Origin of the sequence: Streptomyces sp. ISL-87 (genome assembly GCF_018614095.1) — a bacterium.
Lineage (GTDB): Bacteria > Actinomycetota > Actinomycetes > Streptomycetales > Streptomycetaceae > Streptomyces.
In genome coordinates, this window is the sequence record NZ_JAGGOY010000023.1 from 48,353 (window position 1) to 100,456 (window position 52,104).

Consider the following 52,104-nt stretch of genomic DNA (forward strand, 5'->3'; position numbering starts at 1 on the left):
CGACCCGGTGAACCTTGCCGGCCACGGCACTAGCGGAAGATGCCGGTGTGGCCGAGCGAGTAGCGGCCGGGCTGCGGGTAGACGGCGAGGCCGTGCGGGCCGCCGCCCACGTGGATCCGGGCCAGCTGCTTGCCGGTCACCGTGTCGATCGCGTAGACCTCGGAGTTGTAGCGGCCCGACAGCCACAGCACCTGGCCGTCGGCGGAGACCCCGCCCATGTCGGGGCTGCCGCCGTCCGGCAGCTCCCACTTCTTGGTGAGCTTGTTCTGCTTGAAGTCGAAGACGGAGATACTGCCCTCGCCCCGGTTGCTGATGTACATCTCCTTGGAGTCGCGGCTGACGTACAGACCGTGGCAGCCCTTCCCGGTGGGCAGCAGCTTCGGGACGTCGAACTTGTCGCCGCTGAGCACCCACATGCCGTGCGCCATCATGTCCGCGACGTAGAAGGTCTTCCCGTCCGGGGAGATCTTGACGTCCTGCGGCATCGCGCCCTCGAACGGCAGTTTCTGCTGGCCGATGACCTCCATCTTCTCGGTGTCGACCTTGAGGAGCTCGCCGGAGAACTCGCAGCTCACGATGAAGTAGCGGCCGTCCGCCGAGAAGTCCGCGTGATTGACGCCGAAACAGGTCACCGGGACGGTTTTCACCCGGTCCATGGTGTGCGGATCACGGAAGACCAGCTCGCGGTCCATCGAGGCCATCACGATGGCGTACTTGCCGTTGGGCGTGAAGTACAGGTTGTACGGGTCGTGCACCTCGACCGGGTCGCCGGCCTCCCCGGTGGCCGGGTTGACCGGGGTGAGCGTGTGGCCGCGGTTGTTGTTGACCCACAGGGTCTTCATGTCCCAGGACGGGACCACGTGCTGCGGCTGGACGCCGACCGGGATCGTGTCGATGACCTTGTACGTCGCCGGGTCGATGACGGACACCGTGTTGGAGTTGGTGTTCGGCACGTACACGCGCGACGGGAAGTCCTTGACCACCGGGGAGAGTTTGTTCGGCCGGTCGGCCGCATAGACGTCCTTGGGGTCGAGGACCGGCGGCATCCCGGTCAGGCCGGGCGGCGCGGCCGGAACCGCCTTGGGCGGCCGGACCGGCCCCTTGGAGCCGAGCGCCTCGGTCGTGCCCTTGTCGCCGGCTCCGCAGCCGGCCAGGACGGCGAGGACCAGTCCGGCAAACAGCACGGTGGCCTTCCGGGGAAGGCGGTTGGTCGTCATGGGGTCAGCAGCTCCGTGGTGGTCACCGCGCGCAGTTTGCGGCGTGCGAGTTCTTCGAGGAGGGGCGGCATCGCGTCGACCGTGTCCGCGTAGCCGAAGTGCAGGCTCACCACCGATCCGCTGCGGATCGTCCCGGTGACCGTGCGGATGACGGCCGCGGCGCCGGGCGAGGTGAAGTCGAGGGAGTCCACGTCGTACGAGAGGACGTGCGGGTACCCCGCCCGCTGGGCCAGCTGCCGGACGAGCGGGGTCGCGTACCGGGTCTGGGAGGGCCGGAACCAGGTGCCGATCGAGCCGGTGAGCCGCTTGAGCCGCTGGGCGCAGCCGGTGATCTCGGCGTAGGCCTCCTTCTCGGGCATGGTGTTGATCGCGAGGTGGCGCTGGGTGTGGTTGCCGAGTTCGTGGCCGCCGTCGAGGATCCGGCGGGCCATCTCCGGGTGGGCGTCGAGCCAGCTGCCGATGGCCAGTACGGTGACCCGCGCGCCCGCCCGCTCGGCTTCCGCGAGGACGGCCCGGGCGATGGCGGGGTCGCCGTTGCCGTGGAAGGTGAGGGCGACGCGGGGGCGGTCGCGGGGGCCGTTGCCGATCTCGTCGGGCTGTCCGGCGAACCGGCGCGGGGCGGGTGCGATCGCGGGCGCCCGGGCGGGTTCGGCGGGCGCGGGGTCGGTACGGCTGCCCGAGCCACAGGCGGCGGTGAGGGCACCGGCGGCGGCCGCCGCACCGGCGCGGAAGGCGGATCGACGGTCCGGGTAGCAGAGCACCTGCCCATTTAAGGGGGTAATGACCCCAAAGGTAATGATTGACCCAATTTGGGACCTCCGGCGAAGAGCGCCCGGATGGCGGGGTGTTCGCTATATGATCAACGAATTACACTTACCGGTCGATATTTATTCATTGATTACGAGGTGAGTGGCTCATCTCACCTAGGATTTAGGTGGAAACTCTTAGGATATGCACACTTATGTCCAACTTGAGACTTTTGGCAATTGAGCCCTCGTCTGCCATAGTCGGAGCCACGGCTTCCCGTTGACCCGAGCGAAGTCTCCACGCCGAGGATCACACCCCCTTCGATCCTCGGCGTTACCCATGAAACCCCCGCAGCGCCCACCACGGCGACAGGGGGTTTCTGGCGTTTCCGGGCAGGCGCGGTCGGCGAGGGGGGGCTAGGGGGTGTCCGGCACTAGCGGTCCGCGACCCGCATCTCGAACCAGGTGATCTTTCCACGCGGCAGCAGGTCCGCGCCCCAGCGGTCGGACAGCTTGTCGACGAGGAAGAGCCCCCGGCCGGTGGTGTCCAGCTCGTGGACCGGCATCAGACAGGGCAGCCCGCGCGAGGGGTCGCGCACCTCGACCCGTATCCAGCCGTGCCGCCGCAGCATCCGTAAGCCGAAGGAACGGGCGCCCGTGTGGCGCACGGCGTTGCCGACGAGTTCGGAGACGAGCAGGACGGTGTGCTCGGCGATCTGCGGCGAGAGCCCCCAGAGCCGGATCACCACGCAATGGGCCAGCCGGCGCGCGGTACCGGCGGACTCGGGCATGGACGGCAACGTCACTTCCGCCTCAGCCGGGTTCCCGTACAACTCCAGTCCCTTGAGGCCCTGTTCATCCTCAAGAGCCGCCGTGAGCCGTACGGCCGAAGCGCTACTGCGCTGCCGCGACTGTTCCACACCCTCCAGGCCCGCCATGCACCCATCATGGAGGGCCGACACGCCCGTTCGGGCCGTTCCACAGGAAAACGCCCCCCGGAATCAAGCATTCCGAGGGGGCGTCCTGGCATATGCGTAAGGCAACCAGAAAGTCCCGGCGTCACGCTGACCTGCGGTGACACACCGAAAACGAACGATCACCGTGAGTGGATCACCGTTTCCCCTTAAGGTTCCCTTAAGGCCTGGCTAAACCACCCGCAGGAGGACGCGCCGAGTTGATCAGGTCTGCTCATCCGGTCATCCGGTCATCCGGTCACAGGAACTTCGCCTTGCCCGGGCCCTCTTCGACGAAGCTGCGCATGCCGCGCTCGCGGTCCTCGGTGGCGAACAGGCCCGCGAACCAGTTCCGTTCGATGGTCAGCCCGGTGTCGATGTCGGCCTCCAGGCCCGCGTCCACGCACTCCTTGGCGGCGCGGAGCGCGAGCGCCGGCCCCTGGGCCAGCTTGGCGGCCCAGGCGTGCGCCTGTTCGTACACCTCGGCGGCGGGCACCACGCGGTCCACCAGGCCCAGCGTGAGCGCCTCGTCGGCCTTGACCATACGGCCGGTGAAGATCAGGTCCTTGGCCTTGGAGGGGCCGACCAGCCGGGACAGCCGCTGGGTGCCGCCGGCACCCGGAATCAGGCCGAGCAGGATCTCGGGCTGGCCGAGCTTGGCGTTGTCGGCGGCGATCCGGTAGTCGGCGCACAGCGCCAGCTCGCAACCGCCGCCCAGGGCGTAGCCGGTGACGGCGGCGACGACGGGCTTGGGGATCCGGGCCACGGCGGTGAAGGCGTCTTGCAGGCCACGGGACCGGGCGACCATCGCCGCGTGGTCCATCACCTGCATCTCCTTGATGTCCGCGCCGGCCGCGAACACCTTCTCGCCGCCGTAGAGGATGACCGCGCGGACGTCGGCCCGGTCGGTCGCCTCCACCGCGAGCTCGCGCAGCCGGTCCTGGGTGGCGATGTCCAGGGCGTTCATGGGCGGCCGGTCCAGGCGGATGGTGCCGACGCCTTCGGAGACTTCGAGAGAGATGGTCATACGGGGAAGGTTAGCGCCGGTTAACGCGCGGTGGCCCGGTGCTGTGGGTCACACAGCACCGGGCCACCGGACTACGTACCGGCCGAGCGGGGAGGGACTACTTGGTCCACTCCGCCCACGGCATGTTCCAGCCGTTGAGGCCGTTGTCCGGGGCGATCTGCTTGTCCTTGGAGTTCTTCACGATGACCACGTCGCCGATCAGCGACTCGTTGAAGAACCAGGCGGCGGGCTGGTTGCCGTCACCGGCGCCGCGGCTGTCCTTGAGGCCGACGCAGCCGTGGCTGACGTTCTCGGAGCCGAAGGTGCTCGAGGAGGCCCAGTAGTTGCCGTGGACGAAGGTGCCCGAGTTCGACAGGCGCATGGCGTGCGGGACGTCGGAGATGTCGTACTCCCCGCCGAAGCCGACGGTCGCGCCGTTCATCCGGGTCACCTTGTACTTCTCGCTGATGACCATCTGGCCGTTGTACGTGGTGGTGGCGGGGGCACCGGCGGTGATGGGGAGGTTCTTCAGCACCTGCCCGTCACGGACGACCTGCATCTGGTGGGAGCTGGCGTCGACCGTGGAGACCTGGGAGCGCCCGATGGTGAAGCTGAAGGTACGGGTCTGCTTGCCGTAGACGCCGGGACGGCCTTCGACTCCGTCGAGGGCGAGCTTCACGGTGACCTTGGTGCCCGCGGCCCAGTAGTTCTCGGGGCGGAAGTCGAGGCGGTCGTTGCCGAACCAGTGGCCCTCGATCGGCACGGACGGCTCGGCCGTGACCGTGACCGCCTTCTCGACGGCCTCGGGGTTCGTGATGCCCCGGGTGAAGTTGATGGAGACCGGCATGCCCACGCCGACGGTCGAGCCGTCCTCGGGGGTGTAGTGGCCCACGAAGGTGTTCGTCGGGGTGAGAGTGGTGAAGGAGGTGTCCTTGGCGGACTCCCGGCCCGCCTCGTCCTTGGCGACCGCGTGCACCTTGTACTCGGTGGCGGAGGCCAGATGGCGGGCGGGCTCCCAGCTCGCGCCGTCGTCGGCGACCTTGCCCTCGACCTCGTTGCCCTTGGTGTCGGCGACCTTCACCGTGGTGAGCTTGCCGCCGGTGGTGGATATCTTCAGGACGCCGCTGGTGGCGACTTCCTTGGCCCCGTCGTCCGGCTTGACGTTGACAACGGCCTTGGACGCCTCGGTACCGGTCTTGCCGCCGCCTCCGCCACCGCCGTTGTCGCCGCCGCTGCCACCGCTGTTGCCGCCGCCGCTGCACGCGCTGGTGAACAGCAGGGCCGCCCCCAGCAGAAGGGCCGGCAGGCCGGTGCGGGCGCGGCCGCGTATCGGCTGCAGGTTCACTCTTGTTCTCCCCATGTCCCCCGCGCGCGGACAATCGCGCGCTGCCGAAAGGTAACCACATGGGGGGATCGCGAAGAGCCACGGTCATGTCACCATTCCGTCCCAACTGGGACGGTCCCGGGGCGGCTCGGGCGGCCGCCGCTGGGGCGGCCGCCGCGGCCGCCGCTCAGCCGATGGCGGAGCCGGCCACCCAGTCGGCCCAGGACAGGTTCCAGCCGCCCAGACCGTTGTTCGGGGCCACGGTCTTGTCCTGCGAGTTCACGACCTCCACCACATCGCCGACCAGGGTCCGGTCGAAGAACCACCCCGCCGGGGTGTCCGAGCCGCCGCCCTTGTCGTCCCGCAGGCCGATGCAGCCGTGGCTGGTGTTCGTGGAGCCGAAGGTGTCGGGGCTGGCCCAGTAGTTGCCGTGCAGGAACGTCCCGGAGGCGGTGAGCCGCATGGCGTGCGGGACGTCGGGGATGTCGTATTCGCCGCCGAATCCGACGGTCTGACCGTTCATCCGGGTGACGTCGAAGAGCTCCATCACCACCATCTTCCCGTTGTACGTGGTGTTCTTGGGCGCCCCGGCGCTGATCGGCAGGGTGGAGACCAGCTCCCCCTCGCGGCGGACCTCCATGGTGTGCTCGGCCGCGTCCACGGTGGAGACCTGGGAGCGGCCGACCGTGAAGGTGATGGTCTTGTCCTGGATGCCGTACGACCCGGGCGCGCCCTCGATGTCGCGGAGGTTCATCTTCACGGTGACCTTGGTGCCGGACTTCCAGTACTGCCTGGGACGGAAGTCGAGGCGCTCGTCGCCGAACCAGTGGCCGACCACCTCCACGGCCGGGTCGGAGGTGATGCTGATGGCCCGTTCCACGTCGGCGCGGTGCTTGATGGAGCGGTTGAAGTTGAAGGAGACGATCATTCCGGTGCCGACGGTGGAACGGTTCTCGGGCTTGAAGTAGCCGATGAACCGCTCCTCGGGGACATAGGTGGTGAAGGTGGTGTGCCGGGCCTGGCGGCGGTTGTGCCCGTCGAGGGCGACCGCGTCCACGGTGTACTTGGCGGCGAGGGCGAGCCGCCCCGAAGCCGGGTCGGGGCTCCAGCTGAGGCCGTCGGCGGCGATGGCGCCGGGTACCTGCTCCCGCTGGGCGTCCTCCACCTTGGTGACGACGACCCGCTCCAGCCGGCCCTCGGGCACGTTCACGGTCAGCGGCCCCTCGGCCGGGACCCCCTTGGCGTTGTCCTCGGGGGTGATCCGGATGGCCTCGTCCGGCGACCGGGGTTTGCCGGGCAGCTGGATTTCGATCGGGGATCCGCCGTCCTCGGTGCATCCGGCCAGGCCGCCCACCAGGCCCGCCCATGCCGCCACGGCGGCCAAGCCCGCCCCTGCCCGCCTCGTCAGAAGAGTCACGATCCCAACAACGACCGGCCCCCTCCGGGGGAAACGTGAGCGCGGGCCACGTTCCGGGCAGAACAGTCCGGGCAGAACAGTGTGAAGGACCAGACGGGGGCGGGCCCAGGCCGGGACGCCGGGGCCGCACTCTCCCCTCCCCCCGCCGGTACCCAGGAGCCGTGGAGGCGGGCAGTGTCGAGCGCAGCCGAACAAGAGGCGGTGGAAGCCGCCGTGGACGCCGTCGACGCGGTGCGGAGCGGCGATGACGCCGCGCCCGTACCGCAGGTCGACGGGCAGACGAACGGCCAGACGAACGGCCAGACGAATGGCCACACGAACGGCCAGGTGAACGGCCAGGTGAACGGCCGGCCGGGCGGCCAGCCGAAGGGCCAGCCGTTACGGGCCTCCGCGCGCCCGGGGCCACCCGTGTGGCCCGGTTCCTCGCATCCGCTGGGGGCCCGCTTCCACAGCGGCCCGGACGGGACGGCGGGCACCAACTTCGCGCTGTGGGCGCAGGGCGCGGAGTCGGTGGAGCTGTGCCTGTTCGACGAGAGCGGCGCCGAGACCCGCTGCACGCTCACGGAGCTCACGCACGAGATCTGGCACGGCTTCGTGCCGGGCGTGTGCCCCGGGCAGCGGTACGGCTTCCGGGTGCACGGGCGCTGGGACCCGTGGACGGGTGCCCGGCACAATCCGGCGAAGCTGCTGCTCGACCCCTACGCGCGGGCCGTCGACGGCGACTTCACTCTGCCGCCGGAGGTCTACGGGCACGTCCGGGACTGGCCGCAGCAGTACATCGCCGACACCGTGCGCGACGACCGGGACTCCGCCCCGCACGTCCCCAAGGGCGTGGTGGTCCACGATGACGACGACTGGGCGGACGACGTCCGGCCGAAGACGCCGTGGGCCGATTCGGTGATCTACGAGCTGCACGTGCGCGGCTTCACGATGCGCCATCCGGGTATTCCCGAGGAACTGCGCGGCACCTACGCGGGGCTCGCCCACCCGGCGGCGGTCGAGCACCTGACCCGCCTCGGGGTCACGGCGGTCGAGCTGCTGCCGGTGCACCAGTTCGCCCACGAGGACCATCTGCTGCGCCGGGGGCTGCGCAACTACTGGGGCTACAACTCGATCGGCTACTTCGCCCCGCACGCGGGCTATTCGTCGAGCGGTACGGCCGGCCAGCAGGTCGGCGAGTTCAAACGGATGGTCCGGGCCCTGCACGCGGCCGGGATCGAGGTCATCCTCGACGTCGTCTACAACCACACGGCGGAGGCGGGCGAGCTGGGCCCGACGCTGTCCCTGCGCGGGATCGACAACCGGGGCTACTACCGGCTCCAGTCCGACCAGCGCCGGTACGCCGACTACACGGGCTGCGGCAACACCCTGCACGCGGGGCGCCCGCACGTGCTGCGCCTCATCACGGACTCCCTGCGCTACTGGGTGACGGAGATGGGGGTGGACGGCTTCCGCTTCGACCTCGCTGCGGCGCTGGCCCGGTCGATGCACGACGTGGACATGCTGTCGCCGTTCCTCGCGGTGATCGCGCAGGACCCGGTGCTGCGGCGGGTCAAGCTGATCGCGGAGCCGTGGGACGTGGGCTCGGGCGGCTACCAGGTGGGCGCGTTCCCGCCGATGTGGACGGAGTGGAACGACCGCTACCGGGACGCCGTACGGGATTTCTGGCGGGGCGCGCTGCCCGACGTACGGGATCTCGGCTACCGGCTGTCGGGGTCGAGCGACCTGTACGCGTGGGGCGGGCGGCGGCCGTACGCGTCGGTGAACTTCGTGACGGCGCACGACGGATTCACGCTGCGGGACCTGGTCACGTACGAGCGCAAGCACAACGAGGCCAACGGCGAGGCGGGCCGGGACGGGACCAACGACAACCGGTCGTGGAACTGCGGGGTGGAGGGCGAGCCCCCCGAGGGCACGGATCCCCGGATCGGGGTGCTGCGGCGGCGGCAGCTGCGCAACCTGCTGACCACACTGCTGCTGTCGACCGGGGTGCCGATGCTGGTGGCGGGCGACGAGTTCGGCCGCACGCAGGGCGGCAACAACAATGCGTACTGCCAGGACAACGAGACGGGGTGGGTGGACTGGTCGCTGCTGGAGGACCCGTCCTGGCAGCAGCTGTTCGGGCTGGCCCGCCGGCTGATCGCGCTGCGCCAGAGCCATCCGGTGCTGCGCCGGCGGGCGTTCTTCTCGGGGCGGCCGCAGGGCGCGGAGGGGCTGCGGGACCTGGCCTGGTTCACGCCGGCGGGGGCGGAGATGACGGAGCGGGACTGGTACGCCCCGGCCGCCGCGCTGGGCATGTATCTGTCGGGGCGGGACATCCCGGGCCGTGACGAGCGGGGCCGGCAGGTGACGGACGACAGTTTCCTGGCCCTGCTGCACGCCGGGGACCGGCCGGTGGCGTGGATCCTGCCGGGTGAGCCGTGGGCGGCCGGGTACGAGCTGGTGCTGGACACCTCGCGCGAGGACCAGGCCGCGCCTCCCGGCACCCGGCACCGGGGCGGGGAGACGCTGACGGTTCCGGCGCGGTCGGTGCTGCTGCTGAAGGTGGTGGGCTGACTACTGGTCTGGCGGGCTGCCCCGCGCAGGCGCATCGCGTGCGCCGGCCGCTGGTGTGGGTCGCGGTGGCCTCCGCCGCCATCTCCCTGGCCCTGGCCGCGCTCGGCCTGCGCCTGCCGATGCCGATCGCCGCCGCGGCGTACTTCTTGGGCATGGGCGGGGTCGGGCTGCTCAGCCCGCTCTGGGAAACCGAGATCCAGCGCCGGATTCCGCCGCAGGCGCTGGGCCGGGCCGGCTCCTTCGACACCCTGATCTCCTTCGCCGCCCGGCCCCTGGGACTGGCGATGGCCGCGCCGCTGGCGGAAGTGACCGGGACCGCGGCGCCGCTCCTGGTCGCGGCCGTGTTCACCGCCGCGGCGAACCTCTCCGTACTACTGCTTCAGGACGTACGGGCACTTCCCGGGCGGGAGCCCGCATTCGCCCTGCGATGATGTGGCCTTCGTACGTACGAACGCATTCAAGGGGGCTTGTGCGCATGGCCAGTGTCGGGACCGCGCTGCGGGAACTGCGCGGGGCGCAGAAGTCGGCGAAGGGGGTGTCGCTCTACTCGCGGTTCGTCAACCGGCCCGCCGGGCGGTACCTGGCCGCCGGGTCGTACGCGCTCGGGCTCACCCCGAACCAGGTGACGCTGATCAGCGCCGCCTTCAGCTTCGCCGCCGTCGCGGCGGTCGCGCTGGCCGCGCCCTCGTGGGGGCTTGGGGTCGTCGTGTGGGCCGCGCTCGCGGTCGGCTTCGCCTTCGACTCCGCCGACGGGCAGCTGGCCCGGCTCCGCGGGGGCGGCAGTGCGTCGGGCGAGTGGCTCGACCATGTCGTGGACTGCGCCAAGCTGACCGCGCTGCACACCTGCGTACTGATCGCCTTCTACCGGTTCCCCGACGCCTATGGAACAGGAGGGGGCGCGGCCGCCGGCGACGGCTGGCTGCTGGTGCCGCTGGGCTTCCAGTTCGCCGCGGTCGTCACCTTCTTCGGCGGGCTGCTGACCGAGAAGCTCAAGCCCAAGCCCGCGCCGGGGAGCCCCGCCGCCGCGCCCTCGACCTTGCGCGCGGTGGCGTTGCTGCCCGTGGACTACGGGGTGTTCTGCCTGGTGTTCCTGCTGCTCGGCGGCGGGGAGCTGTTCCGCTGGGCGTACGCGGGTCTGGGTGTCGTCGCCGTGCTGTTCCTGCTGGCGTTCCTCACCAAGTGGTTCCGGGAGCTCAGCGCCGTTCCGCGGTGACGGGCTCCGCGAGCGGTTCGGCCAGCGCGTCCAGCGCCCGGCGCAGCTGGGTGCTGGAGGTGTGCACCGTATAGGGGAAGTAGACGACGTCGACGCCGACGGCGTCGAAGTCCCTCTCCAGGCGGTCCCCCTTGGGCGTGCCGCGCCAGTCGTCGCCCTTGAAGATGACGTCGAAGCGGACCTGCTTCCAGGTCTCCACCTTGTCCGGGACCGTCTCGACGAATGCCGCGTCCACGTACTTCACGCTGCGGACGATCTCCAGCCGTTCGACGAGCGGAATCATCGGGCGGCGCCCCTTGGCGAGTTCGGCCATCTCGTCGGAGACCACTCCGGCCACCAGGTAGTCGCACTGACTCCGGGCGTGCCGGAGGATGTTGAGATGTCCGATGTGGAACAGGTCGTAGGCACCGGGCGCGTAGCCGACGCGATACGGCCTGCGCGCGGGCGCGGCAAGGTCGGACAAGTCCCGCTCCGTCATGTGTTACCCCCCAGAAGCCACGCCCCCCGGCGTGGCGGATTAGCAGACAATAGCGTGCACGTTCCGCACCGTGCGGGTGAACGAATAGGGTGACGTGCGCATCATCCTGGGGAGAAGGGGACGTTCAGTGTCCAGATCCGGTCACCGGCGGCTGCTGCTGGTTTCCACCAATTACGCTCCCGAGCACGCGGGGATTGGGCCGTACGCCACCCAGATCGCGGAGCACTGGGCGGATCTCGGCCATGAGACGCACGTGTTGGCGGGTATGCCGCACTACCCGGCCTGGTCGCTGGAGCCGGAGTACAAGGGGGCGCTCCGGCGCACGGAACAGCGCGCGGGGGTCACCGTGCACCGGCGTGCGCACACGGTGCCGCAGCGCCAGACCGCCGTGAAGCGGGCCCTGTTCGAAGGATCGATCCTGCTGCACGGCGCCGTGGCCCCGCCGCGGATGCCGAAGCCCGACGCGATCCTGGCCCAGATGCCCAGCCTGGCCGGCGGGGTGACGGCCGCCCGTCTCGCGGCCCGGTGGAAGGTGCCGTACGTCCCGGTCGTCCAGGACCTGATGGGCGCCGCCGCCGCGCAGAGCGGGATCAGCGGCGGCGACAAGGCCGCCGCGATCGCCGGCCGCGCCGAGGCGTACGCCCTCAAGCGGGCCACCCTGGTCGGGGTCATCCACGAGACGTTCGTCGACCGGGTCGTGGGCATGGGAGTGGACCCGGGGAAGATACGCCTCGTCCCCAACTGGTCCCACGTACCGCTGCCGACTAAGCCGCGCGGTGAGACCCGGCACCACCTCGGCTGGGCCCCCGGCCAGACCGTCGTCCTGCACTCCGGGAACATGGGCCTCAAGCAGGGCCTCGAAGTCCTCGTCGGGGCGGCGCGGCTGGATCCGAGCGTCCGGTTCGTCCTCATGGGCGACGGCAGCCAGCGCGCGGCCCTCGCCGACCTCTCGGCCGACGTACCGAATCTGGACATCATTCCCCCTGCCGCCGACGGCGAGTTCCCGAATATCCTCGCCGCGGCGGACGTCCTCGCGGTCACGCAGCACGCCGCGGTGATGGACATGAGCGTGCCGTCCAAACTCACCTCCTACTTCCAGGCCGGCCGGCCCGTCGTCGCCTCCGTCGCGGCGCAGGGCGGCACCGCCCAGGAGGTGGAGCGGTCGGGCGCGGGGGTGCTCGTACCGCCGGAAGACCCCGGCGCCCTGCTGAAGGCCGTACGGGCCCTGGCCGAGGACCCCGCGGGCGCGGACGAACTGGGAGCGGCCGGACCGCGCCACGTGGCGGCGCACCTGAGCCGTGAGGCGGGCCTGGCCCGCATCGACGCATTGATCGACGAAGCACTTGGGGGGCCCAGGCCGTGATCGAGACGAACCGCCCAGCAGCGGCTCCGGCCGAGGACGAGCCCGATCTCCTCAGAGATCAGTTCCGCCAGCTCCTGCGCTACCGCAGGCTCATCGGAGCCGGTATCGCAGTCGGCCTGCTGGGCGGCGTCTACCTCGGCATCTCCACGGCCGACACCTACGTCGCCACCGCGGACGTCGTGCTGCGCGCGCCCACCGACGACCCGTTCAACCCGAGCCTGGCGCCCGACAAGGCGATCAACATCGGCTCGGAGCGGCAGGTCGCGCTCTCCAGCTCCATAGCCAACGAGGCCGCGAAGAAGCTCGGCGTGTCCGCGGCCGGATTCTCGGCCCTGCGCAGCGGCCTCCAGGTGACCAACCCGCCGCAGACGATGGTGCTCCGCTTCACCTACACGGCGTCCTCCCCCAAGGAGGCCGCCAAGCGCGCCAACGCGATGACCGAGGCGTACCTGCTCAAGCGGCGCGAGGCCCTGGACATCACCCGCGACCAGATGGTCAAGGGCTACAAGGACCAGCGCGACCCGGTCAGCAAGCAACTGGACGAGCTGGCCAAGGAGATCGCCCGGATGCCGGCCGGCGCCACGCGCGACGCGGCCACCTCCTCGAAGACCGACCTGCAGAGCGAAGTCGGCCGCTACAACGGCAACATCACCAAGCTCGAAGCCCTGGACATGACCCCGGGCCGGGTCACCAGCGCCGCCGTCCCGCCCACCTCGCCCGACGGCCCGGGCCTGCCCATGTCGCTCGCGCTCGGCGCGGCCGTGGGCCTGGCGCTCGGCCTGCTGGCCGCCTGGGTCCGGCTCGTCTTCGACCCGGCGCCGCGCTCCGAGGGCGATGTGGCCCGGGCCCTGCGGGCGCCCGTACTGGGCTGCCTGCCGCGGGACAAGACGGGCGGCGGGCCGCTGCTCGCGGCCGGTGAGGAGGACCCGCGGCTCGCCGAGGAGTACCGCTCGGTGGCCTTCCGGCTCGCCTACGACTCCCGCTTCGCCGACCGGCGCCGGCTGCTCGTGGTCGCCCCGCGCGGCAGCAGCGAGACCGCCGCGGCGGTGGCGGTGAACCTGGCCGCGTCCTTCGCGGAGACCGGCAAGGACGTGCTGCTGATCGAGGCCGACCTGCGTACGCCGGTGCTGGCCAGCCAGCTGCCGACCGACGCGGGCGGCCGGCCCCGCTGGAGCCAGATGCCGGGCGGCCCGGCCGCCGGCGGACACCCCGGCCAGCACGGGGACTCCGACTGGCCCGACGGGCGCCAGCTCGTCGTGGACGCCGGGGAGTCGGGCGCCTTCGACCTGATCCCGGGCGAGCGGGTCCGCAACGTCGCCCGCGCGCTGACCTCCCCGCGCGCCACCCGGCTGGTCTCCGAGGCCGACTCCCCCAACTCCACCGTGGTCGTGCTCGCGCCGCCCGTACTCTCCTACGCCGACGCCCTCGCGCTCGTGGACCGGGTCGACGGGGTCCTGGTCGTCTGCGACCCGCGCGCCGTCCACCGCTCCGACCTGTCCCGGATCCGCGAGCTGATCAGCGGCGCCGGCGGCACGGTGCTCGGCGCGGTGCTGCACGCGCCGGTGCCCGGCGAGAAGCGGGGACGCGGCAAGCAGAAGGGCGGCCGGGAGGGCGGCCGGGCCGGAGCCGCCGATGCCCCGGCGCCGAGGCCGCCGGCCCAGCCGCTCCCGCGGGTGGCGGCCGAGCCGGAGCAGCACGTCCCCGGTGACGGCACCGACACCGTCGCCCTGCGTACGGTCCGCACGGGCCGGCGGTGAGCCGGCGCGGCCTCGCGGCGGTCTCCTCGATCCTGGACCAGGCCGCCTCCAGCGCCACGAACATCCTGGTGCTGGTGCTGGCCGCCCGGCTGTCGTCGGCGTCCGGTTTCGCCGACTTCTCGATGGTGTACGTGACGTTCAGCGTGCTCCTGGGCCTGAACATGGCCTACGTCGGCCAGAGCCTGGTACTGGAGAAGGGCGAGCGGCTGGGCTCGGTGTGCCGCTCGGGCCTCGCCTTCACCGGGGCCGCGTCAGCCGTGGCCGGTGCCGTCCTGGTGGTCGTGGGCCTGGTGCTGCCCGGGCCCACGGGGTGGGCGTTCCTCGCCCTGGGCGTCGTACTGCCGCTCGTCCTGCTCCAGGACGGGCTGCGGTACTGCTTCTCCGCGCTGCGCACGCCGGAACGGGCGCTGGCCGCCGACGCGTTGCGGCTGGTGTGTGTGGTCGCGGCGCTGGCGGTCCAGCCGGAAGGGGCCTCGGCGGGGCGGCTGGTGCTGGTGTGGGGTGTCTCCGCGCTGCCGGCGCTGGGCTTGGGGCTGTGGCTGCTGCGGCCGTACGTGGGCGGGGCGCGGGCCGATCTCCGCCCGTACCTGTGGCGCGGGCATCTGGGGCAGCGGTTCGTGGTCGAGTTCGCGGTGGGCAACGGCTCCAGCCAGCTGGCGGTGCTGGGGCTCGGTGTCTTCGCGACGCCGCTCGCCGTTGGCGCCCTGCGCGGTGCGACCACCCTCTTCGGCCCGCTGAACGTGCTGTTCAACTCGGCCACCGCCTTCGGCCCTCCGGTCGTCGGCCGTGCCTCGGGCAAGCGGGGCGTGGTCCGGCTGACGCTGCTGATGGGCGGCGTGCTCGCGGTCCTCGGCGGTGGCTGGGGAGCCGTCCTGTACGCCCTTCCCGACCGGGTCGGGCGTCAACTGCTCGGCGACACCTGGGGGGCGGCGGCCGCGCTGCTGCCGGCCACGGGGGCGCAGTACGCGGTCATGGGCCTCGGCACCTGCGCGCTGCTGACCCTGCGCGTGCTGGCCCCGAAGGCCACGCTGTCCCTCCAGGTCGTCTTCTCACTCCTGTCGGTGGCCCTGCTGCTGGGCGGGTACGCGGTGTGGGGCGTGGCCGGCGCCGCGTACGGCCTGGCGGTGGGCTCCGCCGCGAAGGCGGGCGCGGCCTGGCTCCGAGTGGCCCGCCTGAAGCCGCCGACGCCTGCCACGACCCCGGCCCCGGCCCCCTGACCCGCCGGGCCCGCCGGGCCCGCCGGGCCCGCCGGGCCCGCGGGACACCCCTAGCGGAGGGTGGTGGTGCTGTCCTGGCGGTGGGTCGCGACCAGGGCCAGGCACAGCGCGGCTATCGCCACCCGGCCGGAGGCCTGGAGCAGGGGGCCGCGGAGCAGGATGAAGGAGTAGCCCGCGACCAGGGGGACCACCACCGAGATCAGGCTTCCCGGCGGGGACCGCCGTGTGGCGCGCTTCGCGTAGCGGCGGTCGACGCGGGCGGACGCGTACCCCATGGCCAGCAGCCCCGCGCCCATGCCCAGCGGCCCGAAGTCGATCCACAGCTCCGCCCAGATCGGGGAGGAGAGGTTGGTGTTGACGGTGCCCATCCACTGCCCGACCATCACGCCCGTGTCGCGCGGTTTGCCGGGCCAGGCCGAGCGCGGCACCGCGAAGAAGACGGATCCCGCCAGCTGGCGGCCGTAGAAGTGGCCCGGACCGGAGTCCGAGTAGGTGATGGTGTTCGCGAACATGCCGATCTGGTCGTAGTCCTTGAGGGCCATCGGCTCCAGGAAGGACGTGGTCTCGACCGGCTTGTAGTTCTTCTCGTCGTAGCGGAAGCGGTCCGCGAACGGGAAGACGAGGAGGGCGACGACCACCGCCATCGACAACGCCACCCGGTACATCGCGGCGCTCACCGGGAAGACGGTGAAGAGCAGCGCGAACATGACCGTCAGGAACCAGTAGCGCGGGTTCGAGACGGGGTTGTTGACCACCAGGTTCAGCAGGGCGAGCGCACCCCAGGTGACGATGACCGAGACCTTGCGGCGGGCGAACTTCGAGGTGATCAGCCAGCGCGTGTAGAGCAGCAGCGAGAGCAGCGCCGGGACCGTGCCGAAGCCGCGCAGCAGGGCCTGGCCGGCCTGGCCGTCGCCGTTGGAGACGCCGGCTTCCTCGATGCCGGCGATAATCTCCTGCCGGCTGGAGAAGAACACCGCCGGGCCGCCGAGCTTCATGATGAAGGCCGCACTGCACAGGAAGGCGAGCACGGTGAGCAGTTGGAGGCGGCGCCGGTGTGTCATGACCGGCCGCTCCTCCTTCTGGGAGCCGCCCGCGCGGCCCGCCGGACGGTGCCGGGCGAGCAGCACGCCGACGTCGAACGCCGTGCAGCCGAGCAGGACGAGGCCGATGGCGAGGGTGAGGTCGGAGCGCGGACCGACGACGGGGGTCGGGACCTGGCCGAGGACGGCCTGCGCGAGCGGGGCCACGCCCATCGCCATGTAGACGAACAGCCAGAAGGAGCCCTGGAGCAGTTTGCGGCGGCTGGTCAGGACCATCGCGGAGAGCCGGGCGCCCGCGTACATGGTGAGCAGGAGTTGCAGCCAGAAAGCCGCGTCGTGTTTGCCTGCGCCCGTCTGGACGGCGACGAACAGCGGGAGGAATACGGTGAATCCGAGGGCGAGCGGAACGGACAGCGCGCGGGAGAGCAGGGTGCGCGGGGTGGTGACCCGGCCCCACCGGGTCTCGTCCTCGGCGGGGTGTCGGTTTTTCCCCGGGGCAGTGGCCGGCTTGCGTATGTCCGTTGCCACTGTTGCCCCCACCCCATGTGCGTGATCCGCGCGCAGTCTAATCTGAGCGGGCGGTGCCAGGGGAGGCGCCGGCGGGGTGGGGAATGACGAGGGGGGCTTCGGTGCGGGATCTTCCTGCCTTCACGCTGGCCGGATACGACAAGGGGCGCGGGCTGCTGACGCAGGCGCTCTGGTTCGCCGTGATGAACACCGTGTTCATGGCCTGGTTCTGCCCGGCCCGGCTGCGCGTCGCGCTGCTGCGGGCGTTCGGGGCGCAGATCGGCGAGGGCGTGCTGATCCGGCACAAGGTGCGCGTGCTGTGGCCGTGGAAGCTCACCGTCGGGGACCACACCTGGATCGGTGAGGGCGCCTGGCTGCTGAACCTGGAGCCGGTGGTCATCGGGGCGCACGTGTGCCTCTCGCAGGAGGCCATGCTGTGCACGGGTTCGCACGACCACCGGGCCGCCGACTTCCGCTACCGCAACGCGCCCGTCACCGTCGAGGACGGTGCGTGGGTCGCGGTACGGGCGACCGTGCTGGCCGGAGTGACGGTGGGCCGCTGCGCGGTGGCGGGCGCGGGCGCGGTCGTACACAAGGACCTGCCGGAACTGACCTTGCAGACCGCGGACGGGCGGCGCCGCCCGGTGAAGGAGCCCAAGTGAGAGTCCTGCACGCCGTTACGCTGCACTCCCCCTCGCACGCCTTCGGCGGGCCGGTCCGGGTCGCGCTGAACCTCACCAAGGGGCTGCGGGCCCGCGGTCACGAGGCATGGCTGCTGGCGCTGGGCGAGGGCTTCCCCGAGCCGTGGCCGACCTCCGTGGAGGGTGTCCCGGCGAAGCTGTTCCCGGCCCGCCGGCTGCTGCCGCTGGGGTTCAGCGGGATGACCTCGCCCGCCCTGCTGGCCTCGGCGGGGCGGCTCGTGAAGGACGCCGACGTCGTCCATGTGCACCTGGCGCGGGATCTGGTGACGCTGCCCGTGGCCCTCGCCGCGCTGCGGGCCGGCAAGCCGCTGGTGCTGCAGACCCACGGCATGGTGGACCCGAGCGAGAAGCTGCTGGCCAAGGTGCTGGACGCGGTGGCGGTACGCCGGCTGCTGCGCGGCGCGGACGCGCTGCTGTACCTGACCCCGCACGAGCGGGAGGGCCTGGACGCGGTGGTCGGGGCGCCCTTGCCCCAGGCGGTCCGGCTGGTCAACGGCACCCCGGCGCAGGAGGAGCGGCCGCCCCTGGCGGGGCCGCCGCGGATCCTGTACTCGGCGCGCCTGCAGGCCCGTAAGCGGCCGGTGGACTTCGTGGACGCCGCCCCGGCGGTCCTCGCGGCGCACCCGGACGCGGAGTTCGTGGTGGCCGGCCCGGACGAGGGCGAGCTGGCGGCGGTCCGGGCGCGGATCGCCTCGCTCGGACTGTCGGCCCGCTTCACGGTGCCGGGGGCGCTGTCGAGCGCCGAGGTGCTGTCGGAGCTCCGCCGCGCCCATGTCTACGTACTGCCGTCGGTGGAGGAGCCGTTCCCGATGTCGGTGCTGGAGGCGCTGGCGGTGGGTGTGCCGTCGGTGGTGACGCACTCCAACGGCCTGGCCCGGGACATCGCGGCGGCGGGCGCGGGCCGGGCGGTCGATCCCGGCCCGGCGGGTGTGGCGTCGGCGGTACTCGCGCTGCTGGATCCCGCGGCCAACGAGTCGGCCTCGGCGGCGGCGCGCAAGCTGGCCGCTGAGTCCTTCTCGATGGAGGCGGTCCTGGACACCCTGCTCCCGGTGTACGAGGCCGCGCGGCGCGGCGCGTAGCCCCCCGGGTACAAGCGGCACCAACCGGACCTGCCCGGGCTCTACTTGCCGCCTCAGAGGCCGTCGCGGGGGGTCTGGTCGACGACCGGGAGGGCTGCGGCGCGGCGGCGCTTGAGGACGCTCGCGTACACGGCGAGGCCGATGCCGCCCGCCGCCATCATGATCAGGCCTGCCACGTCCAGGTTGACGCTCTCCATCTTCCAGTCGCTCGCGAAGGTGAGGATGGCCCCCACCACGATCAGGGCGATGCAGCCCCCGATGCCTCCCATGGAACTCGCCTCCACAGTCACGGTGATGTGTGACCACGCGGGTACCCACGACCCGGGTGCGAAAACGCCCCTGCCGGCCGGTGTTGGCGGATGCCAGTGATCGACGCAACACCTGGTCACTGGTGAGTGGTGGCGAGCAGCGGGGATTTGTAGGCGCCGAGGCGGGAGATCAGGGCGCGGGTCAGCTGACCCCGCTGCGGCCGCCCTTGGGGCAGCCCTTCTTATGGACCGTCGCCCCACCCTCGGGGCCACCGAGAGGGAGCGGCGTTGCCCCACAGCGTGGGCACTCATGCGGCTGGCCGCTCCACCTGCCCGTCGGGTACGTCGGTGGAGTAGTCACAGCGTCCTGTCCACGATGGGAGGGAGTGCGGTGCGGACGATGAGCTCGCGGCGCCGGCCCTCTTCCAACAGTGCGTTGTGGAGAGTTCGGACTACCCGCGCGATGCTGCGCGCGTAGTTCCAGTTCCCGAGGAGGTCGCCCTCCGGCCCGTGCGTCATCAGGTCGTGCCAGTCCTGAAGAGCGCCAGTGACCCGGTGCGCTTTGCGGATGGCCTGAGCGCGGGCTACGTGGCGCTGGCCATGGGTACTGAGATCGTCGGTGAGCGAGGCGATGTCCTCGGCGCTGGGTTTCAGGTTGTACGGCCCCAGCGCGCGCCGGACGAGGCGCGTGACCTCGTCGATTTCGTCCCTGGTCGGCTGCATGCCCCGTGCTCCCTACCGTCGTCAGCGGGTGGTGATGGGTAGATGATGGGTCGGCACGCAGATGGGCGGATAGGCCATCGCGTGGCCATCCACGGCCACGTAGCGGCCGCGGCCGGAGATATGCGCGATGACACCTCAGACTGGGCTTATGAGCCACCGCAACGATGCGCTCCGGGCCGCTCGGCTCCGCGTGGGCTGGCGCACCATGGAAGCGGCTGCCGCAGCGCTCACCGCGCACGGCCAAGCGCTTCTGGACGACCTGCACTTCACCGTGTCCGCGAGGACGTGGCGCCGGTGGGAGGGCCGCCAAGACGCGCGTGGATGGCCGCCTGAAGAGACCGCGCAGGTCCTTCACGACGCGCTCGGCCAGTGGCCCGAAGATCTGGGATTCACGGCGCCCGCCGGATGGATCCGACCCGAGAGGCACCATGAGGACCAGGTGGAACGCCGCCGCTTCATCTCCGTCACGGCCGCGGCCCTGGTCGCCGGGCCCGTCGCACCGCAACACGTTGACCCCGCACTGATCGACTACTTCGAGTCGCAGTTGGAGGGCCACTACCGCGCCGACATGTTTCTCGGCCCCCACGACCTCATCGGTACCGTGTCCGAGCAGTACCGGCTGATCGACAAGCTCGTCCGCAGCGCGCGCGGAGAGACCCGCCGCGGACTTCTCCGCGTCGGGGCCGCCTACGCCGCCCTCGTCGGTTGGCTCTACCAGGACGCCGGCGACCTCGGTGCAGCCGCGTTCTGGCGGGGGGTGACGCAGGAGATAGCGGTACGGTCCCGTGACCCCCACCTGATCGGATACTCCCTCGTCAACCAAGCCCAGGTCAGGACGGACCTCGGCGACGGGCATGGGGTCATCGATCTGTGCGAAGCCGCCCTCGACGACGAGGAAAGACTCGTCCCCAAGGTCCGCATCATGGCCATGCAGCAGCAAGCCCACGGCGCCAGCCTCACCGGCGATCGGGCCGCCGTGGACCAGCTCATCGACGCTGCTGGCGGCCTGATCCACCGTGTGGATGACGACCTGCCCTGGGGCAACGCTTGTCGGAGGACGCCCGGCTACCTGGAGGTGCAGCGCGCCACCTGCTACGGCCGGCTTGGCCTCGGCCGGGAAGCCGAGTCGCTGTGGTCGCAGGTGCTTGACGCGGTCCCCTCGACCGCGCGCCGGGACCGAGGCGTGTACCTCGCGCGGCACGCCACCGCGGCCGCCGGAGCCCGCGAGCCGGAGCAGGCGCTGGAGATTGCCCGCGCGGCCGCCGGGATCGCGGTAGAGACGCGGTCTGTGCGGATGGCCCGTGAACTGGCAACGCTGACGCGGGCGATGCGGCCATGGCAGGATGCCCCGGTGGGCCGGGACCTCGCCGATGTCCTGGCACCAGTGACCGAGGGGGTATGACATGGGCGTACCGGAGCCGATGACGCACGAGCAGATCGCCGAGCGTCTGGTGGACCTGCCGGGCTGGAAGCAAGAGGGGGATGCGATCACCCGTACGTACCCGATCCGCTACCACGCGGCGGTGGCCGCCATCGTGACCATCGCGGACCGGTCCCGTCGTATCCAGCACCACGCGGACCTCGACCTGCGCATCGACCACCTGCGCGCTTCGATCACCACGCACGACGCGGGGAACCGGCTGACGCGCGCCGACTTCGACCTCGCGCACCGCATCGATGAGATCGTCGCCGCACACCAGGCGCTACCGCTGGACTGAGCCCGGACGCACGACAGCGCCCCGTGGCTCCCGCACTAGGTGGGCGGAAGCCACGGGGCGCTTCTTTCGTCCCTCGGGCCGACCGTTGCGCCACTCACGGCCGGTCCGAGGTTGATGCCAACGAGGCGGCTGGCCTCGCAGTTTCCGTATCCGAGTTGCATGAGCCGGAAAGCTGCGGAACCGCGGGGGCGTCTACGCCGGGATCCAGGCGTAGCAGCCCGTCGACACGAACTCCGCGGTGCCCGAGGGGATGGTCGCCGTGATCGTGTCGCCCGCCTTCGGCGGGGCCTGCGGGCCCGATGCCAGGACCGACCCGTCCTTGGACCTGGCCTCCCAGGTGCAGGTGGTGCTCTGCGTCAGCGCCCGGTACTTGTCCGCCGCGGGGGACTTGCGGGTGCCGTCGCCGAAGCCCTTCTCCGCCGCGGCCAGGATCGGCTTCTGCTCCGGGCACAGGTGCGTGATCGCGTCCTTCGCCCCCGGGATCTCCCCGGAGATGACGGCCCCGGTCGCCGCGTCCTTGTCGCGCTTCGCGGTGCGCTCCACCCGCTGGCAGGACTCCTGGCCGCTCTGCAGGACGGCCGCCGGGTCCATCTTCTCCGGGACCCGCCCGCTCAGGTACTGCTTCTCCTTCTCCGTGAAGCTGCCCGTCTTCGGGGTGAGCTTCGCGTCCGGGAGGACGGGGCCCGTCGGCTTCGCGTCGGGCGAAAGGGGCGACGGGGCGGGCGAGTCCGCCGGGTCGGGGGCCGAGGAGGAGGCCGGCGGCTTCGGCTTCGCCGCGGCGGCGGTGTCGGCCTTGTCGCCCGAACTGCAGGCGGTCAGCGTCAGGGCGGCGGCCAGCAGAGCAGCAGCCGCTGCGGAGCGTCGGTACATCAGGTGGCTCCCGTACTTACTGGGGACTCGGGTTACTCGGGGAATCGGGTGACTCGGGCACGCGGGTGAGAGAGGCCTGCGGGGCCCGGCCGCGAAAGCCGGGCCCCGCAGTGTCCGTCGGACGGTCGTGTCGGACCGTCGCTTCGGCTACTTCGCGCCGAAGGTGAGGACGAGCTGCGGAATGCCGTCCGCCGCCGTCGACTCCGCGGACCAGATCCACATCGCGTCGGTGCCCGTGCTCGTCAGGCCCAGGCTGTAGCTGGTGCCCAGCACCGCGGAGACCGCGGCCGTGTCCAGCTCGACGTTGTTGACCGCCGAGCCGTCCGGCACGCCCGTGATGGAGCCGAGCGGGGTGGTGCCGAGGGTGGGCTTGGTGTTGAAGGTGGTGCCCGCACCGCTCCAGGTACCCGTGACCGGGACCACGGACACCTTGTCGGGCGTCCCCGCACCGGCCTGGGTGGTGGTCTTGAACTGCAGCGAGGCGGCCTTCAGGACCTGCCCGGCCGGGGCGGCGGGGAGGTTGAAGCGCAGGTACGTCTCGTACGCGGAGGTGCCGCGCACCGCGAGCGAGGTGGACGTGCCGTAGGCGGTGCTCGGGGCGCCCTGGTTGATGTAGGTGTCCTCGGTCGCGTTGACCTTGAAGACCGAGTCGGTGGGGGCCTTGGCCAGATCGAAGTGGTTCTTGATCTGGGCCGCGGTCAGCGCCGTCGGGTAGACGGCCGTCTCGTCGACCTGGCCACCGAAGAAGTTGCTGGTCGGACGGGTCGGCCAGCTGGCGAGGTTGTCGCCGCCGACGTGCCAGTAGCCCGCGTACGGGGTGGAGTTCGTGACGTTCAGCGTGCCCTTGGACTGGCCGTCCACGTACAGCGCCATGCCGCCGGGGCCCTGGGTGCCGACGACGTGGTGCCACTTGCTGTCGTTGTACGTGTCGAGCAGGCCGGTGGCGATGGTCCGGGCCGAGCCGTTGTAGACACCGAAGATCAGACGACCGGTGTTGGTCATGTAGATCTGCTTGTCGTAAGAGCCGCTGTTGCGGTTCTGGTTGTTGCCGAAACCGATCAGCTTGCCGCCGCGCGTGGTGTTGGTCTTGAACCACGTCTCGATGGTGTAGCTGGCGCCGACCGACTGGCGGTGGTCGCTGTACACCTGCTGGCTGGTGCCGTTGAAGCCGATCGCGGTGCTGGTGCCGGTGACGGCGCCGGGCGTCTGGCGCAGCGACGGGGTGTTCATCTGGATGCCGCTGGTGTTGCCGCCGTTCGAGGAGTCGGCGATGTACGGGCTGACGGTGTCGTCGTAGCGCCAGTACAGCTGGGCGCCGTCCGCGCGGACCTGGTTCGGGTACGACTGCACCGAGGTCGGGACGGTCACGGCGGCGGAGGCCGAGCGGGCGCTGGTGTTGCCCGCGGCGTCGGTCGCGGTCACCCGGTAGGTGTAGGACTGGCCGGCCTTGACGGTGGTGTCGGCCCACGACGCCTGCGGCCGCTCGAATTCGAGGGACTCGGCGGTCATGGTGTGGATCGGGGTGGCCGAGCCGTTGCGGTAGATCCGGTACGTCAGCTTGCTGTCGTCCGCGTCGTAGCTGGTGCGCCAGCGGACCTGGGCCTCACCGGGCTTGACGCTCGCGGCGCTGGCCACCGGGGTGGTCGGCGCGCCGACGTCGCCGGTGGAGGCGAAGCGGGTCAGGCTCTGCTGCTCGGAGCCGTTGACGGTGGTGAACTCACCGCCGACCCACATGTACTTGGTGTCGCCGCTCGAAACGACGGCCATGACGCGCGGGCCGATGCCCTCGCCGAGGCCGTCGTTGGTGTCGGGGAACCAGCCGAGCTTGCGGGGGCTGGCCACGAAACCGTCCACCGGGGCGGGGGCCGTGCCCGAGTAGTTGGTGGGCTGGGCCAGCAGGTGGTGGCGCTTACCGTCGGGGTACTCCCCGTTCAGCGTGCAGTCGTGCGCGTGCGAGGAGCTGTAGAGGACCCCGTCGTACGGCAGCACGTACTGGGTGGCGCCGAGGCAGCGGTCGCGCCACTTCTCGGTGAAGTCGCTGAGCTTGAGGCCGATGCGGCCGTCGAAGACGCCGCCACCCGAGCCCTCGTTGCCCGTGTAGAAGCCGGTCTCGTCGGTGGCGATGTTCTTGACGACCGAGTTCGACGGGATGTTGCTGTAGGTCTTGGTGATCGCGCCCGTGGTGGAGTTCACCACGGCCAGCGCGTGGGTGCTGGTGCCGTTGACCGAGAAGAAGTCACCGCCCAGCAGCACGTTCTTGCCGTCCGGGGTGACCGCGACCGCGCGGCCGGGTTCGTCGGCGTTGGCGCTGAACGGCTTGACCGCACCGGAGGTGGCGTCGACCGCGGCGAACCGCTCGCGGCTCTGGCCCTCGACGGTGGTGAAGTCGCCGGCCGCGTACAGGGTGTCGTCGGAGACGGCGAGAGCCCGCACGGTGGCGGGGAAGCCCGGGTGGAACGATGCCTTGGGGGTGCAGCTCTCGACGTCGATCGCGGCGATGCTGGAGACCGGAGTGCCGTTGACGGCGCCGAAGTAGCCGCCCGCGTACAGGGTCTTGCCGTCCTTGGAGACGACCAGGGTGCGCACGGTCGCCGTGCCCTCGCCGATGGTGAAGGCGAGCTTGCAGGAGGTCGGGTTGCCCGTCGCGGCGTCGAGCGCCACGAAGTTCACGGCTTCCTGCTCGGTTCCGGACGCGCCCGCGGGCGGACGGACGGCCGAGAAGGTGCCGCCGGCGAAGACGGTGCCGTTCGTCTGGGCCATGGCCCAGACGATGCCGTTGGGCTGCCAGGTGGGCAGCGCGTCGGCGGTGAAGGCCACTGGCTGCGTGATGGCGGACGCCTCGGGCATCAGCACCAGGCCAAGTCCGGTGCCGGCACCGGCCAGTGACAGGACGAGGGCAGCAGTCAGCCCTCTGGTTCTACGCATGAGCCCCCCAGGGCAATCGCCCGGTTTTGATGGCTGGAACTATCCGAACAGCCATATGTACTGGCGCAGACTAGGGCTCGCGCGAGGGCCCGGTCACCTCACTTGACCCATTGCATACCAACTTGGAATCAACAGGGTTCAGCATGGAGGGTGCACTACGGACATACGGCAGGTTTGCCCCGGCCACACCCGCGGTGGACTGCGGGGATGACCGGGACACGGCAAATCGTAGGGGAAGGAAAAGGCCTCAGCGGTCGATCCGGACGGTCACGCCCGCCAGTTGGTCCTCAACCTGCCGGATGTCGGCGTCCACCATGATCCTGGCCAATTCAGCCACGAGGACGGTCGGCTTCCAGCCAAGAATCTCCTGGGCCTTGCTCGCGTCCCCGATGAGGGCGTCGACCTCGCTGGGGCGCTCGTACTTGGGGTCGTAGCGCACGTGCTCGTTCCAGTCGAGGCCGGCGTGCCCGAAGGAGGACTCGACGAACTCGCGCACGGTGGCGGCGACTCCGGTGGCCACGACGTAGTCGGTGGGCTCGTCCTGCTGGAGCATGCGCCACATGGCGTCGACGTACTCGGGCGCGTAGCCCCAGTCGCGGACGGCGTCGAGGTTGCCGAGGTAGAGGTGCTCCTGAAGACCGGCCTTGATACGGGCCACCGCGCGGGTGATCTTGCGCGTCACGAAGGTCTCGCCGCGGCGCGGGGACTCGTGGTTGAAGAGGATCCCGTTGACGGCGAACATGTCGTACGCCTCACGGTAGTTGACCGTGGTCCAGTACGCGAAGACCTTGGCGGCGCCGTACGGGCTGCGCGGGTGGAACGGCGTCCGCTCGTTCTGCGGGGGCGGGGTGGCGCCGAACATCTCCGAGGACGAGGCCTGGTAGATACGGGTGTCCACGCCGCTGGCCCGGATGGCTTCGAGCAGCCGGAGGGCGCCGAGGCCGGTGACGTCGCCGGTGTAGAGGGGCGCGTCGAAGGAGACCCGGACATGGGACTGGGCGCCCAGGTTGTAGACCTCGTCGGGGCGTATCTCGCGCAGCAGGTTCACCAGGGCGACGCCGTCGGACAGGTCGGCGTGGTGCAGGACGAAGGACCGGTTCGCGGTCTGCGGGTCCTGGTAGATGTGGTCGATCCGCTCCGTGTTGAAGCTGGAGGACCGCCGCACAAGTCCGTGCACCGTGTAGCCCTTGGAGAGCAGCAGCTCAGCGAGGTACGACCCGTCCTGCCCGGTGACGCCGGTGATCAGTGCGGTCTTGCCCATGTGGGTCCCCCTGGGGTTCGTTTCGGTCTGTTGTGATGAGGCAGCTGTGATGAGGCCGCGCCTCGGGGCCGACGGTGTTCCGCCCACCCGGCGAGCCCACGCCTCCGGGCCGACGGTGTTCCGCCCACCCGGCGAGCCCACGCCTCCGGGCCGACGGTGTTCCGCCCACCCGGCGAGCCCACGCCTCGGGATGCCGACTGGGCCTGACGGCCCGTCCCTTCCGGGCTGCGCGCACGGCCGTCGGCCTCCGCTGGTCCTGGCGGGATGCCGCGCCGCCGGCCGGTCCCAGGGGCTGGATGCGTACCGTACACGGCCCACACCCCGCCCCCTTCGGGGCGCATTCCGCCCGGGCGGTCCGACGGCGCGCGCCGAACCGGCGACGCCGGCACACCGGTACCGGGCAGGCCCGGCCACGCGCCCCTCCGGGGCCCGGGCCAGGGGCCGGTTGGCACCCATCGGCCCAGCCCCACGGCCACACCGGTCGGGCGGGTCTCGGACGGGCCGGGCCGGGCCGGACGGGCCGGGCCGGTCGAGCCGGACGGGCCGGGCCGGTCGGGCCGAGCCGGACGGGCCAGGCCGGGCGGGCCGGTGCCCGCCCTGTTTCGGCCGCCCCGGCACCTCCCCCGCACCCCGCGGCAGCGGACTGGCATCATCGGCGGTATGACAAGTTCGCTGCCGCTTCTGCCCCCGCACGCCCGCGTCTTCGTCGCCGGTCACCGCGGCCTCGTGGGGTCCGCGGTCGCCCGGCGGCTCACCGCCGACGGCCATGAGGTGCTCACCCGCGGCCGTACGGACCTCGACCTGCGGGACGCCGAAGCGACCGGGGCGTACCTGAAGGAAGTCCGCCCGGACGCCGTCGTGCTGGCCGCCGCCAAGGTCGGCGGGATCATGGCCAACAGCACCTACCCGGTGCAGTTCCTGGAGGACAACCTCAAGATCCAGCTCAGCGTCATCGCCGGGTCGCACGCCGCCGGGGTCGGCCGGCTGCTGTTCCTGGGATCCTCCTGCATCTACCCCAAACTCGCCCCGCAGCCCATCAGCGAGGACGCGCTGCTGACCGGGCCGCTGGAGCCGACGAACGAGGCGTACGCGCTGGCGAAGATCGCCGGCATCGTCCAGGTCCAGTCGTACCGCAAGCAGTACGGGGCCTCGTACATCTCGGCCATGCCGACGAACCTCTACGGCCCGGGCGACAACTTCGACCTCGAGTCCTCGCACGTGCTGCCCGCCCTGATCCGGCGCTTCCACGAGTCCACCGCCGAAGGCCGCGACGAGGTCACCCTGTGGGGCTCCGGCACCCCCCGCCGGGAGTTCCTGCACGTCGACGACCTGGCCGCCGCCTGCGCGGTACTGCTGAACACCTACGACGGCGACGAGCCGGTCAACATCGGCTGCGGCGAGGACCTCACCATCAAGGCCCTCGCCGAGACGGTCGCCGAAGTGACCGGCTTCCAGGGCCGGCTCGCCTGGGACACGTCCAAGCCGGACGGGACCCCGCGCAAGCTCCTCGACGTGTCCCGTCTGACCTCGCTGGGCTGGAAGCCGGGCATCCCGCTGCGGGATGGCATCGCCGCCACCTACAAGTGGTGGCGCGAGCAGGGCTGATCGCACGGGCCGCGGTCCCCCGTCAGTACGCTCCGCGACCGTCGACGACGGCGCGGAGGGTACGGCCCATGACGTCGACATCGCTGGTGAACGACCAGTTGTCGACGTACTGCAGATCAAGCTGAATCGTTTCGTCCCAGGACAGGTCGGACCGCCCGCTGATCTGCCACAGCCCGGTCATCCCGGGACGCACGGTGAGCCGACGCAGCTCGACCTCGTCGTACTGCGCCACCTCCTCCGGAAGCGGCGGGCGCGGGCCGACCAGCGACATGCTGCCCGTCAGCACGTTGAACAGCTGCGGCAGTTCGTCCATCGAGGTGCGGCGCAGCAGCCGGCCCACCCGGGTCACCCGGGGGTCGCGCCGCATCTTGAACATCAGGCCGTCGTTCTCGTTCGCGCCGGACAGCTCGTCCTTCATCCGGTCGGCGTCCACCACCATGGTGCGGAACTTCCACATGACGAACGGGACCCCGTCCCGGCCGATCCGGCGCTGGCTGTAGAAGGCCGGGCCGCGGGAGCCGAAACGTATCGCCAGGACGATGCCGAGGAAGAACGGGGACAGCACCAGGAGGCCGAGGCCGGCCCCGGCGCGGTCCAGCACCGACTTCAGCAGGGGCTGCACCCCGCCCCGGACGGGCGGCGCGATCCGCAGCACGGCGAGCCCGCCGGCGGACAGGGTCTCCAGCCGCTTGACCGAGATCTCCACCAGCCCCGGGAACACGGCCAGTTCCAGCCCGGCGTCGTGCAGCGCCCAGGCGACCCGGCGCAGCCGTTCCCCCGTCATCCGCACGCCCGGGGCCACGAGCACCAGGTCTCCGTGGTGGCTGCGGACGGCGCCGAGCACGGCAGAGGCGTCCTCGGCCGGCGTCCCGGGCATCCCCGCGTCGAGCCGGGCGGCCACGGGCACCCCGCTGTCGAGGGAGCCACCGCCGACCGGGATCACGCCGACGACGACGTACGGGTGGTCGGTGCGCGCGGCGAGGTGCGCGATGACCTCCTCGGCGGCCCCGGGTTCACCGACCACCAGGACCCGGCTGACCGCCTGGGCCTCGCGGCGGGCGGCCGAGAGGTGGCGGTAGGTGAGCTTGTGGCAGGCGACGGTGATGAGCAGCGCGGGCAGCAGGGCCCCGAGCGCGGCCAGCCGCGGCGTCTCCTCCCCGGTCACCACGCGGGCCACGGCCAGGACACCGATCAGAATCAGCCAGTCGTGCAGCACGGGCAGCACTCCGCGGGACTCGCCGAGCAGGCGGGCCGCGTAGCGACGGCGCAGCGCCTGTACCGCGGTCCACGCCAGGGCGGCGCCGACGGCGCAGTACACCGGCCTGACCTGCTGCGCGGCCTCGAAAACGAGGCCTACCGGGAGGGCCGCGCCGAGGAAGTCGGCGGTGACGGCGGCGGGCAGATACCAGCGGGCCTTGTCACCGAGGCGGCGCGCGGGCGCGGTTGGCGGCCCTGCCGACTCGGTGACCGTTCTGGCCACTGTTTGCGCAGGAAAATGGACATGCCTCATGGGCCCCCCTGGCACGTGGTCTACGTCAGCGGCGCGAGTCCGTTGCTTCCCCAGGCAACGAACATCTGTCGCACCGGGAAACAGTACGACAAACGCCTGTACGGCAAATGCCGTTTGCGTTAACGAGAGCTCTCGTCGCCCAAGGGTTAGCAACCGGTATCTCCCGTTCCAGGCCTCGGGCCCACCCCTGCCACGCGAAGGTGAATGGTTCGGATACCGGATACGTCACTTCGGACAACGAACCGTTTCCAGCCAACCTTTTGACGCGGCCCTGACATTGCGGCCTGAAGCTGGCACTCTTCGACCGTTCATCGCACCAGCCCTGATCTGCCCGGAGGCCCACCCAGCCGTCCGGAACCCCCCTTGCAGAAGGAGTCTGCGTTGAGGACCACCCCCCAGCGGCGTGCCACCGCGGCCGGCGCGCTCGTTGCCGCGGCAGCCCTGCTCGCCGTAGGCATACAGTCCGGCACCGCCACCGCCGACGCCACCGCGTCGCAGGCCCGCCAGGCCGCCCAGCCCAACCCGGGTGCGGCGGCCCGCTCACTCAGCGCTTCGGAGCGTGCGACGCTCCTCGCCGACGCCAACTCGACCACCGCGCAGGCGGCCAAGTCCCTCGGCCTCGGCGGCCAGGAGAGACTCGTCGTCCGCGATGTCGTCCAGGACGCGGACGGCACCACGCACACCACGTACGAGCGCACCTACGACGGCCTGCCGGTGCTCGGCGGTGACCTGACCGTCCACGCCAAGGGCGGCACCGTCAAGAGCGTCACCAAGGCGACCAACCACGTCATCAAGGTCGCCGACACCAGCCCGTCGGTCACCGCGGCCGCCGCCGAGAGCCAGGCCATCTCCGCGGCCAAGTCCCAGGGTTCGAAGGACGCCAAGGCCTCCAAGAACGCCCGCAAGGTGATCTGGGCCGCCACCGGAGTGCCCGTCCTCGCCTTCGAGACCGTCGTCGGCGGCCTCCAGGACGACGGCACCCCGAGCGAGCTGCACGTGGTGACCGACGCCAAGACCGGCGCGAAGATCACCGAGTGGCAGGCCATCGAGACCGGCACCGGCAACACCATGTACAGCGGCCAGGTGACGCTGGGCACGTCGCAGTCGGGCAGCAGCTACACGCTGACCGACGCCGGGCGCGGCAGCCACAAGACGTACGACCTGAACGGAGGCACCGGCTCCGGCACCGGCACCCTGTTCAGCGGTCCGGACGACATCTGGGGCACCGGCGCCGCCTCCAGCCGCGAGACCGCCGGCGCGGACGCGCACTACGGCGCCCAGCTGACGTGGGACTACTACAAGAACGTGCACGGTCGCAACGGCCTGCGCAACGACGGCGTGGCCCCGTACAGCCGGGTCCACTACGGCAACGCGTACGTCAACGCGTTCTGGTCCGACAGCTGCTTCTGCATGACCTACGGCGACGGCATCAGCAACACGCACCCGCTGACGTCCATCGACGTGGCCGCGCACGAGATGACCCACGGTCTGACCTCGGTCACCGGCAACATGACCTACAGCGGTGAGCCCGGCGGTCTGAACGAGGCCACCTCCGACATCATGGCGGCGGCGGTCGAGTTCTACGCCAACAACCCGCAGGACGTCGGTGACTACCTCGTCGGCGAGAAGATCGACATCAACGGCGACGGCACCCCGCTGCGCTACATGGACAAGCCGAGCAAGGACGGCGGGTCGAAGGACGCCTGGTACTCCGGCATCGGCGGCATCGACGTCCACTACTCCTCGGGTCCGGCCAACCACTGGTACTACCTGGCCTCCGAGGGCTCCGGCGCCAAGGTCATCAACGGCGTGAGCTACAACTCGCCGACCTCGGACGGCCTCCCGGTCACCGCGATCGGCCGCGACGCCGCCTCGAAGATCTGGTTCCGCGCGCTGACGGTGGGCTACTTCAAGTCGAACACCACCTACGCCACCGCCCGTGACGCCACGCTGCTGGCCGCCGCCGACCTGTACGGCGCCGGCTCGGCCACGTACAACAACGTGGCCCACGCCTGGGCGGCCATCAACGTCGGTTCGCGCCCCGCGCCCAGCGGTGTCTCGGTCACCCCGATCGCCAACCAGACCACCCAGATCAACACCGCTGTGAGCCTTCAGGTCCAGGCGACCAGCACCAACCCGGGTGCGCTGAGCTACGCGGCGACCGGCCTGCCGGCCGGCCTGTCGATCAACTCCTCGACCGGTCTGATCTCGGGCACGGCCACCACCGCCGGCACGTCCAACGTGACCGTCACGGTGACCGACTCGACCAGCGCGAAGGGCACGGCGTCCTTCACCTGGACCGTCGGCACGTCGCAGCAGAACGTGTTCGAGAACACGAACGACTACCAGATCGCGGACAACTCGACGGTCGAGTCCCCGATCGCCGTCACCCGCACCGGCAACGCGCCGAGCACCCTCAAGGTGGACGTCAACATCGTCCACACCTACGTCGGTGACCTCAGGGTCGACCTGGTCGCCCCCGACGGCACCGTCTACAACCTGCGCAACCGCAGCGGCGGCAGCGCGGACAACATCGTCCAGTCCTTCACGGTGAACGCCTCGTCCGAGGTGGCGCAGGGCACCTGGAAGCTCCGGGTGGCGGACCTCGCCAGCCTGGACACCGGCTACATCAACAGCTGGAAGCTCACGTTCTGACCCCCACCAGGGGCCGCGTGACCGGCAGCTGAACAGATAGAACACGGGGCCGCCCGGGAGCAGACCTCCCCGGGCGGCCCTGTCCCATGCGCCGAGGAGCCCGGCACCCACGGAGGTGCCGGGCTCCTGTCTTCAGCAGGGTCCGCGGTCTTCAGGAAGGTCCGCGGATCAGCCGATGGAGCGGAAGACGCGGCCGAGGAAGTCCTCGTCCTCGTCACCGCGGTCGTCCTGACGCCCCGGACGGCCACCCTCGTCGTCCTGACGCCCCGGACGGCCACCCTCGTCGTCCTGACGCCCCGGACGGCCACCCTCGTCGTCCTGACGCCCCGGACGACCGCCCTCGTCGTCCTGACGCCCCGGACGACCGCCCTCGTCGTCCTGGTCCCCGGGACGGCCACCCTCGTCGTCCTGACGCCCCGGACGGCCACCCTCGTCGTCCTCGAACGGCTTGAAGAGCACGGAGGCGACCTCCACGTCCCTCGCCCGCTGGCCCGGCTCCAGCGTCCTCTCCGCCCGGCCGCCACAGCTGCGGTCGGAGTACAGCACCGCCAGGGACCTCGTCTCGTTCCTCACCTCGAAGGCGGGATCCTCCTCCGTGGTGCCCGTCAGCCGGTAGCAGGTGTCGTTGTCCGCCGGGCGGATCCGCGCGCTGCGCTCCTCGCCGTCATCGTCGAAGAACCGGTACTGCAGCTCGCCGAGGGTGCGGTGGCCACGGCCGTCGCGGCCGTCGTGGTCGGTGGCCAGCGAGGGGCCGGCGGCGGGGAGGACGATCGCGAGGGCGCCGATGAGCGCGGCGGCGGTGGTGCGAAGACGCATGTGGGGAGTCCGTTTCTCGGGTTCCGCGGATACCGGGTCCGGTGGTGGCATCCGCGGGCAGCGTAGGAGCGGACGGCTCTGCAGAAACGGTTCGCCGTGCGCAGCGCGTTCGAAGGTTCACCCTCCCGGACCGGCCCGCTGAGCCCATACGGCAGTCCCCGGGCCGATGAGCCGCCGCACACCTGCGCCCCGGACCCGCGCGGGGGTCCGGGGCGTACGGGCGCCAAGGCGCGTCAGGCGGCGGCGCGTTCGGCGACCGGGGCGGCCGCCGGGACCGGGGCGGCCGCGGGGCGGATCAGCAGGACCGCCAGCAGCGCCCCCAGCAGGCCCATCGCCCCGGAGACCACGAACGCCTCCCGCAGCCCGCTCGCGAAGGCCGCCTCCACCCAGGCCTTCGCCGCCGGGGCCGCGGCCAGCAGCTTCCCCGCCCCGCCGGAGGCCAGCGCCTCGGCCGTGCCGTGCGGCTGGCCGGAGCCGGCCAGTCCGTCCGCCAGCCCGGCGCGGAAGACGGCGCCGAGCACCGCGATGCCGAGGGCGATCCCCAGCTGCCGCGAGGTGTTCATGGCGCCGCCGGCCATGCCCGCCCGGGCCGGGGCCACGGCCCCCATCGCGGTGGCCGCCAGCGCCGGGATCCCCATGCCCGCGCCCATACCGGTCACCACCAGCCCCGGCACCAGGGCCGACCAGCCGTCGCCCGCGTCCAGCATCCAGGCCTGGAGCAGTGCGCCCGCCCCGACCAGCAGCAGGCCGCCGCCGATGGTCAGCCGCGCCGGGGCCCCGTGCAGCAGCCGCCCGGCCGCGGCGGAGACGGCGAAGGCGGCGAGGCTCAGCGGTACCAGCACCAGACCCGCGCCCACCGGGCTCATGCCCTCGACGGACTGAAGCCACAGGGAGACGTACATCATGTAGGAGAACGCGGCGCCGGACAGCAGGAGTCCGCCGGCCATGACGGCCACGAAGGTCGGGCTGCGGAACAGCGAGAGGTCCAGCATCGGCTGGGAACTGCGCAGTTCGACCACGACGAACCCGGCGAAGGCGAGCACGCCGAGCCCGAGCAGCCCGAGGGTGGTGAGCGAGGTCCAGCCGTTCTCGCCGGCCCGGATCAGGGCGTACGTGACCACCCCGGCGCCCGCGGTGAAGGTGGCCATCCCGGGCAGGTCGAGGCCCTTGGCGTGCGGGTCGCGGGACTCGGCCACCGCCTTGAGGGTGACGAACACGGCCAGGGCGCAGACCGGCAGGTTGGTGTAGAAGATCCAGCGCCAGCCGAAGCTCTCGGTGAGCAGCCCCCCGATGACCGGCCCGGCCGCGGCGGCGGCGCCGTTGACCGCGCCCCAGACGCCGAAGGCGATGCCGCGCTCGCGGCCCTGGTAGGCCGAGCTGAGCAGGGCCATGGTGGTGGCGAACATCGCCGCGCCGCCTATGCCCTGGATCGCGCGGAAGGTGATCAGCGCGGCCGGCCCGTCGGCCAGGGCGCAGGCGAGCGAGGCGGCGGCGAAGACCGCGAGCCCGCCGAGGTAGACGCGGCGCCGGCCGATCCGGTCGGCGAGCGAGCCCGCGCCGAGCAGCAGCGCGGCCAGCGCCAGGGCGTAGATGTCCATCACCCACTGGAGCTCGGCGAATCCGGTGTGCATGTCGGCGGCCATGTCCGGGAGGGCGACGGTCACGATGGACACGTCGACCAGGAGCATGAAGGCCCCGAGGCACACCGCCGTCAACGGCAGCCACTTGCGCATGGGAACTCTCCTCGGGGTTCTCGGCGGGATGTCCGGGCGGGCTCTCCCCACGGAAGGGGTACTCCCGAACGGCCTCAAGATCTCAGCGCGGGGCCCCGATTCCCCACCCAGCAGCCCCTCCCTGCCGGAATTCCATTATCCGAGCCCCTGTCATGATGGAAACCATGCAGCAGTCCGTGAACAACCCCGTGGAGCTGGACGAGCTCGACCAGGCGCTGATCCAGGCCCTCATGGTCGACGGGCGGGCCTCCTTCAGCCGGCTCTCCGAGGTGCTGGAGGTCTCCGACCAGACGGTGGTTCGCCGCTACCGCCGGATGCGCTCGTCCGGCCTGGTCCGGGTGGTCGGACTGCCGCTGGGCCGCCGGGTCGGCCTGTACGAGTCCTGGCTGCGGGTGCAGTGCGCGCCCGACGCGGCGCTCAGGGTGGCCGAGGCGCTGGCCCGGCGCCCCGACATCGCCTGGGTGAAGCTCTGTTCCGGCGGCACCGAGATCCACTGCATGACCAAGACCCGAAGCACCCGGGACCGGGACGCCCTGCTGCTGGACAAGCTGCCGCGCACCCGCCGGGTCACCGGGGTCACCGCCCACACCATCCTGCGGACCTTCATCGGCGGCGCCGTGCCGTGGTTCGGCATGGGGGTGCTGCGCCCGGACCAGGTGGCGGCCCTGGAACGGCCGCCCGTGCCGGCCGCCGAGCCGCACCAGGGCCGGTACACCCTGGACGAGACCGAGCTCGCGCTGCTCGCCGTACTGGGGCGGGACGGGCGGGCCGGGTACGGGGAACTGGCCCGCGCCTCGGGCCTGTCGGAGTCCACGGCCCGGCGGCGGGTGGAGCGGCTGCGGGAGGTGGGGGCGATGTACATCGACGTGGAGCTCGTACCCCGCACGCTCGGGTACGAGGCCGAGTCGACGCTGATGCTGACGGTGTCTCCGGCCAGCCTGGCGGAGGCGGGCGCCGCGCTCGGCAGTCATCCCGAGGTGCCGTTCGCGGCCGCGGTGACCGGGACGTCCAATCTCCTCGCCGTGGTGGTGTGCCGGGACACGGACGCGCTGTACACGTACATGACCGAGCGGATCGGCGCGGTGCCCGGGATTCAGCAGGTGGAGGTGATCCCGACCCTGCGGACCATCAAGCGGGCCGGGATGCTGGTCGAGGACGGGCGGCTGGTGGACCTGCCGCCCGCCCCCTGAGCCCCGGCCCCCTAGGCCTCAGCTCCCCGAGCCCCCGTCACCTGAGCAGGACACCCCCTCCCGCCTCCGTGTCCGACGGGCCCGCGACGAGCCCCAGTTCGGCCGGTGTCGCCAGCAGCGGGTGCGCCGGCAGGATCCGCACGGTGTATCCGAACGGCCCCGTCCGGTCGAGGGCGAGCGGGCCCTCGTACACCCAGCGCCCCTCCAGGTCCGGCCCCGCGGCCGGCTTGAGCGGGAAGGGCCGCCCGTCCCGGATCACGTCGTGCGCGTCCACCCGCCCGGCGACGGCCTGCACCTCCACGTCCTCCGGCGCCAGCGCGTCCAGCGCCACGTGCACCCGCAGGGTGAGGGTCGCCCCCAGCTCGGCGGTGCCGCCCACGGGAGCCGCGGCCAGCGCCTCCACGTGCTCGACGGTGACCCGTGGCCAGGCCGCCCGGACCCGGCCCTTCCACCAGGCCAGGTCCCGCGCCGCGTGCGGGGTCAGTGCCCGGTGTGCGAGTGCGGCCGGGGTGTAGAGCCGCTCCACGTACTCCCGGACCATCCGCCCCGCGAGCACCTTCGGCCCCAGTGACACCAGGGTGCGCCGGACCATCTCGATCCACCGCACCGGCAGTCCGGTGCGCCCGGCCCGGTCGTAGAACCGCGGCGCGACCCGGCTTTCGATCAACTCGTAGAGGGCATTCGCCTCCAGGTCGTCGCGCCGGTCCTCGTCCGTCCCGATCCCGTCGGCCGTGGGAATGGCCCAGCCGAAGTCGGGCTCGAACCACTCGTCCCACCAGCCGTCCAGCACGGACAGGTTCAGGCAGCCGTTGAGGGCCGCCTTCATCCCGCTGGTGCCGCAGGCCTCCAGCGGCCGGAGGGGGTTGTTCAGCCAGACGTCGCAGCCCGGGTACAGCTTCTGCGCCATGCCCATGCCGTAGTCGGGCAGGAACACGATCCGGTGCCGCACCCGCGGGTCGTCCGCGAACCGCACCAGCTCCTGGACGAGGCGCTTGCCGCCGTCGTCCGCCGGGTGTGCCTTGCCCGCGACCACGATCTGCACCGGCCGGTCCGGGTCCAGCAGCAGCCTGCGCAGCCGCTCGGGATCCCGCAGCATCAGCGTGAGCCGCTTGTACGACGGCACCCGCCGGGCGAACCCGATGGTCAGCACGTCCGGATCCAGGACGGAGTCCACCCAGCCGAGTTCGGCCGATACGGCCCCGCGCTGCTGCCAGGAGACGCGCAGCCGGTCCCGTACCTCCTGCACCAGCTGCTCCCTGAGCACCCGCCGGAGATCCCAGACGTCCTGGTCGGGGATGTCCGCGACGGCGTCCCAGCGCTGGGACCCGCCGACGGAGAGGGCGTCCTCGGTCCGCCCGGCCCCGATCTGCCGCACCCCGAGCCGGACCACCTCAGGGGCCACCCAGGTCGGCGCGTGCACCCCGTTGGTCACCGAGGTGATGGGTACGTCGCCCGGGTCGAACCCGGGCCACAGCCCGGCGAACATCCCCCGGCTGACCGCCCCGTGCAGGGTGGACACCCCGTTGGCGCGCTGGGCGAGGCGCAGCCCCATGACGGCCATGTTGAACACGCCGGGGTCGCCGCCCGGGTAGGACTCCGCACCCAGCTCCAGGATCCGGTCGACCGGGACCCCGGCGAGCTCGCCGCCCTCCCCGAAGTGCCGGGCGACCAGGGCCCGCTCGAAGCGGTCGATCCCGGCGGGCACCGGGGTGTGCGTGGTGAACACGGTCCCGGCGCGCACCGCCTCGACGGCGGCGTCGAACCCGAGGCCCTGCTCCCCTTCCAGTTCCCTTATGCGCTCCAGCCCCAGGAACCCGGCGTGTCCCTCGTTGGTGTGGAACACCTCGGGGTCGGGATGCCCGGTGAGGCGGCAGAACGTACGGACCGCGCGCACGCCTCCGATGCCGAGCAGCATCTCCTGGAGCAGCCGGTGGTCGCTGCCGCCGCCGTAGAGCCGGTCGGTCACCTCGCGGGCGGGGGCGTCGTTGTCCTCGACGTCGGAGTCGAGGAGCAGCAGGGGAACCCGGCCGACGCGGGCTTGCCAGATGTGCGCGTGCAACGCCCGCCCGCCGGGCAGGCTCAGGGACACCCGGGCCGGAGTCCCCTCGGCCTCCCGCACCAGCGTGAGGGGCAGCTCGTTCGGATCGAGGACGGGATAGTGCTCCTGCTGCCACCCGTCGCGGGAGAGTGACTGGCGGAAGTATCCGTGCCGGTACAGCAGCCCCACGCCGACGAGCGGGACGCCGAGGTCGCTGGCGGCCTTGAGGTGGTCCCCGGCGAGGATCCCGAGCCCGCCGGAGTACTGGGGCAGGGCGGCGGTGATACCGAACTCGGGGGAGAAATAGGCGATCCCGGCGGGGAGTTCCCCGACGTTTTCCTGGCTCTGGTACCACCTCCCGCCGTTGACGTAGTCATCGAGGTCGGCGACGGCGACGGCGAGCCGCCGCAGGAAGCGCCGGTCGCCGGCCAGCTCGGCCAGACGGGCGGCGGAGACCGTGCCGAGCAGCCGGACGGGATCGCCTGCGGCGGCCTGCCAGCCCTCGGGGTCGACGGATTGAAAGAGTTCACGGGTTTCCGCATGCCAAGACCAGCGCAGATTGCGCGCGAGCTCAGCGAGCGGCATCAGAGGTTCCGGGAGGACGGGGCGCACGGTGAATCGACGGATAGCCTTCACGGGCTCCACCTTCGCAGGGGATGACACAGCGGGGCGGGCGCACCACGCTGTGCGCCGCGCATCGACCCCCGGAAGGCTAGCCGCGCGGCCACTCCCGGACCATGCCGCCTCCCTTCTCGCCCGCGTTCCGCCGGCCTTCCGCCCGCCTTCCGCCCGCGCGCGTCAACTTGCGTCTGTCCGGACAACTCCGCCGTTCCTACGTACTGAAAAAGCCGCGCCGAGGGGGCGGGAGTGGCACGTGGGACGGGGGGTGTCGTCGTACACATCGGGTAGTCGTTCCCGACTTGACGGAGCCTCTGCGGATGTCGAGCCCGGCCTTGGTATTGCCCGTGTTCACTACGTACGAGTAGTTAACCAAGGACCCGGATTGGGCGGGACGAGAGTGGGAAGGGCTCCCCGGGTACGCGCACGGCACACCCTCCCCGGAGACCATCCGGGGGACCCCGCCAACCTCTCCCGCCACCCGAGTGAACGCGGACAGGAGCGGCCATGCCCGCAGCCCAGCCGTCTCCCGAGCGGCTAGAAACAGAGCGAACAGAGCGTGCACTACCAGCCCATACTGCGGCTGGCCTGTTGTCACCGAGCCCTGCGAACTGCCCCCAGGTGAGCCCATCATGATCGGTCGCATTCCCGTGCTGGACGTCCGCCCCGCCGTCGACTGCGGCGCCAGACCCGCCAAGGCGGTCGTGGACGAGGTCTTCGAGATCTCGGCCACCGTGTTCCGCGAGGGTCATGACGCCGTATCCGCGCACGTCGTCCTCCGAGACCCCACCGGGCGGCTGCGGCCTCCCGTGCCCATGCACGAGCTCGCCCCCGGCACCGACCGGTGGGGGGCCCGGGTGTCCGCCGAGGTCGAGGGGAGGTGGACGTACACCGTCGAGGCGTGGAGCGACCAGGTGGCCACCTGGCGGGCCCACGCTGCGATCAAGATCCCGGCAGGCATCGACATCGGGCTGACCCTCATGGAAGGCGCCGAGCTGTACGCACGGGCCGGCTCCAAGATTCCCAAGAAGGACGGGCGGGCGTTCGTACTCGCCGCCGCCGAGGCCATGCGCGACGAGGACCGGGAGGTCGCCGTGCGGTACGCGGCCGCCCTCTCGCCCCAGGTGGACGCGGCGCTCGCGAAGCGCCCGTACCGGGAGCTGGTCACCGCCTCCAAGGCGCTGCCGCTGATCGTCGAGCGCAAGCGGGCCCTCTTCGGCTCCTGGTACGAGCTCTTCCCCCGCTCCGAGGGAGCGGTGGTGGAGCCCGGCGCGGCGCCCGTCAGCGGCACCTTCCGGACCGCCGCCGAGCGGCTGCCCGCGGTCGCCGCCATGGGCTTCGACGTGGTGTACCTGCCGCCCATCCACCCCATCGGGAGCACCTACCGCAAGGGTCCGAACAACACCCTGTCGGCGGGCAGTTGGGATCCGGGTGTGCCCTGGGCCATCGGCTCCACCGAGGGCGGGCACGACGCCGTCCACCCCGACCTCGGCACCCTCGACGACTTCGACGCCTTCGTCGCGCGGGCCCGCGAGCTCCGGATGGAGGTCGCCCTCGACTTCGCCCTCCAGTGCTCCCCCGACCACCCCTGGGTGGAGAAGCACCCGGAGTGGTTCCGCCGCCGCGCCGACGGGACGATCGCGTACGCCGAGAACCCGCCGAAGAAGTACCAGGACATCTACCCGATCCACTTCGACACCGACATGGCCGGGCTCGTCGAGGAGACGGTACGGATCCTGCGGCACTGGATGGACCACGGCGTCCGTATCTTCCGGGTGGACAACCCGCACACCAAGCCGGTCGTCTTCTGGCAGAAGGTGATCGCGGACATCAACAAGTCCGACCCCGATGTGATCTTCCTGGCGGAGGCCTTCACCCGCCCCGCCATGATGCGCGCGCTCGCCGCCGTCGGCTTCCAGCAGTCGTACACGTACTTCACCTGGCGCAACACCAAGGCGGAGCTCACCGAGTACCTGACCGAGCTCGCCGACACCCGGTCGGCCTCCGTCATGCGGCCGAATTTCTTCGTCAATACGCCCGACATCCTCCACGAATACCTTCAGCGGGGCGGCCGCCCGGCCTTCGAAGTGCGGGCCGTGCTCGCCGCCACCCTCTCCCCCGCCTGGGGTGTCTACGCCGGCTACGAGCTCTGCGAGAACGAGCCGGTCAAGGAGGGCAGCGAGGAGTACCTGAACTCCGAGAAGTACGAGTTCCGGCCACGCGACTGGGCCGCCGCGGACCGCGAGGGCCGCACCATCGCCCCGCTGATCACCGTCCTGAACCGGCTGCGCCGGCGCAACCCGGCGCTCCAGCAGCTGCGCGACATCCATTTCCACACGACCGACAACGACCAGGTGATCGCCTATTCGAAGCACGCCGGAGCCAATTCCGTACTGGTGGTCGTCAACCTCGATCCGCACCACACCCAGGAGGCGACGGTCTCGTTGGACATGCCGGTACTCGGCCTCGACTGGCACGGGTCCCTCGCGGTGCGCGACGAGCTCACCGGCGAGACCTATCACTGGGGCAGGGCCAACTACGTGCGCCTAGAGCCGGGCCGCACGCCCGCGCACGTACTGGCGGCTCTGCGACCGTCCCCGCCCACCGGAGGGTCACCCACCACATGATGATCAACGATCCAGTCCACGACACGTTCGAGGACACCCCCGCCAAGGACCGCGATCCCGACTGGTTCAAGCGGGCCGTCTTCTACGAGGTCCTCGTCCGCTCCTTCCACGACAGCAACGGCGACGGCGTGGGGGACCTCCAGGGACTCACCGCCAAGCTGGACTACCTCCAGTGGCTCGGCGTCGACTGCCTCTGGCTGCCGCCGTTCTTCGCCTCACCCCTCCGCGACGGGGGCTACGACGTCTCCGACTACACCTCCGTGCTCCCCGAGTTCGGCGATCTCGCCGACTTCGTGGAGTTCGTGGACGCCGCACACCAGCGCGGCATGCGGGTGATCATCGACTTTGTCATGAATCACACCAGCGACCAGCACGAGTGGTTCCAGCAGTCACGCAAGGACCCGGACGGACCGTACGGCGACTACTACATGTGGGCAGACAACGACAAGCAGTACCAGGACGCCCGCATCATCTTCGTCGACACCGAGACCTCGAACTGGACGTACGACCCGCTACGCAAGCAGTACTACTGGCACCGCTTCTTCTCGCACCAGCCGGACCTGAACTTCGAGAACCCGGCCGTGCAGGAGGAGATCGTCTCCGCCCTGCGCTTCTGGCTGGACCTCGGCATCGACGGCTTCCGCCTCGACGCCGTGCCCTACCTGTACGCCGAGGAGGGCACCAACTGCGAGAACCTGCCCCGCACCCACCAGCTCCTCAAGCGGGTCCGGGCCGAGATCGACGCGCACTACCCCGACACCGTCCTGCTGGCCGAGGCCAACCAGTGGCCCGAGGACGTGGTCGACTACTTCGGGGACTTCGCGAAGGGCGGGGACGAATGCCACATGGCCTTCCACTTCCCCGTCATGCCGCGCATCTTCATGGCGGTCCGAAGAGAGTCCCGCTACCCCGTCTCCGAAATCCTGGCCAAGACCCCGGCGATCCCGGACCGCTGCCAGTGGGGAATCTTCCTGCGCAACCACGACGAGCTCACCCTCGAAATGGTCACGGACGAAGAGCGCGACTACATGTACGCCGAGTACGCCAAGGACCCGCGGATGCGGGCCAACATCGGCATCCGCCGGCGCCTCGCACCGCTCCTCGACAACGACCGCAACCAGATGGAGCTGTTCACCGCCCTGCTGCTGTCGCTGCCCGGCTCGCCGGTGCTCTACTACGGCGACGAGATCGGCATGGGCGACAACATCTGGCTGGGCGACCGCGACGGCGTCCGCACGCCCATGCAGTGGACCCCGGACCGCAACGCCGGTTTCTCCTCCTGCGATCCGGGCAGGCTGAACCTGCCGGTCATCATGGACCCGGTCCACGGGTACCAGGTCACCAATGTCGAGGCCGCGATGGCATCGCCCTCCTCACTGCTGCACTGGACCCGCCGGATGATCGAAGTCCGCAAGGCGAACCCCGCCTTCGGACTCGGCTCGTACACCGAACTGCCGTCGTCGAACCCGGCGGTACTCGCTTTCCTCCGCGAGTACGGGGACGACTTGGTGCTGTGCGTGCACAACTTCTCGCGCTTCGCGCAGCCCACCGAGCTGGACCTGCGGTCGTTCAACGGGCGGGTCCCGGTGGAGCTCACGGGTGACGTGCGCTTCCCGCCGATCGGCGAGTGGCCGTACCTGCTCACCCTCGCGGGCCACGGCTTCTACTGGTTCCGCCTGCGCAGCGAGTAACACACCGCACCGGCGCGTCGTTTCGATGGCAGTACGGCGGTACGGGGCGGGCGCGCGAATGGGTCAATCGCCCGCCCCGGTACGGATCACCCCTGACCCGACACCCATCCATGACCGGACAGCAACCATCGCCATCCGGGACACTCTGCGCATTCTGTGACGGCCCGGGGAAAGGACGCGACGCCATGTCGGAGGCTGCATCCGCCCGGAGTCGCCAGGGCAGCCTGGCCGCGGTCCCGCTCGGACCGCTGGAGCCCATGCTGCGCGCCTGGCTGCCGAGGCAGCGCTGGTTCGCCGGCAAGGGGCGTGCGATCACCCGGCTGCGGCTGGTCTCGGCCGTCGAGCTGCTGCCGCCCGAGGCCTCGCCCGGGCTGCTGCACCTGCTCGTCGGGGTGGACGCCGACGGCAGTTCGGACTGCTACCAACTGCTCCTGGGGGTACGCCCGAACCTGCCCCCTGCGCTCACGCCCGCACTGATCGGGTACGCCGAGCAGGGCCCGTACGCCGGCCAGGCCGTGTACGAGGGCCTCGGCGATCCCCGGCTCGCGACGCTGCTGCTGGAGCGGCTGCGCTCCCCCGGCGCGCTCGGCCCGCTCCGCTTCGACCGGGACCCGGCGGCGCTCATCCCCGCCGCGGCGGCGCCCCGGCCGCTCTCCGGGGAGCAGACCAACTCCTCTCTGATCTACGGAGATTCGTTCATCCTGAAGGTGTTCCGCCGGGTCGGCCCCGGGGTCAACCCGGACCTGGAGCTGCCCAGAGCGCTGGCCGCCGCCGGTTGCTCCCGGGTGCCCGCGCCGGTCGCCTGGTACGAGGCCGAACTGCCCGGGGCCGAGCCGGTGACGCTGGGCGTGCTCCAGCCGTACCTGCGCGGCTCCGACGACGGCTGGCAGCTCGCCCTGCGCCGGCTGGGCGCCGGGGCCGACTTCACCGCCGAGGCGCACGCGCTGGGCCGGGCCACCGCCGAGGTGCACAGCGCGCTGGCCGACGCCCTGCCCACCCTCGCGCTCGACCCGGAGCAGACCGCCCGGCTCGCCGCCGGGATGACGGCCCGGCTGGCGGCCACCGCCCGCGAGGTGCCCGGGCTGCGGCCCTACGAGGCGGGGCTGCGCGGGGCCTTCGACGCGCTGGCCGCCTCCCGCGGCGCCGGGGTGCCCGCCCAGCGGATCCACGGGGACCTGCACCTGGGCCAGACCCTGCGCACCGCCGACGGCAGCTGGGCGCTGATCGACTTCGAGGGCGAGCCGGCCCGGCCGCTGGCCGACCGGCGCCGCCCCGAACCGGCGGTGCGCGACATCGCCGGGATACTGCGGTCCTTCGACTACGCGGCCCGCTCGCACCGGCCCTTCGCGCCCGCCTGGGCGGACGCGTGCCGTGCCGCGTTCTGCGAGGGCTACGCCCGCACCACCGGGCGCGACCCGCGCGAGGACCTCGTACTGCTGCGCGCGTACGAGACCGACAAGGCGGTGTACGAGGCCCGTTACGAGTCCCGGCACCGTCCCGACTGGCTGCACGTCCCTATGGCGGCGATCCGCCGGCTGTCCGAACCCCACCGGCCGGCCCACCGGCCGGGACACCGGGTGGCTCCCGCACCGCCCGCCCCCGGCTCCATCACCCCCCATCCCCATACGAAGCCCCCAAGGAGGCCGCTCGCGTGAGCGCCGCACGACAGCCGTCACCGACCGTCCGCGCCGAAGCCGCGACCGCACCCGCGACCGCGACCCCACCCGCGAACGCACCCGTACCGGCACCGGCCGCGGAGCCCGCGCGCAAGACCCGGGCACCCCGGGCCCGCCGGGCCGCCCCACCGCAGGGGGTCAGGCCGGCGCCCGCGCTCCACGGTGACGAACGGGCCCGGCTGCTGGAGGGCCGCCACCACGATCCGCACGCGGTGCTGGGGGCCCGGCCCGAGCACGGCGGGGTCTCCTTCCGGGCGCTGCGCCCGTTCGCCAAGGCGGTCACCGTCGTCGCCGAGGGGCTGCGGGCCGAGCTCTTCGACGACGGGGACGGGCTGTTCTCCGGGCTGCTGCCGCTGACCGGGGTGCCGGACTACCGGCTGGTGGTGGGCTACGAGGGCGACGAGATCGAGATCGAGGATCCGTACCGGTTCCTTCCGGCGCTCGGCGAGCTGGACCTGCACCTGATCGGCGAAGGCCGGCACGAGGAGCTGTGGACGGCGCTCGGCGCCCAGCCGATGGAGCACCAGGGCGTGTCCGGTACCCGGTTCACGGTGTGGGCGCCGAACGCCCAGGGGGTGCGGGTCACCGGGAGCTTCTCGTACTGGGACTCGACCGCGTACCCGATGCGCTCGCTCGGCTCGTCCGGTGTGTGGGAGCTGTTCCTGCCGGGCGTGGGCGAGGGCACGCTGTACAAGTACGACATCACGCGCCCGGACGGCAGCCACACGCTGCGCGCCGACCCGATGGCCCGGTACGCGGAGGTCCCGCCGGCCAACGCCTCCGTGGTCACCGCCTCGCGGTACGTGTGGCAGGACGCGCGGTGGATGAGGGAGCGCGGGGCGCGCCCGGCCCATGAGGCGCCCTTCTCGGTGTACGAGGTACACCTGGCGTCCTGGCGGCCCGGGCTCTCGTACCGCCAGCTCGCGGAGCAGCTCCCGCCGTACGTGAAGGAGCTCGGCTTCACGCACGTGGAGCTGATGCCGGTCGCCGAGCACCCCTTCGGCGGCTCGTGGGGCTACCAGGTGACCGGGTTCTACGCGCCGACGTCGCGGCTGGGGACCCCGGACGACTTCCGCTGCCTCGTGGACGCCCTGCACCGGGCCGGGATCGGGGTGATCGTCGACTGGGTGCCCGCGCACTTCCCGCGCGATGAGTGGGCGCTCGCGGAGTTCGACGGGCGGCCGCTGTACGAACACCAGGACCCGCGCCGGGCCGCACACCCGGACTGGGGGACGCTGGAGTTCGACTACGGCCGCAAGGAGGTCCGCAACTTCCTCGTCGCCAACGCGGTGTACTGGTGCCAGGAGTTCCACATCGACGGGCTGCGGGTGGACGCGGTGGCCTCGATGCTCTACCTGGACTACTCGCGCGCCGATGGGCAGTGGACGCCGAACGAGCGCGGCGGCCGGGAGAACCTGGACGCGGTGGGGCTGCTCCAGGAGATGAACGCGACGGTCTACCGGCGCTGCCCGGGCGTGGTGACGATCGCGGAGGAGTCCACCGCCTGGGACGGCGTGACCCGGCCGACGGACATGGGCGGGCTCGGCTTCGGCCTGAAGTGGAACATGGGCTGGATGCACGACACCCTGCGCTACATGTCGAAGGACCCGGTGCACCGCAAGTACCACCACAACGACATGACCTTCGGGATGGTGTACGCGTTCAGCGAGAACTACGTGCTGCCGATCTCGCACGACGAGGTGGTGCACGGCAAGGGCTCGCTGGTGTCGAAGATCCCCGGGGACGACTGGTGGCAGCGGCGGGCCGGGCACCGGGCGTACCTGGGCTTCATGTGGGCCCACCCGGGCAAGCAACTGCTGTTCATGGGCCAGGAGTTCGCGCAGGGGTCGGAGTGGTCGGAGGTGTACGGCCCCGACTGGTGGGTGCTGGACTCCTCGTACTCCGCGGCCGCCGACCACCAGGGCGTACGGAGTCTCGTGCGCGACCTGAACCGCACGTACACGGCGGCGCCGGCGCTGTGGGAGCGCGACAGCGCGCCGGAGGGCTTCGCGTGGGTGGAGGCGGACGCGGCGGAGGACAACGTGTTCGCCTTCCTGCGGTACGCGAACGACGGCTCGCCGCTGCTGGCGGTGTCGAACTTCTCGCCCGTGGTGCGGCACGGCTACCGGATCGGGGTCCCGCAGGACGTGCCGCTGTGGCGGGAGGTCCTGAACACGGACGCGCAGGAGTACGGGGGCAGCGGGGTGCGCCATCTCCAGCCGCTGAGCCCCGAGCCGGTAGCGGCCCAGGGGCGTGCGGTGAGCCTGCGGATGACGCTCCCGCCGATGGCCACGGTCTGGTTCAGGCCGTGACGCCGGTGAACTCCTCCAGTTCCTGAATCAGCCGGCGCTTGGCCCGGGCGCCGACCATCTGCTTCACGGGCTCGCCGTCGCGGAAGACGAGCATGGTCGGCATGGACAGCACCCCGTACCGGGTGACGGTGGCGGGGTTGCTGTCCGCGTCGATCTGCACGACCTTGAGGCGGTCGGCCTGCTCGGCGGCGATGGCGGACAGCACGGGCGCGAGCTGGCGGCAGGGCCCGCACCAGTCGGCGGTGAACTCCACCAGTACCGGGCGGCCCGGCTCGCGGATCACCTCGGCCTCGAAGTCCGCGTCGGTCACTTCCGCGACACCCTTGGCGTGGATCACGTCTTGTCCCCTCTCTCTCATCCGGTCAGTTCACAGCGTGGGACGGCCGCCTCCCCGGCGGCCGCCTCGGCTCCGGCGAGCTGCCGCGCGACCTGCTCCCGTATGTCGGCCAGCCGGCCGATCAGCCCGTCCAGTTCGGCGAGCTTGCGCCGGTAGACGGCGAGGGAGGCGGGGCAGGAGTCCCCGGCGGGGTGCCCGGCGCGCAGGCAGTCCACGAAGGGGCGGGTCTCCTCCAGATCGAAGCCGAAGTCCTGGAGCATCCGGATCTGCCGGAGCATCCGCAGGTCGTCCTCGTCGTAGGTGCGGTAGCCGTTGCCGTCCCGCCGCGCGGGCAGCAGCCCGCGCGATTCGTAGTACCGCAGTGTCCGCGTGCTGGTCCCGGCCCGCTCCGCCAGTTCGCCGATTCGCATGGCCCGACCGTAAGCCTTGACGCCGACGTCAAGGCAAAGGGGGCGGCCGGGCCCTCGCCACCCCCGTATGCGAGGGCCCCCTCATGGATCACGCGTCGGGCCTGCTGCCGGTTCACCGGAATGTGACGTGGACCACTCGGGCGGTCTGCCCTTAACCCTGACATGGAGTGGCTGAATCCGTACGCTTGCGAATGGATCTTCCGGTAAACCGATTACCGGACAGTCGCAGGGAAACCCGGCAAATGCATAGAACTGCGTAGGACTTTCCTACGAGTTATGAGCTTGTTTGTTTGGTCTGTAGGCGCAGCACCTCGGCCACTCCTAACGTATGGCTGTGCACTCCAGCCCCCCTTTCAATGCCCCCGCCGCGCGTCGTCTGCGCGCGGCCCTGGGCATGGCTCCCGGTCATGTCGCCTATGGCCTGCGCGCCCAGTACGGACTGATCGTCGCGCCCGAGACGGTGATGGCCTGGGAGCGTGGCGAGATATCGCCTACGTCCGCCGAGCTCACGGCGCTCGCCGGCGTGCTGTGGTGTTCGCCCGGGGAACTGCTCGCCGAGCCGGTCACCCTGCGGGAGCACCGCATCGCCCGGGGGATGTCGGGGGAGGAGCTGTCCCGGCGGATCGGGCTGGACGAGAACTCGTACCAGAAGATGGAGGACACCGGCCGCTGGAAGGGCAATGAGCGGCAGTCCGCCGCCCTGGCGACGACGCTGGGGCTGACGCTGGCCCAGTTCGTGACCGCGACCGGCAAGCACGAGGAGCTGGCCGGGCTGCTGCGCGGTGCGGTGACCACGCGCTGGCAGGCGTACGCGAAGCCGCTTTCCAAGCTGCTGCCCGTGCCCCGGGAGCATCTGGAGCGAGTACTGGAGCAGCTGTACGGGGAGTACCAGTCGCGGATGGTGGCGACCTTGAGCTGGGGCACCGGCGGGGGCGCGGCCGGGACCGGCGACGCCGGCCGGGAGTACCTGGCGGAGATCGTGGACCGCTTCTGGGCGGTCGCCGGCGGCTCGACGTGACGTCTCGGGCGTAGGGGACGTCCCGGCGTAGGAGACGTCCCGGCGTAGGAGACGCCCCGCGCACGAACGGCCCCGGCGCGTCCACAGGCAGGTCGACGGGCCGGGGCCGTTCGGCGGCGAGAAAGGGGGCCGGAAGTCCCGGCCGGGACGGTCAGAAGACCGACTCGGCCTCGTACATGCGGTCCGCGGGGACGGTCTTCAGCTCGGTGACAGCCTGGGCCAGCGGGGCCATCACGATCTCGGTGCCGCGCAGCGCGGTCATGTTGCCGAAGTCGCCGCGGTGCACGGCCTCGACGGCGTGCCAGCCGAAGCGGGTCGCGAGGACGCGGTCGTAGGCGGTCGGCGTGCCGCCGCGCTGGACGTGGCCGAGGATGACCGGACGGGCCTCCTTGCCGAGGCGGTGCTCCAGCTCGATGGCGAGGCGGTTGCCGATGCCGGCGAAGCGCTCGTGGCCGTACTGGTCGATCGCGCCCTTCTCGTACGGCATGGAGCCCTCGGCCGGGTGCGCGCCCTCGGCGACGCAGACGACGGCGAACTTCTTGCCGCGGGAGAATCGCTCCTCGACCATCTTCACCAGGGCGTCCACCTCGAAGGGGCGCTCCGGCAGGCAGATCCCGTGGGCGCCGCCGGCCATGCCGGACTCCAGGGCGATCCAGCCCGCGTGCCGGCCCATGACCTCGACGACCATGACGCGCTGGTGCGACTCGGCGGTGGTCTTGAGGCGGTCTATGGCCTCGGTGGCGACCATGACGGCGGTGTCGAAACCGAAGGTGCGGTCGGTGGAGGAGATGTCGTTGTCGATGGTCTTCGGCACGCCGACGACCGGCATTCCCGCGTCCGACAGCATCCGGGCGGCGGTCAGGGTGCCCTCTCCGCCGATCGGGATCAGCGCGTCGATACCGTAGCGCGTCGCCAATTCCTGCGCGTTCTCGGCGGCTTCGTGGAGGCGGGCGCGCTCCATGCGCGCCGAACCCAGAATCGTGCCGCCGCGGGCGAGAATGCCACTGACGGCGTTGATGTCGAGGGGGCGGAAATGGCCATCGAGAAGGCCCTTGAAGCCATCCTCGAAACCGATGACTTCGTCGCCGTGCCCGACCAGGGCACGGTGTACGACCGACCGGATGACAGCGTTCAGTCCCGGGCAGTCGCCGCCTGCGGTGAGAACTCCGATACGCATCGTGCTGTGTCTCCTGCTCCTGGTCGTACCTGGCTGTACGCGTGCGGGCGGCCAGCCGTACATATGAAAGGCGTACTGGTGAAGCCTGTCCGATTGTTCCACGGGCCGGGGGTCCGGCGCGCTCCGCGCTACTCCGCGCAGAGGGCCTTTCGGCCCGGTGGACAGGCCCTTTTTCCCGGAGGGCGCCCTATCTACCCGCAGAGGTATTGTCAAGAGGGCAAGCCCACGCTAACGGGAAAAAACGACATTCAACGATGGGATGGGGAGCAGGCGTGACGCGCAGCGTGTACGTGACCGGTATCGAGCGGGGGGACGGCCGGCAGGTCGTCGAGCTGGGGATCATGGAGCTGCTGACCCGCCAGACGGGCAAGGTCGGCGTCTACCGCCCGCTGCTGCATGACGCACCGGACCGGCTCTTCGATCTGCTGAAGGCCCGCTACCGGATCGACCAGGACGCCGCGACCGCCTTCGGCATGGAGTACCAGGAAGCCTCCGCCATCCTGGCCGAGAAGGGCACCGACGAGCTGGTCTCCCGGCTGGTCGACCGCTACCACCGGGTGGCCCGCGACTACGACGTCATGCTCGTGCTCGGCACCGACTACGCCGACACGAACCTCCCCGACGAGCTGGCGCTGAACGCCCGCATCGCCAACGAGCTGGGCGCGGTCGTCGTTCCCGTGGTGGGCGGTACCAAGCACCCCGCCGAGTCCGTGCGCGCCGAGGCCCGCAACGCGCACCGCGCGTACGAGAGCCTGGGCTGCCATGTCGTCGCGATGGTCGTCAACCGGGTGGTCCCGGAGGACCGGGACGTCATAGCCGAGAGGCTGGCCGCCCGCCTCCCCGTGCCCTGCTACGTGCTGCCGGACGACAAGTCGCTCTCCGCCCCGACCGTCGCCCAGATCACCCGGGCACTCGGCGGCGAGGTGCTGCTCGGCGATGACGCCGGGCTGGCCCGCGACGCCGTGGACTTCGTCTTCGGCGGGGCCATGCTGCCGAACTTCCTCAACGCCCTGACCCCCGGATGCCTGGTGGTGACCCCCGGCGACCGCTCCGACCTGGTCATCGGAGCCCTGGCCGCGCACACTTCGGGCACCCCGCCGATCGCCGGTGTGCTGCTGACCCTGAACGAGCGGCCGACCGAGCACATCCTGACGCTGGCCTCGAAGCTGGCGCCGGGCACGCCGGTCGTCTCGGTCTCGGGCAACAGCTTCCCGACCGCCGCCGAACTCTTCTCGCTCCAGAGCCGGTTGAACTCCGCCACCCCGCGCAAGCTGGAGACCGCGCTCGGCCTGTTCGAGCGGTACGTGGACACGGCCGAGCTGCGCGACCTGCTGTCGGTGGCCCGCTCGGAGCGCGTCACCCCGATGATGTTCGAGCACGAGCTGCTGGAGCGGGCCCGCTCCGACCGCCGCCGTGTCGTGCTGCCCGAGGGCACCGAGGAGCGGGTGCTGCGCGCGGCGGACGTGGTGCTGCGCCGCAGGGTCTGCGACCTGACCCTGCTGGGCGAGGAGCAGGCGATCCTGAAGAAGGCCGCCGACCTGGGAATCGACATCTCGGCCGCCCAGCTCATCGACCCGGCGACCTCTCCCCTGCGGGAACGTTTCGCCGAGTACTACGCCAAGGTCCGGGCCCACAAGGGCATGACGGTCGAGCTGGCCAACGACGTGGTCACCGACGTCAATTACTTCGGCACCCTGATGGTCCAGGAGGGCCTGGCCGACGGCATGGTCTCCGGTTCGGTGCACTCCACCGCCGCGACCATCCGCCCCGCCTTCGAGATCATCAAGACCAAGCCCGAGGCGTCCATCGTCTCCTCGGTCTTCTTCATGTGCCTGGCCGACCAGGTCCTCGTCTACGGAGACTGCGCGGTCAACCCGGACCCGGGCGCCGAGCAGCTCGCGGACATCGCCGTCCAGTCGGCGGCGACCGCCGCCGCGTTCGGCGTCGAGCCGCGGATCGCGATGCTCTCGTACTCGACCGGCACCTCGGGCACGGGCGCGGACGTGGACAAGGTCCGCAAGGCCACCGAGATCGTCCGCGCGCAACGCCCGGACCTCATGATCGAGGGTCCGATCCAGTACGACGCGGCGGTGGAGCCCTCGGTCGCCGCGACCAAGCTGCCCGGGTCCGAGGTGGCCGGCCGCGCGACGGTGCTGATCTTCCCGGACCTCAACACCGGCAACAACACGTACAAGGCCGTGCAGCGTTCGGCGGGCGCCGTCGCGGTCGGCCCGGTGCTCCAGGGTCTGCGCAAGCCGGTGAACGACCTCTCGCGCGGCGCCCTCGTCCAGGACATCGTCACCACGGTGGCGATCACCGCGATCCAGGCGCAGGGCGCGCCGTCCCCCACTGCCTGAGCCCCCCGCCGCCTG

At 71.3% G+C, this 52,104-nt stretch carries 39 protein-coding genes; 19 read left to right on the forward strand and 20 right to left on the reverse strand.

Annotation, left to right across the window (positions count from 1 at the left end; all coding sequences use genetic code 11):
• Nucleotides 1-29 precede the first annotated feature (29 nt).
• From J7I97_RS08745 to J7I97_RS08770, 6 genes are all read right to left on the reverse strand, one after another.
• Nucleotides 30-1,217 carry a beta-propeller fold lactonase family protein gene (locus tag J7I97_RS08745; protein WP_214932467.1) on the reverse strand — a complete coding sequence of 396 codons (1,188 nt, stop codon included), beginning with the start codon at nt 1,215-1,217 and terminating at the stop codon, nt 30-32.
• Entirely contained in the window at nt 1,214-1,978 is a 765-nt protein-coding gene (locus J7I97_RS08750; protein ID WP_214932469.1) for a polysaccharide deacetylase family protein, read from the reverse strand. Before J7I97_RS08750 ends, J7I97_RS08745 begins: the two co-directional genes overlap by 4 nt.
• Nucleotides 1,979-2,397: 419 nt before the next feature.
• On the reverse strand, nt 2,398-2,901 hold the full coding sequence (locus J7I97_RS08755; RefSeq protein WP_214932471.1) for an ATP-binding protein: 504 nt from the start codon (nt 2,899-2,901) through the stop codon (nt 2,398-2,400).
• 274 nt (nt 2,902-3,175) lie between these two features.
• Entirely contained in the window at nt 3,176-3,943 is a 768-nt protein-coding gene (locus J7I97_RS08760) for an enoyl-CoA hydratase/isomerase family protein (RefSeq protein WP_214932473.1), read from the reverse strand.
• Nucleotides 3,944-4,040: 97 nt separating this feature from the next.
• Nucleotides 4,041-5,282, reverse strand: coding sequence for an Ig-like domain-containing protein (locus J7I97_RS08765; protein WP_214932475.1), 1,242 nt, complete (start codon nt 5,280-5,282; stop codon nt 4,041-4,043).
• Nucleotides 5,283-5,433: 151 nt separating this feature from the next.
• Entirely contained in the window at nt 5,434-6,630 is a 1,197-nt protein-coding gene (locus tag J7I97_RS08770) for an Ig-like domain-containing protein (protein ID WP_251050368.1), read from the reverse strand.
• Between the two features lie 207 nt (nt 6,631-6,837).
• Here J7I97_RS08770 and glgX point away from each other — a divergent pair, with 207 nt between their 5' ends.
• The 3 genes from glgX to J7I97_RS08785 are packed head-to-tail and all read left to right on the forward strand — an operon-like array spanning nt 6,838 to nt 10,432.
• Nucleotides 6,838-9,219: a glycogen debranching protein GlgX gene (glgX, locus tag J7I97_RS08775; RefSeq protein ID WP_374195448.1), complete on the forward strand. Its 2,382-nt coding sequence runs from the start codon at nt 6,838-6,840 to the stop codon at nt 9,217-9,219.
• A gap of 38 nt (nt 9,220-9,257) precedes the next feature.
• Nucleotides 9,258-9,650: a hypothetical protein gene (locus J7I97_RS08780; RefSeq protein WP_214932479.1), complete on the forward strand. Its 393-nt coding sequence runs from the start codon at nt 9,258-9,260 to the stop codon at nt 9,648-9,650.
• Between the two features lie 44 nt (nt 9,651-9,694).
• On the forward strand, nt 9,695-10,432 hold the full coding sequence (locus J7I97_RS08785) for a CDP-alcohol phosphatidyltransferase family protein (RefSeq protein ID WP_214932481.1): 738 nt from the start codon (nt 9,695-9,697) through the stop codon (nt 10,430-10,432).
• Here J7I97_RS08785 and J7I97_RS08790 read toward each other — a convergent pair.
• Nucleotides 10,413-10,895 carry an adenylyltransferase/cytidyltransferase family protein gene (locus J7I97_RS08790; RefSeq protein ID WP_251050367.1) on the reverse strand — a complete coding sequence of 161 codons (483 nt, stop codon included), beginning with the start codon at nt 10,893-10,895 and terminating at the stop codon, nt 10,413-10,415. The genes J7I97_RS08785 and J7I97_RS08790 overlap by 20 nt on opposite strands.
• A gap of 172 nt (nt 10,896-11,067) precedes the next feature.
• On the opposite strand from J7I97_RS08790, the gene J7I97_RS08795 reads away from it, so the two are divergent.
• From J7I97_RS08795 to J7I97_RS08805, 3 genes are read left to right on the forward strand one after another with little or no spacing between them, the layout of a single operon-like run.
• On the forward strand, nt 11,068-12,273 hold the full coding sequence (locus tag J7I97_RS08795) for a glycosyltransferase family 4 protein (protein WP_214932548.1): 1,206 nt from the start codon (nt 11,068-11,070) through the stop codon (nt 12,271-12,273).
• A complete protein-coding gene (locus tag J7I97_RS08800; protein ID WP_214932485.1) occupies nt 12,270-14,030 on the forward strand; it encodes a lipopolysaccharide biosynthesis protein in 1,761 nt (586 codons plus the stop codon). The genes J7I97_RS08795 and J7I97_RS08800 overlap by 4 nt, the downstream gene beginning before the upstream one ends.
• Nucleotides 14,027-15,247: a hypothetical protein gene (locus J7I97_RS08805; protein ID WP_214932487.1), complete on the forward strand. Its 1,221-nt coding sequence runs from the start codon at nt 14,027-14,029 to the stop codon at nt 15,245-15,247. Before J7I97_RS08800 ends, J7I97_RS08805 begins: the two co-directional genes overlap by 4 nt.
• Nucleotides 15,248-15,297: 50 nt before the next feature.
• On the opposite strand, the gene J7I97_RS08810 is transcribed toward J7I97_RS08805, so the two are convergent.
• Nucleotides 15,298-16,803: a hypothetical protein gene (locus J7I97_RS08810; RefSeq protein WP_374195449.1), complete on the reverse strand. Its 1,506-nt coding sequence runs from the start codon at nt 16,801-16,803 to the stop codon at nt 15,298-15,300.
• Between the two features lie 95 nt (nt 16,804-16,898).
• On the opposite strand from J7I97_RS08810, the gene J7I97_RS08815 reads away from it, so the two are divergent.
• Entirely contained in the window at nt 16,899-17,456 is a 558-nt protein-coding gene (locus tag J7I97_RS08815) for a WcaF family extracellular polysaccharide biosynthesis acetyltransferase (RefSeq protein ID WP_214932489.1), read from the forward strand.
• The gene (locus J7I97_RS08820; protein ID WP_214932491.1) at nt 17,453-18,574 is read left to right on the forward strand and encodes a glycosyltransferase; all 1,122 of its coding nucleotides are present in this window, start codon (nt 17,453-17,455) and stop codon (nt 18,572-18,574) included. Before J7I97_RS08815 ends, J7I97_RS08820 begins: the two co-directional genes overlap by 4 nt.
• Before the next feature lie 53 nt (nt 18,575-18,627).
• Here the strand turns inward: J7I97_RS08820 and J7I97_RS08825 are convergent, their stop codons facing one another.
• Together J7I97_RS08825 and J7I97_RS08830 are read right to left on the reverse strand one after the other, a co-directional pair.
• The gene (locus tag J7I97_RS08825) at nt 18,628-18,843 is read right to left on the reverse strand and encodes a hypothetical protein (RefSeq protein ID WP_214932493.1); all 216 of its coding nucleotides are present in this window, start codon (nt 18,841-18,843) and stop codon (nt 18,628-18,630) included.
• 336 nt (nt 18,844-19,179) lie between these two features.
• Nucleotides 19,180-19,545 carry a DUF6415 family natural product biosynthesis protein gene (locus tag J7I97_RS08830; protein WP_214932495.1) on the reverse strand — a complete coding sequence of 122 codons (366 nt, stop codon included), beginning with the start codon at nt 19,543-19,545 and terminating at the stop codon, nt 19,180-19,182.
• Between the two features lie 148 nt (nt 19,546-19,693).
• On the opposite strand from J7I97_RS08830, the gene J7I97_RS08835 reads away from it, so the two are divergent.
• Nucleotides 19,694-20,947: a Twin-arginine translocation pathway signal gene (locus tag J7I97_RS08835; protein WP_251058603.1), complete on the forward strand. Its 1,254-nt coding sequence runs from the start codon at nt 19,694-19,696 to the stop codon at nt 20,945-20,947.
• Nucleotide 20,948: 1 nt separating this feature from the next.
• Nucleotides 20,949-21,263 carry a 4a-hydroxytetrahydrobiopterin dehydratase gene (locus J7I97_RS08840; RefSeq protein WP_214932498.1) on the forward strand — a complete coding sequence of 105 codons (315 nt, stop codon included), beginning with the start codon at nt 20,949-20,951 and terminating at the stop codon, nt 21,261-21,263.
• A 192-nt stretch (nt 21,264-21,455) separates the two neighbouring features.
• On the opposite strand, the gene J7I97_RS08845 is transcribed toward J7I97_RS08840, so the two are convergent.
• From J7I97_RS08845 to gmd, 3 genes are all read right to left on the reverse strand, one after another.
• Complete coding sequence (locus J7I97_RS08845; protein ID WP_214932500.1) at nt 21,456-22,133, reverse strand: hypothetical protein; 678 nt, start codon at nt 22,131-22,133, stop codon at nt 21,456-21,458.
• 147 nt (nt 22,134-22,280) lie between these two features.
• Nucleotides 22,281-25,058 carry a DNRLRE domain-containing protein gene (locus J7I97_RS08850; RefSeq protein WP_214932502.1) on the reverse strand — a complete coding sequence of 926 codons (2,778 nt, stop codon included), beginning with the start codon at nt 25,056-25,058 and terminating at the stop codon, nt 22,281-22,283.
• Nucleotides 25,059-25,305: 247 nt separating this feature from the next.
• A complete protein-coding gene (gene gmd, locus J7I97_RS08855; protein WP_214932505.1) occupies nt 25,306-26,319 on the reverse strand; it encodes a GDP-mannose 4,6-dehydratase in 1,014 nt (337 codons plus the stop codon).
• A gap of 660 nt (nt 26,320-26,979) precedes the next feature.
• Between gmd and J7I97_RS08860 the strand changes: the two genes are divergently transcribed.
• Nucleotides 26,980-27,924, forward strand: a complete 945-nt coding sequence (locus J7I97_RS08860; protein WP_214932507.1) for a GDP-L-fucose synthase — start codon at nt 26,980-26,982, stop codon at nt 27,922-27,924.
• A gap of 22 nt (nt 27,925-27,946) precedes the next feature.
• Here the strand turns inward: J7I97_RS08860 and J7I97_RS08865 are convergent, their stop codons facing one another.
• Nucleotides 27,947-29,434, reverse strand: a complete 1,488-nt coding sequence (locus J7I97_RS08865; RefSeq protein ID WP_214932509.1) for a sugar transferase — start codon at nt 29,432-29,434, stop codon at nt 27,947-27,949.
• Nucleotides 29,435-29,815: 381 nt separating this feature from the next.
• Here J7I97_RS08865 and J7I97_RS08870 point away from each other — a divergent pair, with 381 nt between their 5' ends.
• The gene (locus tag J7I97_RS08870; protein WP_214932510.1) at nt 29,816-32,089 is read left to right on the forward strand and encodes a M4 family metallopeptidase; all 2,274 of its coding nucleotides are present in this window, start codon (nt 29,816-29,818) and stop codon (nt 32,087-32,089) included.
• 168 nt (nt 32,090-32,257) lie between these two features.
• Here the strand turns inward: J7I97_RS08870 and J7I97_RS08875 are convergent, their stop codons facing one another.
• Nucleotides 32,258-32,905, reverse strand: a complete 648-nt coding sequence (locus tag J7I97_RS08875; protein WP_214932512.1) for a hypothetical protein — start codon at nt 32,903-32,905, stop codon at nt 32,258-32,260.
• Nucleotides 32,906-33,138: 233 nt separating this feature from the next.
• Nucleotides 33,139-34,638, reverse strand: coding sequence for an MFS transporter (locus J7I97_RS08880; protein ID WP_214932514.1), 1,500 nt, complete (start codon nt 34,636-34,638; stop codon nt 33,139-33,141).
• Between the two features lie 164 nt (nt 34,639-34,802).
• Between J7I97_RS08880 and J7I97_RS08885 the strand changes: the two genes are divergently transcribed.
• Nucleotides 34,803-35,828, forward strand: coding sequence for an Lrp/AsnC family transcriptional regulator (locus tag J7I97_RS08885; RefSeq protein ID WP_214932516.1), 1,026 nt, complete (start codon nt 34,803-34,805; stop codon nt 35,826-35,828).
• Between the two features lie 37 nt (nt 35,829-35,865).
• Here J7I97_RS08885 and glgP read toward each other — a convergent pair whose 3' ends face one another.
• A complete protein-coding gene (gene glgP, locus J7I97_RS08890) occupies nt 35,866-38,502 on the reverse strand; it encodes an alpha-glucan family phosphorylase (RefSeq protein WP_214932518.1) in 2,637 nt (878 codons plus the stop codon).
• Between the two features lie 614 nt (nt 38,503-39,116).
• Between glgP and J7I97_RS08895 the strand changes: the two genes are divergently transcribed.
• The 4 genes from J7I97_RS08895 (at nt 39,117) to glgB (ending at nt 46,790) form a co-directional block, all read left to right on the forward strand.
• Nucleotides 39,117-41,111 carry an alpha-1,4-glucan--maltose-1-phosphate maltosyltransferase gene (locus J7I97_RS08895; RefSeq protein ID WP_214932520.1) on the forward strand — a complete coding sequence of 665 codons (1,995 nt, stop codon included), beginning with the start codon at nt 39,117-39,119 and terminating at the stop codon, nt 41,109-41,111.
• Nucleotides 41,108-42,802 carry a maltose alpha-D-glucosyltransferase gene (gene treS / locus J7I97_RS08900; RefSeq protein WP_214932522.1) on the forward strand — a complete coding sequence of 565 codons (1,695 nt, stop codon included), beginning with the start codon at nt 41,108-41,110 and terminating at the stop codon, nt 42,800-42,802. The genes J7I97_RS08895 and treS overlap by 4 nt, the downstream gene beginning before the upstream one ends.
• A gap of 185 nt (nt 42,803-42,987) precedes the next feature.
• Nucleotides 42,988-44,457 (forward strand): phosphotransferase, encoded by a 1,470-nt coding sequence (locus J7I97_RS08905; RefSeq protein WP_214932524.1) that lies wholly within the window; start codon nt 42,988-42,990, stop codon nt 44,455-44,457.
• A complete protein-coding gene (glgB, locus tag J7I97_RS08910; protein WP_214932526.1) occupies nt 44,454-46,790 on the forward strand; it encodes a 1,4-alpha-glucan branching enzyme in 2,337 nt (778 codons plus the stop codon). The genes J7I97_RS08905 and glgB overlap by 4 nt, the downstream gene beginning before the upstream one ends.
• Here the strand turns inward: glgB and trxA are convergent.
• The gene (gene trxA, locus J7I97_RS08915) at nt 46,780-47,127 is read right to left on the reverse strand and encodes a thioredoxin (protein ID WP_308365769.1); all 348 of its coding nucleotides are present in this window, start codon (nt 47,125-47,127) and stop codon (nt 46,780-46,782) included. The two genes, glgB and trxA, sit on opposite strands and share 11 nt — an antisense overlap.
• Before the next feature lie 17 nt (nt 47,128-47,144).
• The gene (locus J7I97_RS08920) at nt 47,145-47,537 is read right to left on the reverse strand and encodes a MerR family transcriptional regulator (protein WP_214932530.1); all 393 of its coding nucleotides are present in this window, start codon (nt 47,535-47,537) and stop codon (nt 47,145-47,147) included.
• A gap of 328 nt (nt 47,538-47,865) precedes the next feature.
• Here J7I97_RS08920 and J7I97_RS08925 point away from each other — a divergent pair, with 328 nt between their 5' ends.
• Nucleotides 47,866-48,555 (forward strand): helix-turn-helix domain-containing protein, encoded by a 690-nt coding sequence (locus tag J7I97_RS08925; protein ID WP_214932532.1) that lies wholly within the window; start codon nt 47,866-47,868, stop codon nt 48,553-48,555.
• Nucleotides 48,556-48,706: 151 nt separating this feature from the next.
• Here the strand turns inward: J7I97_RS08925 and J7I97_RS08930 are convergent, their stop codons facing one another.
• A complete protein-coding gene (locus tag J7I97_RS08930; RefSeq protein WP_214932534.1) occupies nt 48,707-49,732 on the reverse strand; it encodes an ATP-dependent 6-phosphofructokinase in 1,026 nt (341 codons plus the stop codon).
• A gap of 272 nt (nt 49,733-50,004) precedes the next feature.
• On the opposite strand from J7I97_RS08930, the gene pta reads away from it, so the two are divergent.
• Entirely contained in the window at nt 50,005-52,089 is a 2,085-nt protein-coding gene (gene pta, locus J7I97_RS08935; RefSeq protein WP_214932536.1) for a phosphate acetyltransferase, read from the forward strand.
• The last annotated feature ends 15 nt before the right edge of the window (nt 52,090-52,104 follow it).

What these genes read in the sequence shown, in the direction of transcription:
- treS (WP_214932522.1), top strand. Translation starts at nt 41,108, where the DNA reads ATGATGATCAACGATCCAGTCCACGACACGTTCGAGGACACCCCCGCC.
- gmd (WP_214932505.1), bottom strand. Translation starts at nt 26,319, where the DNA reads ATGGGCAAGACCGCACTGATCACCGGCGTCACCGGGCAGGACGGGTCG.
- J7I97_RS08815 (WP_214932489.1), top strand. Translation starts at nt 16,899, where the DNA reads ATGACGAGGGGGGCTTCGGTGCGGGATCTTCCTGCCTTCACGCTGGCC.
- J7I97_RS08885 (WP_214932516.1), top strand. Translation starts at nt 34,803, where the DNA reads ATGCAGCAGTCCGTGAACAACCCCGTGGAGCTGGACGAGCTCGACCAG.
- J7I97_RS08830 (WP_214932495.1), bottom strand. Translation starts at nt 19,545, where the DNA reads ATGCAGCCGACCAGGGACGAAATCGACGAGGTCACGCGCCTCGTCCGG.
- J7I97_RS08745 (WP_214932467.1), bottom strand. Translation starts at nt 1,217, where the DNA reads ATGACGACCAACCGCCTTCCCCGGAAGGCCACCGTGCTGTTTGCCGGA.
- J7I97_RS08850 (WP_214932502.1), bottom strand. Translation starts at nt 25,058, where the DNA reads ATGCGTAGAACCAGAGGGCTGACTGCTGCCCTCGTCCTGTCACTGGCC.
- J7I97_RS08895 (WP_214932520.1), top strand. Translation starts at nt 39,117, where the DNA reads ATGATCGGTCGCATTCCCGTGCTGGACGTCCGCCCCGCCGTCGACTGC.
- J7I97_RS08835 (WP_251058603.1), top strand. Translation starts at nt 19,694, where the DNA reads ATGAGCCACCGCAACGATGCGCTCCGGGCCGCTCGGCTCCGCGTGGGC.
- J7I97_RS08905 (WP_214932524.1), top strand. Translation starts at nt 42,988, where the DNA reads ATGTCGGAGGCTGCATCCGCCCGGAGTCGCCAGGGCAGCCTGGCCGCG.
- J7I97_RS08930 (WP_214932534.1), bottom strand. Translation starts at nt 49,732, where the DNA reads ATGCGTATCGGAGTTCTCACCGCAGGCGGCGACTGCCCGGGACTGAAC.
- J7I97_RS08875 (WP_214932512.1), bottom strand. Translation starts at nt 32,905, where the DNA reads ATGCGTCTTCGCACCACCGCCGCCGCGCTCATCGGCGCCCTCGCGATC.
- J7I97_RS08860 (WP_214932507.1), top strand. Translation starts at nt 26,980, where the DNA reads ATGACAAGTTCGCTGCCGCTTCTGCCCCCGCACGCCCGCGTCTTCGTC.
- J7I97_RS08845 (WP_214932500.1), bottom strand. Translation starts at nt 22,133, where the DNA reads ATGTACCGACGCTCCGCAGCGGCTGCTGCTCTGCTGGCCGCCGCCCTG.
- J7I97_RS08825 (WP_214932493.1), bottom strand. Translation starts at nt 18,843, where the DNA reads ATGGGAGGCATCGGGGGCTGCATCGCCCTGATCGTGGTGGGGGCCATC.
- J7I97_RS08920 (WP_214932530.1), bottom strand. Translation starts at nt 47,537, where the DNA reads ATGCGAATCGGCGAACTGGCGGAGCGGGCCGGGACCAGCACGCGGACA.
- J7I97_RS08840 (WP_214932498.1), top strand. Translation starts at nt 20,949, where the DNA reads ATGGGCGTACCGGAGCCGATGACGCACGAGCAGATCGCCGAGCGTCTG.
- J7I97_RS08760 (WP_214932473.1), bottom strand. Translation starts at nt 3,943, where the DNA reads ATGACCATCTCTCTCGAAGTCTCCGAAGGCGTCGGCACCATCCGCCTG.
- J7I97_RS08765 (WP_214932475.1), bottom strand. Translation starts at nt 5,282, where the DNA reads ATGGGGAGAACAAGAGTGAACCTGCAGCCGATACGCGGCCGCGCCCGC.
- J7I97_RS08865 (WP_214932509.1), bottom strand. Translation starts at nt 29,434, where the DNA reads ATGAGGCATGTCCATTTTCCTGCGCAAACAGTGGCCAGAACGGTCACC.
- J7I97_RS08755 (WP_214932471.1), bottom strand. Translation starts at nt 2,901, where the DNA reads ATGGCGGGCCTGGAGGGTGTGGAACAGTCGCGGCAGCGCAGTAGCGCT.
- J7I97_RS08785 (WP_214932481.1), top strand. Translation starts at nt 9,695, where the DNA reads ATGGCCAGTGTCGGGACCGCGCTGCGGGAACTGCGCGGGGCGCAGAAG.
- J7I97_RS08925 (WP_214932532.1), top strand. Translation starts at nt 47,866, where the DNA reads ATGGCTGTGCACTCCAGCCCCCCTTTCAATGCCCCCGCCGCGCGTCGT.
- J7I97_RS08880 (WP_214932514.1), bottom strand. Translation starts at nt 34,638, where the DNA reads ATGCGCAAGTGGCTGCCGTTGACGGCGGTGTGCCTCGGGGCCTTCATG.